This is a genomic window from Micromonospora sp. NPDC049049 (assembly GCF_040649115.1).
Lineage (GTDB): Bacteria > Actinomycetota > Actinomycetes > Mycobacteriales > Micromonosporaceae > Micromonospora.
The window spans coordinates 112,853-166,690 of record NZ_JBEZEX010000017.1 but is presented as its reverse complement, the minus strand read 5'-3'; the positions used below and the strand labels follow the sequence as shown (position 1 = coordinate 166,690).

50 protein-coding genes and 2 pseudogenes (1 of these 52 running past the window's edge) are annotated in these 53,838 nt (G+C 72.1%); 15 read left to right on the top strand and 37 right to left on the bottom strand.

Translation table 11 applies throughout. The features are described from left to right. The 5 genes and pseudogenes from AB0B68_RS19255 to proS all read right to left on the bottom strand — a co-directional run. Positions 1–175, bottom strand: a pseudogene (locus AB0B68_RS19255) (hypothetical protein); the annotation flags it as partial. Next, the gene (locus tag AB0B68_RS19250; protein ID WP_186718042.1) at positions 175–435 is read right to left on the bottom strand and encodes an RNA-binding protein; all 261 of its coding nucleotides are present in this window, start codon (positions 433–435) and stop codon (positions 175–177) included. The pseudogene AB0B68_RS19255 and the gene AB0B68_RS19250, both read right to left, overlap by 1 nt. Next, positions 410–910: a 30S ribosomal protein S16 gene (gene rpsP, locus AB0B68_RS19245; RefSeq protein WP_112736214.1), complete on the bottom strand. Its 501-nt coding sequence runs from the start codon at positions 908–910 to the stop codon at positions 410–412. The genes AB0B68_RS19250 and rpsP overlap by 26 nt, the downstream gene beginning before the upstream one ends. A gap of 228 nt (positions 911–1,138) precedes the next feature. Continuing rightward, a complete protein-coding gene (locus tag AB0B68_RS19240; protein ID WP_357261459.1) occupies positions 1,139–1,759 on the bottom strand; it encodes a DUF402 domain-containing protein in 621 nt (206 codons plus the stop codon). Positions 1,760–1,808: 49 nt separating this feature from the next. Beyond that, on the bottom strand, positions 1,809–3,215 hold the full coding sequence (gene proS, locus AB0B68_RS19235; RefSeq protein WP_357201588.1) for a proline--tRNA ligase: 1,407 nt from the start codon (positions 3,213–3,215) through the stop codon (positions 1,809–1,811). 241 nt (positions 3,216–3,456) lie between these two features. On the opposite strand from proS, the gene AB0B68_RS19230 reads away from it, so the two are divergent. Beyond that, positions 3,457–4,053: a TetR family transcriptional regulator gene (locus AB0B68_RS19230; protein ID WP_357201585.1), complete on the top strand. Its 597-nt coding sequence runs from the start codon at positions 3,457–3,459 to the stop codon at positions 4,051–4,053. Between the two features lie 204 nt (positions 4,054–4,257). Here AB0B68_RS19230 and AB0B68_RS19225 read toward each other — a convergent pair whose 3' ends face one another. The 9 genes from AB0B68_RS19225 to ftsY form a co-directional block, all read right to left on the bottom strand. Beyond that, positions 4,258–5,337 (bottom strand): amidohydrolase family protein, encoded by a 1,080-nt coding sequence (locus AB0B68_RS19225; RefSeq protein WP_357261456.1) that lies wholly within the window; start codon positions 5,335–5,337, stop codon positions 4,258–4,260. 162 nt (positions 5,338–5,499) lie between these two features. After that, the gene (ffh, locus tag AB0B68_RS19220) at positions 5,500–7,059 is read right to left on the bottom strand and encodes a signal recognition particle protein (RefSeq protein ID WP_112581984.1); all 1,560 of its coding nucleotides are present in this window, start codon (positions 7,057–7,059) and stop codon (positions 5,500–5,502) included. A 114-nt stretch (positions 7,060–7,173) separates the two neighbouring features. Then, positions 7,174–7,830 (bottom strand): response regulator transcription factor, encoded by a 657-nt coding sequence (locus AB0B68_RS19215; protein WP_357201579.1) that lies wholly within the window; start codon positions 7,828–7,830, stop codon positions 7,174–7,176. Then, positions 7,827–8,990, bottom strand: a complete 1,164-nt coding sequence (locus AB0B68_RS19210) for a sensor histidine kinase (RefSeq protein ID WP_357261453.1) — start codon at positions 8,988–8,990, stop codon at positions 7,827–7,829. Before AB0B68_RS19210 ends, AB0B68_RS19215 begins: the two co-directional genes overlap by 4 nt. A gap of 264 nt (positions 8,991–9,254) precedes the next feature. Further along, entirely contained in the window at positions 9,255–11,585 is a 2,331-nt protein-coding gene (locus tag AB0B68_RS19205) for a [protein-PII] uridylyltransferase (protein ID WP_357261450.1), read from the bottom strand. Positions 11,586–11,601: 16 nt separating this feature from the next. Beyond that, complete coding sequence (locus tag AB0B68_RS19200; RefSeq protein WP_172862163.1) at positions 11,602–11,940, bottom strand: P-II family nitrogen regulator; 339 nt, start codon at positions 11,938–11,940, stop codon at positions 11,602–11,604. A gap of 25 nt (positions 11,941–11,965) precedes the next feature. Next, positions 11,966–13,378 (bottom strand): ammonium transporter, encoded by a 1,413-nt coding sequence (locus AB0B68_RS19195; RefSeq protein ID WP_355005252.1) that lies wholly within the window; start codon positions 13,376–13,378, stop codon positions 11,966–11,968. Positions 13,379–13,653: 275 nt separating this feature from the next. Further along, the gene (locus AB0B68_RS19190; RefSeq protein ID WP_355005253.1) at positions 13,654–14,517 is read right to left on the bottom strand and encodes an aminoglycoside phosphotransferase family protein; all 864 of its coding nucleotides are present in this window, start codon (positions 14,515–14,517) and stop codon (positions 13,654–13,656) included. Positions 14,518–14,523: 6 nt separating this feature from the next. Continuing rightward, positions 14,524–15,705, bottom strand: coding sequence for a signal recognition particle-docking protein FtsY (ftsY, locus tag AB0B68_RS19185; protein ID WP_355005254.1), 1,182 nt, complete (start codon positions 15,703–15,705; stop codon positions 14,524–14,526). Between the two features lie 211 nt (positions 15,706–15,916). Here ftsY and AB0B68_RS19180 point away from each other — a divergent pair, with 211 nt between their 5' ends. From AB0B68_RS19180 to AB0B68_RS19160, 5 genes are all read left to right on the top strand, one after another. Further along, positions 15,917–17,644 (top strand): alkaline phosphatase D family protein, encoded by a 1,728-nt coding sequence (locus AB0B68_RS19180; RefSeq protein ID WP_357201568.1) that lies wholly within the window; start codon positions 15,917–15,919, stop codon positions 17,642–17,644. Positions 17,645–17,654: 10 nt separating this feature from the next. Then, entirely contained in the window at positions 17,655–18,095 is a 441-nt protein-coding gene (locus AB0B68_RS19175) for a MarR family transcriptional regulator (RefSeq protein ID WP_357201565.1), read from the top strand. A 146-nt stretch (positions 18,096–18,241) separates the two neighbouring features. Then, a complete protein-coding gene (locus tag AB0B68_RS19170; protein WP_357201562.1) occupies positions 18,242–19,861 on the top strand; it encodes an MDR family MFS transporter in 1,620 nt (539 codons plus the stop codon). Positions 19,862–19,870: 9 nt separating this feature from the next. Continuing rightward, positions 19,871–20,365 carry a universal stress protein gene (locus AB0B68_RS19165; protein WP_357201559.1) on the top strand — a complete coding sequence of 165 codons (495 nt, stop codon included), beginning with the start codon at positions 19,871–19,873 and terminating at the stop codon, positions 20,363–20,365. A 42-nt stretch (positions 20,366–20,407) separates the two neighbouring features. Further along, positions 20,408–20,938 carry a DinB family protein gene (locus tag AB0B68_RS19160; protein ID WP_357261447.1) on the top strand — a complete coding sequence of 177 codons (531 nt, stop codon included), beginning with the start codon at positions 20,408–20,410 and terminating at the stop codon, positions 20,936–20,938. A gap of 7 nt (positions 20,939–20,945) precedes the next feature. On the opposite strand, the gene AB0B68_RS19155 is transcribed toward AB0B68_RS19160, so the two are convergent. The 3 genes from AB0B68_RS19155 to AB0B68_RS19145 all read right to left on the bottom strand — a co-directional run bounded on the left by AB0B68_RS19155 (position 20,946) and on the right by AB0B68_RS19145 (position 25,724). Continuing rightward, positions 20,946–21,566: an HAD-IA family hydrolase gene (locus tag AB0B68_RS19155; protein ID WP_357261444.1), complete on the bottom strand. Its 621-nt coding sequence runs from the start codon at positions 21,564–21,566 to the stop codon at positions 20,946–20,948. Further along, a complete protein-coding gene (gene smc / locus AB0B68_RS19150) occupies positions 21,566–25,180 on the bottom strand; it encodes a chromosome segregation protein SMC (RefSeq protein ID WP_357261441.1) in 3,615 nt (1,204 codons plus the stop codon). The genes AB0B68_RS19155 and smc overlap by 1 nt, the downstream gene beginning before the upstream one ends. A 349-nt stretch (positions 25,181–25,529) precedes the next feature. Next, positions 25,530–25,724 (bottom strand): hypothetical protein, encoded by a 195-nt coding sequence (locus tag AB0B68_RS19145; protein ID WP_030487463.1) that lies wholly within the window; start codon positions 25,722–25,724, stop codon positions 25,530–25,532. A 372-nt stretch (positions 25,725–26,096) separates the two neighbouring features. On the opposite strand from AB0B68_RS19145, the gene AB0B68_RS19140 reads away from it, so the two are divergent. Beyond that, positions 26,097–27,260, top strand: coding sequence for a CAP domain-containing protein (locus AB0B68_RS19140; RefSeq protein WP_357201547.1), 1,164 nt, complete (start codon positions 26,097–26,099; stop codon positions 27,258–27,260). 188 nt (positions 27,261–27,448) lie between these two features. Then, complete coding sequence (locus AB0B68_RS19135) at positions 27,449–28,219, top strand: endo alpha-1,4 polygalactosaminidase (RefSeq protein WP_357201544.1); 771 nt, start codon at positions 27,449–27,451, stop codon at positions 28,217–28,219. A gap of 210 nt (positions 28,220–28,429) precedes the next feature. Here the strand turns inward: AB0B68_RS19135 and AB0B68_RS19130 are convergent, their stop codons facing one another. The 9 genes and pseudogenes from AB0B68_RS19130 to rsmD all read right to left on the bottom strand — a co-directional run bounded on the left by AB0B68_RS19130 (position 28,430) and on the right by rsmD (position 36,435). Next, entirely contained in the window at positions 28,430–30,649 is a 2,220-nt protein-coding gene (locus tag AB0B68_RS19130) for an MMPL family transporter (RefSeq protein WP_357198954.1), read from the bottom strand. A gap of 220 nt (positions 30,650–30,869) precedes the next feature. Next, positions 30,870–31,727 carry a bifunctional DNA-formamidopyrimidine glycosylase/DNA-(apurinic or apyrimidinic site) lyase gene (mutM, locus tag AB0B68_RS19125; RefSeq protein WP_357198951.1) on the bottom strand — a complete coding sequence of 286 codons (858 nt, stop codon included), beginning with the start codon at positions 31,725–31,727 and terminating at the stop codon, positions 30,870–30,872. 262 nt (positions 31,728–31,989) lie between these two features. Further along, positions 31,990–32,697, bottom strand: a pseudogene (gene rnc / locus AB0B68_RS19120) (ribonuclease III); the annotation flags it as partial. Then, positions 32,694–33,677, bottom strand: coding sequence for a phosphate acyltransferase PlsX (locus tag AB0B68_RS19115; RefSeq protein ID WP_357261438.1), 984 nt, complete (start codon positions 33,675–33,677; stop codon positions 32,694–32,696). The pseudogene rnc and the gene AB0B68_RS19115, both read right to left, overlap by 4 nt. Before the next feature lie 114 nt (positions 33,678–33,791). Then, entirely contained in the window at positions 33,792–33,965 is a 174-nt protein-coding gene (gene rpmF, locus AB0B68_RS19110) for a 50S ribosomal protein L32 (protein WP_030335284.1), read from the bottom strand. Positions 33,966–33,970: 5 nt separating this feature from the next. Further along, entirely contained in the window at positions 33,971–34,534 is a 564-nt protein-coding gene (locus AB0B68_RS19105; RefSeq protein WP_357261435.1) for a YceD family protein, read from the bottom strand. Between the two features lie 109 nt (positions 34,535–34,643). After that, positions 34,644–35,141, bottom strand: a complete 498-nt coding sequence (locus AB0B68_RS19100) for a hypothetical protein (protein WP_355005267.1) — start codon at positions 35,139–35,141, stop codon at positions 34,644–34,646. Between the two features lie 251 nt (positions 35,142–35,392). After that, positions 35,393–35,875: a pantetheine-phosphate adenylyltransferase gene (gene coaD, locus AB0B68_RS19095; protein WP_357261432.1), complete on the bottom strand. Its 483-nt coding sequence runs from the start codon at positions 35,873–35,875 to the stop codon at positions 35,393–35,395. Then, positions 35,872–36,435 carry a 16S rRNA (guanine(966)-N(2))-methyltransferase RsmD gene (gene rsmD, locus AB0B68_RS19090; RefSeq protein ID WP_357226031.1) on the bottom strand — a complete coding sequence of 188 codons (564 nt, stop codon included), beginning with the start codon at positions 36,433–36,435 and terminating at the stop codon, positions 35,872–35,874. Before rsmD ends, coaD begins: the two co-directional genes overlap by 4 nt. 397 nt (positions 36,436–36,832) lie before the next feature. On the opposite strand from rsmD, the gene AB0B68_RS19085 reads away from it, so the two are divergent. Beyond that, positions 36,833–38,020 carry an LPXTG cell wall anchor domain-containing protein gene (locus AB0B68_RS19085; RefSeq protein WP_357198943.1) on the top strand — a complete coding sequence of 396 codons (1,188 nt, stop codon included), beginning with the start codon at positions 36,833–36,835 and terminating at the stop codon, positions 38,018–38,020. A gap of 175 nt (positions 38,021–38,195) precedes the next feature. On the opposite strand, the gene recG is transcribed toward AB0B68_RS19085, so the two are convergent. After that, on the bottom strand, positions 38,196–40,394 hold the full coding sequence (gene recG, locus AB0B68_RS19080; RefSeq protein WP_357261428.1) for an ATP-dependent DNA helicase RecG: 2,199 nt from the start codon (positions 40,392–40,394) through the stop codon (positions 38,196–38,198). Next, positions 40,391–42,004 carry a DAK2 domain-containing protein gene (locus tag AB0B68_RS19075; RefSeq protein WP_357261425.1) on the bottom strand — a complete coding sequence of 538 codons (1,614 nt, stop codon included), beginning with the start codon at positions 42,002–42,004 and terminating at the stop codon, positions 40,391–40,393. The genes recG and AB0B68_RS19075 overlap by 4 nt, the downstream gene beginning before the upstream one ends. Positions 42,005–42,390: 386 nt before the next feature. Between AB0B68_RS19075 and rpmB the strand changes: the two genes are divergently transcribed. After that, positions 42,391–42,582, top strand: a complete 192-nt coding sequence (gene rpmB / locus AB0B68_RS19070) for a 50S ribosomal protein L28 (protein ID WP_011905179.1) — start codon at positions 42,391–42,393, stop codon at positions 42,580–42,582. A 135-nt stretch (positions 42,583–42,717) separates the two neighbouring features. Here the strand turns inward: rpmB and AB0B68_RS19065 are convergent, their stop codons facing one another. Further along, on the bottom strand, positions 42,718–43,179 hold the full coding sequence (locus AB0B68_RS19065) for a GNAT family N-acetyltransferase (protein ID WP_357198933.1): 462 nt from the start codon (positions 43,177–43,179) through the stop codon (positions 42,718–42,720). Positions 43,180–43,208: 29 nt separating this feature from the next. Next, entirely contained in the window at positions 43,209–44,198 is a 990-nt protein-coding gene (locus AB0B68_RS19060) for a thiamine-phosphate kinase (RefSeq protein ID WP_357198930.1), read from the bottom strand. Between the two features lie 96 nt (positions 44,199–44,294). On the opposite strand from AB0B68_RS19060, the gene AB0B68_RS19055 reads away from it, so the two are divergent. Both AB0B68_RS19055 and AB0B68_RS19050 read left to right on the top strand, forming a co-directional pair. After that, on the top strand, positions 44,295–44,528 hold the full coding sequence (locus AB0B68_RS19055) for an Lrp/AsnC ligand binding domain-containing protein (protein ID WP_030487446.1): 234 nt from the start codon (positions 44,295–44,297) through the stop codon (positions 44,526–44,528). A gap of 9 nt (positions 44,529–44,537) precedes the next feature. Next, on the top strand, positions 44,538–45,221 hold the full coding sequence (locus AB0B68_RS19050) for a DUF3515 family protein (protein WP_357198927.1): 684 nt from the start codon (positions 44,538–44,540) through the stop codon (positions 45,219–45,221). Between the two features lie 55 nt (positions 45,222–45,276). On the opposite strand, the gene AB0B68_RS19045 is transcribed toward AB0B68_RS19050, so the two are convergent. Together AB0B68_RS19045 and AB0B68_RS19040 are read right to left on the bottom strand one after the other, a co-directional pair. Then, positions 45,277–46,377 (bottom strand): D-alanine--D-alanine ligase family protein, encoded by a 1,101-nt coding sequence (locus tag AB0B68_RS19045; protein WP_357198924.1) that lies wholly within the window; start codon positions 46,375–46,377, stop codon positions 45,277–45,279. A 196-nt stretch (positions 46,378–46,573) separates the two neighbouring features. After that, complete coding sequence (locus AB0B68_RS19040) at positions 46,574–46,792, bottom strand: hypothetical protein (protein WP_030335309.1); 219 nt, start codon at positions 46,790–46,792, stop codon at positions 46,574–46,576. Between the two features lie 279 nt (positions 46,793–47,071). Here AB0B68_RS19040 and AB0B68_RS19035 point away from each other — a divergent pair, with 279 nt between their 5' ends. Both AB0B68_RS19035 and AB0B68_RS19030 read left to right on the top strand, forming a co-directional pair. After that, complete coding sequence (locus tag AB0B68_RS19035; protein WP_091393087.1) at positions 47,072–47,917, top strand: helix-turn-helix transcriptional regulator; 846 nt, start codon at positions 47,072–47,074, stop codon at positions 47,915–47,917. Positions 47,918–47,922: 5 nt separating this feature from the next. Continuing rightward, a complete protein-coding gene (locus AB0B68_RS19030) occupies positions 47,923–48,123 on the top strand; it encodes a DUF397 domain-containing protein (RefSeq protein WP_355005274.1) in 201 nt (66 codons plus the stop codon). A gap of 92 nt (positions 48,124–48,215) precedes the next feature. On the opposite strand, the gene AB0B68_RS19025 is transcribed toward AB0B68_RS19030, so the two are convergent. The 5 genes from AB0B68_RS19025 to AB0B68_RS19005 all read right to left on the bottom strand — a co-directional run bounded on the left by AB0B68_RS19025 (position 48,216) and on the right by AB0B68_RS19005 (position 53,176). Then, positions 48,216–49,265 (bottom strand): ROK family protein, encoded by a 1,050-nt coding sequence (locus tag AB0B68_RS19025; protein WP_357198920.1) that lies wholly within the window; start codon positions 49,263–49,265, stop codon positions 48,216–48,218. A gap of 257 nt (positions 49,266–49,522) precedes the next feature. Then, on the bottom strand, positions 49,523–50,275 hold the full coding sequence (locus tag AB0B68_RS19020) for a putative protein N(5)-glutamine methyltransferase (protein ID WP_357261422.1): 753 nt from the start codon (positions 50,273–50,275) through the stop codon (positions 49,523–49,525). Between the two features lie 32 nt (positions 50,276–50,307). After that, positions 50,308–51,426, bottom strand: coding sequence for a cystathionine gamma-lyase (locus AB0B68_RS19015; RefSeq protein ID WP_357261419.1), 1,119 nt, complete (start codon positions 51,424–51,426; stop codon positions 50,308–50,310). A gap of 8 nt (positions 51,427–51,434) precedes the next feature. Beyond that, positions 51,435–52,442: an NAD(P)H-dependent glycerol-3-phosphate dehydrogenase gene (locus AB0B68_RS19010; protein WP_357198913.1), complete on the bottom strand. Its 1,008-nt coding sequence runs from the start codon at positions 52,440–52,442 to the stop codon at positions 51,435–51,437. After that, positions 52,439–53,176 (bottom strand): lysophospholipid acyltransferase family protein, encoded by a 738-nt coding sequence (locus AB0B68_RS19005; protein WP_357261416.1) that lies wholly within the window; start codon positions 53,174–53,176, stop codon positions 52,439–52,441. The genes AB0B68_RS19010 and AB0B68_RS19005 overlap by 4 nt, the downstream gene beginning before the upstream one ends. 126 nt (positions 53,177–53,302) lie before the next feature. Here AB0B68_RS19005 and cofC point away from each other — a divergent pair, with 126 nt between their 5' ends. Then, positions 53,303–53,838, top strand: the 5' portion of a protein-coding gene (cofC, locus tag AB0B68_RS19000) for a 2-phospho-L-lactate guanylyltransferase (protein WP_355005280.1). It continues 112 nt past the right edge of the window; 536 of the gene's 648 nt are visible here — the first part of the coding sequence; the start codon lies at positions 53,303–53,305; its stop codon lies beyond the right edge, outside the window.

Here is a 53,838-nt window from a genome sequence, read left to right as displayed (position 1 = left end):
CGTCCTCGGCGAGCATCGCGGCGGCGTGCACCAGGTTGCCCATCGTCGCCCCCGGCTCAGTGCGCAGCACTGTGCCGGGGGCGAACCGTGCCTCGGGCTCGTCGGTCCGCACCTCCACGGTGACCTCACCGCGGACACCGTGCGGCTTGCCGATCCTGCCGACGACGAGCTGCATCAGTACGAGTCGACGATGTCGACGCGAACCCCGCGCCCGCCGATGGAGCCGATCACCTGGCGCAGCGCCTTGGCGGTCCGGCCGGACCGCCCGATCACAGTGCCGAGGTCCTCGGGGTGCACGCGGACTTCGAGCCGCTTACCCCGACGGGAATCGACCAACCGCACCCGGACGTCGTCCGGGTGGTCGACGATGCCCTTGACCAGGTGCTCCAACGCCGGACGCAGTGGCATGTCAGGCCTGCTCACCGGCGTCGGCAGCGGCCGGCGCCTCGGCCGGAGCCTCGGTCTTCGGCGCCTCGGCGGCCGGAGCCTCAGCCGGAGCCTCGGTCTTCGGAGCCTCGGCAGCCTTGGCGGCCTTCTTGGCCGGCTTGGCCGGGGTCTCCGGGGCGAGCCCGGCAGCGGCCTTCGCCTCAGCCTCGTACGCCGCCTTGCGGTCGGCCCGCTCGGGGGCGACCAGGAGCGGCGGCGGGGCCGGCAGGCCCTTGTACTTCTGCCAGTCACCGGTCAGCTCCAGCAGACGCTGCACCGCCTCGCTCGGCTGAGCGCCGACGGACAGCCAGTACTGGACCCGCTCCGACTTGACCTCGATGATCGAGGGGTCTTCCTTGGGCTGGTAAACCCCGACGAACTCGATCGCCCGACCGTCACGCTTGGTGCGCGAGTCGGCGATGACGATGCGGTACTGCGGGTTGCGGATCTTGCCCATCCGCAGGAGCCGGATCTTTACGGCCACAGTTGTTTCGCTCCTGTTGCGATCTCACCGGCCCAGGCGGGCGGTGTGCATGGGTGAGCGCCGACCGGACCCGTGGGGTTGGGCCGGAGACTACTCGGTGGACTGGCGACGTGCCCGGGTTAGAGGGCGCCGGACGCGCGCCGGATACCAGCGACCTATTCTGCCAGATCCGATGCCGATCTTCCGCATCGGACCCGTACACCGCGTTGCCGGCGCCCTCGACACCGCTCAACGCACCGGCGGACGATCCCATCCCGGTGGCAGTTTGTCCGGTATGCCCCAATCTGGCGGGGGTGCGAAATCACACCAGGTGCCGTCGAACGGGAACTCGCCAACCTCGGCGAGCGCGATCACCCGCTCCCCCTCGGCGCGGACCGCCTTCTCGTCGGTCACCCAGTAGTCGGCGCCGAAGGCGAGCCGCTCGACGAACTCACCCTCGTCCTTCCACTCCCAGCTGTGGTCCGGCCACACCACCACGTCCAGGTCCTGGTCCACCACGTCGACGCCGGCCACCGGGCCGTCGTCCCAGCGGACACCGGGCTCCTCCAGGTTGACGTACCAGTGGGCGAACCGGCCCTGGGCGTCGGAGAACCACCAGACGGAGTGCGCCGCCCCCGTGGGCAGGAACTTCAACAGCGGCGGGCCGTTCCAACGCCCGTGCGCCAACCGGTAGGTCGACGAGATCCACTGGGCGAAAGGCATGGCCCGCATGTTGAGCCCGGCCTCGGTCACCTCGTGGGCCACCGGCGAGTCCCGGGCGATCCAGACCAGCAACCCTCGATCATCGTCGCTGACCACGCGGGCCGGCCGGACCCACCCGATCCGGCCGTGCCGCACGTTCCGATGCATGATCAGCCGACCCGGCTCGAACCGGTCGACGGGGTCGCCCGGCCGCACCTCAGTAGGCGCGGGCGAGGATGGCGACCAGATCCGGCTCGTCCTCCGAGTCCGGTACCGAACCGTCGGCGCGCAGCAGGCAGCGCACAGTGACGCCCTGACCGTTCGCCTCGGCCTCACCGGCCACGCCGACCGCCGACCACGGCACCTTGGCCCAGCCGGTGGCCGCCGCCTCGATCGCCTCGGCCAGCGTCGACACCTCGACGGTGCGCGACTCGCGGTGCGCGAGGGCCTGGTCGTGCAGCACCTGCTGGTCGGTCTCCAGGGCGGCCAGCACTGCGGTGACCACGTCCGCCACCGGCGTCGGGGTCTTCGAACCGTCGGTCCGACGTACCACCGTCGCGTTGCCCACGGCCAGGTCACGGGGGCCCACTTCGACGCGTACCGGATAGCCACGCAGCTCGGCGTCGACGGCCCGGCGGCCGAACGGGGTGTCGGTCCGGTCGTCGAGCGCGACCCGGACACCGGCGTCGCGCAGGCCGTCGCGCAGCTTGGCCGCCGCCTCGCCGACGCCGTCGCCATCCTTGACGATCATGACGTACGCCTGGATCGGCGCGAGCCTCGGCGGCACGCGCAGGCCGTTGTCGTCGCCGTGCGCCATGATCAGGCCACCGAGCATCCGGGTGGACGTGCCCCAGGAGGTGGTCCAGGCGTGCTCCCGGCCGCCCTCCTTGGAGGAGTAGCTGATGTCGAACGCCTTGGCGAAGTTCTGGCCCAGCTCGTGGCTGGTGCCCAGCTGCAACGCCTTGCCATCGCCCATCATGCCTTCGCAGGTGTACGTGGCCGTCGCCCCGGCGAAGCGCTCACGCTTCGTCTTCAGACCGACCACCACCGGAATGCCGATCACGTTGACCATCAGGTCCTCGTACGCCTCGTGCAGGATCCGCCGCGCGTACGCCCGGGCGTCCTCACGGGTGGCGTGCGCGGTGTGCCCCTCCTGCCAGAGGAACTCGCTGGTACGCAGGAAGATCCGCGGACGGAGCTCCCACCGGACCACGTTCGCCCACTGGTTGAGCAGCAGCGGCAGGTCCCGGTACGAGTCGATCCACTTGGCCATGAACTCGCCGATGACCGTCTCGCTGGTCGGACGCACCACCACCGGCTCGGCCAGCGGCTTGCCACCACCGTGGGTGACGACCGCCAGCTCCGGCGAGAAGCCTTCGACGTGCTCCGCCTCACGCTTGAGGTAGCTCTCGGGGATGAACAACGGGAAGTACGCGTTCTCCGCACCCGCCGCCTTGATCCGAGCGTCCATCTCAGCCTGCATACGCTCCCAGATGGCGTAGCCGGCCGGTCGGATGACCATGGTGCCGCGAACCGGGCCGTTGTCGGCCAGCTTCGCCTTGGCGATCAGGTCCTGGTACCAGCGGGGAAAATCCTCCGCACGGGGAGTGAGCACGCGTGCCATGACCGCACATCCTATGCGCCGCTCGTCAGGGCGGTGCGCTCGGGCGCGGCATCGTCGGCCCCCGCCGCCATGTCCTTCCCCCATCCGCACGCCCGGGGAGCGGCGGCCACCCCCGGGCCCGAGGCCCCGAACCGGCTCACCTGGCCGCGAACCGGGTGCGCCTCGTGGCCCGACACCGGCAGCTGACCCCGCCCGATCGTCGACCGATCCGGCCGACACACCGGCCTACACTTCGACCACCATGATTGAGCAGAGGGACCCCACCCCAATACGGACCGGCATCGTCGACGCCGCCCGCACGCTGACCGTCGCGACCGGGTGGGACGGAGTCCGGATGGGTGCCGTCGCGAACACCGCAGGGGTGAGCCGACAGACCGTCTACAACGAGTTCGGCAGCAAGGCAGGGCTGGCCGAGGCGCTCGCCCGCGCCGAGGTGGACCGGTTCGTCGGCGCCGTCCGGGCCGCTCTGCTCGCCCACGACACCGACGTGCGGGCCGGCGCGTACGCGGCCATCGCAAACACCCTCACCACGGCTGCGGAAAACCCGCTGATCAAGGCGATCGTGACCAGCGCCCGGGGCGGCTCGGACGAACTGCTGCCCTACCTCACCACCCGGGCCGAAGTGGTGCTCACCGAGGCGTCCGGCGCCCTGATCGACTGGGCCGGCGACCACCTGCCCGGAGCGGACCAGGCCGCGCTGACCTTCGCCGCCGACAGCATCGTCCGCCTGGTGGTCAGCCACATCGTGCTCCCCCGCGAACCGATCGAGCAGACCGCCACGGCCCTCGCCGACCTCGCCGTACGCCTCTTCAGCGCCGCCGCCCGCCCACTCCCCTGACCCCCGCGCCCGCGCAACTTCCCGGATGTTGCGGGATCTCTCTCTCGGGGCCCGCCTGATCTCGCTGCCAACGCCAAGATCGCGCTCGATCATGGATGTAGTGGCATCCTCCAGCGCGGAGGCCACTACATCCTGGTTCGAGCGCGATCTTGCGACACGGCCGGCTCGGCCCTGGGCCGGGCGGTGTGGCGCTCGCCGGGGGGGTCAGCGGATGACGCGGCCGCGAAGGATGGTGCGGGACGGGGCGCGGACGACGCGCAGGTCACTGCGGGGGTCTTCGGGGTAGACGGTCAGGTCGGCGAGGCCGCCTTCGACCAGGCCGGCGAAGCCGAGCCACGCGCGGGCGCCCCAGGAGGCGGCGGCGAGGACGTCGACGGGTGCCATGCCGGCCCGTTCGTGCAGCAGCAGCATCTCCTCGGCGGCGAGCCCGTGATCGATACCGCCACCGGCGTCGGTGCCCACGTAGATGGGTACGCCCGCCTCGTACGCGGCACGCACCACCTCGGGGAAGCCGTCGCGCAACGCGAGCATGTGGTCGGCGTACCCGGGAAACTTGCCCCGCGCCTGCTCGGCGATGCCCCCGAAGGTGGCAATGTTGATCATCGTGGGGACCAGGGCGGTGCCCTGGCGGGCCATCTCGTCGATCAGGTCGAGGCTGAGCCCGGTGCCGTGCTCCACCGAGTCCACCCCGGCCCGCACCATGATCTCGACGGCCGACTCGGAGAAGGTGTGCACCGCGGCGCGTACCCCGGCGTCGTGCGCCGCCCGCACGGCGGCGGTGAGGGTGTCCGCGTCCCAGGCCGGCGCCAGGTCACCGACGCCACGGTCGATCCAGTCGCCGACCAGCTTGACCCAGCCGTTGCCGGCCCGTGCCTGCGCGGCGACAGTGGCGGCCACCTCGGTCGCGTCGACCTCCACGCCGATGTCGCGCAGGTAGCGCTTCGGCGGAGCGACATGCTGGCCCGCGCGGGCCAGTCGCGGCAGGTCCGGCTCGTCGTCGAGTTCGGGGTACGGGTACGGCGAGCCGGCGTCCCGGATCGCCAGCACCCCGGCGTCCCGGTCGACGTGGGCCAACGCGCGGGCCTGGTCGAGTGAGGTGATCGGGGCGCCACCTCGGGCGATGCCGATGTGGCAGTGCGCGTCGACCAGCCCCGGCAACACGAAGCCGCCGTCGACGACGGTCTGGGCATCGGGCACGGGGGTGAAGGTCACTCGGTCGCCGACCAGCCAGAGATCCCGGACCTCGTCATCGGGGAGCAGCACGCCGCGCACATGAAGAGCCATGCGCACAGTCCTACCCGATCACTCCCCGCCGGGGGCGAGCAGGTCGTTCTTCTGAGCGGTCAGGGCGGGCAGGGAGTCCTCCACCGGGACGGGCGACCGGCCGGCGTGCCTGCGGCGGATGACCACCACCCCGGATCAGTCGCCCACCGTCACCGACACACGTCAGCGCGGGCCCTTGTCGCCGCCCTTGCCGAGCTTGTTGAAGTCGATCTTCGGAAGCTTGAAGCCGGGCGGCAGGCCCTGGCCGCCAGCGAGGTCGTTCGGGTCCATCCCCGGCGGGAGCTGCGGCATGCCGCCCGGGAAACCGGCGGGCATTCCGGCGCCGGCGCCGGTACGCGGACGACCGCCGCCCTTGGTGCCCTTGCGCTTGTTCTTCGGCGACTTGGTCGCCTTGCGGCGGCCACCGCCGGGCAGGCCCATCATGCCGCCCATCTGCTTCATCATCTTCTGCGCGTCGGCGAAGCGGTTGAGCAGCTGGTTGACGTCCATCACGGTGACGCCCGACCCGTTGGCGATGCGCGCCCGGCGGGAACCGTTGATGATCTTCGGGTTGGTCCGCTCGCCCGGGGTCATCGACCTGATGATCGCGGTTACCCGGTCGAAGTGACTGTCGTCCAGATCGGCGAGCTGGTCCTTCATCTGCCCCATGCCCGGCATCATGGCCAGCACGTTGGCGATCGGGCCCATCCGCCGCACCGCGATGAGCTGGTCGAGGAAGTCGTCAAGGGTGAACTGCTCACCGCCCATCAGCTTGGCGGTCATCTTCTCCTTCTGATCGGAGTCGAAGGCCTGCTCGGCCTGCTCGATCAGAGTGAGGACGTCGCCCATGCCGAGGATCCGGCTGGCCATCCGGTCGGGGTGGAAGACGTCGAAGTCCTCCAACTTCTCACCGGTGGAGGCGAAGAGGATCGGCTGCCCGGTGACCTCACGGACCGACAGCGCGGCACCACCACGGGCGTCGCCGTCGAGCTTGGAGAGCACCACACCGGTGATGCCGACGCCGTCGCGGAACGCCTCGGCGGTGCGGACGGCGTCCTGACCGACCATCGCGTCGATGACGAAGATGACCTCGTCCGGCGAGACGGCGTCGCGGATGTCGGCGGCCTGCTGCATCATCTCGGCGTCGATGCCGAGGCGGCCGGCGGTGTCGACGATGACGATGTCGCGGGCGGCGCGCTTCGCGTGCTCGATCGACGCGCGGGCCACCTGCACCGGGTCACCGGTGCCGTTGCCGGGCTCCGGGGCGTACACCTCGACACCGGCCCGGCCACCGAGCACCTGGAGCTGCCCGACGGCGTTGGGGCGCTGGAGGTCGGCGGCGACGAGCAGCGGCTGGTGCCCCTGCCCCTTCAGCCAGCGGGCCAGCTTGCCGGCGAGGGTCGTCTTACCGGAACCCTGGAGGCCGGCCAGCATGATCACGGTCGGCGGCTGCTTGGCGAACTGGAGCCGCCGGCCCTCGCCGCCGAGCACGGTGATCAGCTCTTCGTTAACGATCTTGATGATCTGCTGGGCTGGGTTCAGCGCCTGGGAGACCTCGGAGCTGCGGGCCCGCTCCTTGACGGCCGCGATGAAGCCCTTGACCACCGGCAGCGCGACGTCCGCCTCCAGCAGCGCGAGGCGGATCTCGCGCGCGGTGGCGTCGATGTCGGCGTCGGTGAGCCGCCCCTTGCCGCGGAGCTTGGTGAAGATCCCGGACAGGCGGTCACTCAAGGTGTCAAACACGCGAACATCCCGTTTGTCAGTGTTCCGGCGGGCACAACGCGGCCGGCACTGCGGAGTCCGGCCACCGCTAGGGTAACCGCCCGGCCGTAGGGCCGCTGTCGCCCGGCCCGGGCCTCACCCCGACACCAACCCCGACTGGTACGCGAACACGACGAGCTGGGCCCGATCCCGGGCTCCCAGCTTGCCCATCGCCCTGCTGACGTGGGTCCGTGCGGTCGCCGGGCTGACCACCAACCGTGCGGCGATCTCCTCGTTGTTCAGGCCCTCACCGACCAGGCCGACGACCTGACGCTCCCGATCGGTCAGCGCCTCCAGTCGCGGGTGCGGACGAAGCACCCGGGACGGCCGGGTGGCGAACTCCCGCACCACCCGACGGGTCACCGACGGCGACAGCAGCGCCTCCCCCTCGGCGACGAGCCGGATCGCGCGCAGCAGCTCAGTCGGTCTGGTGTCCTTGGTGAGGAACCCGCTCGCACCGTGCCGCAGCGCGTCGAAGACGTACTCGTCCAGCTCGAAGGTGGTGAGCACCACCACCCGCGTGCCGGTCAGGTCGGGGTCGGCGACGATACGGCGGGTCGCCTCGATGCCGTCGATGCCGGGCATCCGGATGTCCATCAGCACCACGTCCGGCCGTTCCCGACGAGCCAACTCGACCGCCCGCAGCCCGTCGGACGCCTCGCCGGCCAGCGCCAGGTCGTCCTCGCTCTCCACCAGCGCACGCAGCCCGAGCCGGACCAGATCCTGGTCGTCGGCGATCAGCACCCGGATCACGTGGTCGGCTCCACGGGCAGCCCGGCGTACACCCGGAACCCGCCCCCGGCGCGCGGCCCGGTGGTCAACCGCCCGCCCAGCGCCGCGACCCGCTCGCGCATCCCGGCCAGACCGTGGCCGCCCTCGCCGTCGGCCGGAGTCGTCCCGGCGCGGTCGGCACCTACCCCCCGGTCGGTGACCTCGACGGTCACCTCGTCGACCCGGTAGTCCACTGTCACCTCCGCGCTCGCCACCCCCGCGTGACGCAGCACGTTCGTCAACGCCTCCTGCACCACCCGGTACGCGGCCAGGTCGACCGCGGCCGGCACCTCCCTGGGCTCCCCGACCACGCGTACCTCGACGGCGAGCCCCGCCCCGGCCAGCCGGTCGCGCAGCGCTGGAAGCCGGGCCAGGCCGGGTACCGGCTCGCGCTCGGCGCCCCGCCGCACCGCACCCAGGGTGACCCGCAGCTCGTCCAGCGCCTCGCGGCTGGTCCGGCTGATCGCGGTCAGGGCCACCTCCGCCTGCTCCGGCCGCTTCGGCAGCAGGTGCAGGGCGATCTCCGCCTGCATGCTGATCGCGGCCAGCCCGTGCCCCACCACGTCGTGCACCTCCTGCGCGATGCGCAGCCGCTCCTCGTCGGCCTGCCGTCGCGCCTGCTCAACTCGACTGCGGGCCTCTTCGGCACGGGTACGCGCGGTCGCCTCACGGCTCACCCGCACCACCACCCCCACCGCGAACGGTACGACCACCCAGGCGGACGCGGGCAGCACTCCCGTCCAACCCGGCGCGGGCCCCCGCCCGAAGAAGACGTGCGCCAACAACAGAGCGAACGCGCCGCCGGTGGCGAGCGCCGCCGGTCGCACCGGCAGCCACACGGCCACGGTGTAGACCGCAACGAGGAACGTGACCAGGATCGGCCCGTACGGGTAGCCGATCAGCAGGTACGTCGAGGTGGCCACTGTGACCACGGCGAGGGCGGCGACCGGAGCACGCCGCCGCACCAGCAGGGCGAGCGCCGCGACGGCGATCAGCACCCGACTCACGGCGTCCACCGGCCTCGACCCCGGCTGGTTGTCCCCGGCCAGGCCGGTGGCGAGCAATCCGAACCCGAGCAGCACCAGGGCGAGCACGGCATCCGCCGCCACCTCCGGCCACCGCCACTGCCCGCCTCGCCGCATGGCCGTCATTCTGCCCGCGCAGACACCGCTCGACGTGCGTCCACGAGCGGCACCGCCCCTACGCCCCCCGACGTACCCCCACCCGCGCCCCCGCCCTCCGCCCTCCGCCCTCCGCCCTCCGCCCTCCGCCCCCGCCCCCGCCTCCGCCCTCCGCCCTCCGCCCCCGCGATCTTGCACTTTGTGTCGTCACTACGCGGCTTTTGCGTGGTATGCGAGGACACAAAGTGCAAGATCGACGCGGGAGTGCGGGGCGGGGCGGGGCGGTTAGACGGCGGCTAGGACGGCGGCTTCCAGGCGGGCCCGGGTGGCGTCGTCCGGCCAACCGCCCACCAGGTAGAAGGCGTCGACCACGTCGGCGCCGAGGGTGGAGATGCGGGCCGCGCGTACCAGGGCGCCGGCCTCGTCGAGAGCGCAGGTGACTCGGTAGAGCAGCCCGGCGGCGTCGGCCGCGCGCAGTTCCAGCAGTACGGCGTCAGTGGCCGCCTCGCGGTGCCAGACCACTCGTGGAGCCGCGCCGCCGCCACGGCTGGCGAGCGCACGACCCCGCAGCCGTTGGGTGACCGACACGTCGCCGGCTACCGCACGGCGCAGGTCGGCGCGGAGCGGGACCGGGTCCGGCGGAAGGCCGTAGCGGGGCTGCACCCGGCACTCGACCAGGGCCCGGCCGTCGACGGCGGAGGCGTCCGCGGAGATCACCTCCAGCCGGTGCAGGGCCAGGCAGCCGGCCACAGTGGCGAGCAGACCCCGTCGGTCGGCCGCCGCGACCGACACCCGGTCGCCGGTCAGGTGGACGACCGGCAGGGGCCCGGCCAGCAACTCCGGGTCCGGGGCGGGTGGCTCGGGGAGTACGCCGGTGTCCAGCGCGGTGCGGACCCGGGTGACCAACTCGGCGACGAGTCGGCCCTTCCAGTCGGACCAGGCCGCCGGCCCGGTCGCCGCCGCGTCGGCGCGGACCAACGCGTGCAGCACGTCGAGGGTGCCGGTGTCGCCGACCGCCTCGGCCACCGAGGCGATGGTGACCGGGTCGCTCAGGTCCCGGCGGGTGGCCACGTCGGGCAGCAGCAGGTGCAGCCGGACCAGCTTGCCGATCAGCTCGACCTCGGCGGTGGGCAGACCGACCCTGGTGGCAACCGCCTGGGCAACCGGCACGCCGACGGTGCTGTGGTCACCGGGGAGTCCCTTGCCGATGTCGTGCAGGAGAGCGCCGAGGAGCAGCAGGTCCGGGCGCTCCACCTCGCGGGCGTGCCGGCTGGCCTCGTGCGCGGTCTGCACGAGGTGCCGGTCGAGGGTGAAGCGGTGCACCGGGTTGTGCTGGGGCAGGCTGCGCAGCCGGGTCCACTCGGGCAGCCAGCCGTCGACCAGCCCGTACCGGTCGCAGGTCTCCCAGGCCGGCACCAGGCCGGGACCGGCGCCCAGCAGGGTGATCAGCGCGGCCCGGGCCTCGGCCGGCCAGGGGGCCGGCAGGGGCGGACAGTACGCCGCCAGCCACTCGCACGTGGCCCGCGCGATGGGGATCCGGGTCGTGGCCGACGCGGCGGCCACCCGCAGCGAGAGGCTCGGGTCGGGGCGTGCCCCGATCGCCGTGCGGGCGAGCACCAGCTCGCCGTCGTGTTCGACAACGTCGCGGGCGACCGGGCGGCGGGCCGGGCGGCCGTTGCCGCCGCGGGAACGGCCGGAGCGCAGCCGGTCAGCGGCCCGGAAGGCGTCGTCCAGGGCGTGGCTGACCGTGCGGGCGTCACCGGCGACCCGACGCAGCAGCACATCACCGTCGTGCACCACGGCTCCCGGCCGCCCCTCGGCGTCGGACGCGCCGGGCTGGAGTTGTCGCAGGCCGAGCAGGTTGGCCACTCCGTCGCGCTCCTGGGCGACCAGCCGGTCGACCCGTCGGCCGACCTGCTGGTGCAGCGCGTCGCGGGTGTCCAACAGGTGCAGGTGAGCGGCGCGTACGGCAGGACGCAGCGCGTCGGTGATGCCGGCGGCGGAGATCGCCCGCAGCAGCCCCACGTCGCGCAGACCACCGGCGGCCTCCTTGAGGTCGCCCTCCAGCAGGAACGCCAGCTCACCGTGGGCCTGCCAACGGGCCTCGGTGACCTCGCGCAGGCCGGCAAGGTGCCGGACGGCGGTACGCCGCCAGTGATCGGCGGCGGTGCGGATCAGCGCGTCGGCCAGCGCCTGGTCCCCCACGATCAACCGGGCGTCGAGCAGCCCGAGGGCTACCTTGACGTCGTCCTGGGCCACCGAGAGCGCCTCGGCGACGGTGCGTACGGAATGGTCGAGCCGCAGGCCCGCGTCCCAGATCGGGTACCAGACCGAGGCGGCCAACTCGTCCGTGCCGGGCACCCCGGCGTGCACCAGCACCAGGTCGAGGTCGCTGTACGGAGCACACTGCCGCCGACCCAGGCCCCCGACGGCCAGCAGTGCCACCCCGTCCCGCGGCGGCAGCAACCCCCGCAGGAACGAGTCGTAGGCCGCGGCCCGCCCCCGCCGGGCCGCTTCCCCGATCCCCCCGGGAACGCCGACGACCTCGTTGATCAAGAGCTTCGCGTCGCCGTCATCGGCGGGTCCTGACGCGTTCTTCTTGATCAACGAGGTCATGTCAGTCGTGGCCGCGTCAGAGTGCGTCGAGGCCGCGTTCGCCGGTACGTACCCGGACGACCTCTTCGACACCGGTGACCCAGACCTTGCCGTCACCGATCTTGCCCGTGCGGGCCGCTCCGACGATGGCGTCCACCACCTTGTCGACGTCGATCTCGTCGGTGAGCACCTCGACCCGGATCTTGGGCAGGAACTCGACCGTGTACTCGGCACCCCGGTAGACCTCGGTGTGCCCCTTCTGCCGTCCGTACCCCTGAACCTCGCTGACGGTCAACCCGGCCACCCCGAGGGCGTGCAGGGCCTCCTTCACCGCGTCCAGTTGGTACGGCTTGATGACTGCGGTCACCAGCTTCATGTCCAACCCCTCCATCCCAGGAACGTTAACCGGCGACCTTTTCGCTGACCGGCTCGGCGGGCTCCGCCTCCGGCTTGGCACCACTCGTCGTGCCGCCACCGGGGGTGCCGATGCCGGCCATCGCGAATGCGCCACCCGTGCCGCCACCGGCTGGGGACAGGTCGTAGCTGCTCTCGGCGTGCTCGGCGATGTCGATGCCCTCGACCTCGTCCTCACCCTTGACCCGGAAGCCGATCGTCTTCTCGATGACGAAGGCCAGCACCCAGGCGATGCCGAACGACCAGACGGTGACGATCAGGCCGGCGAGGGCCTGCCGCCCGAGTTGGGTCGCGCCGCCGCCGTAGAAGAGGCCGTCGGAGGCACCCACCACGTCGCTGATCGCCGCGTTCACCGAGTTGGTGGCGAAGAGACCGAGCCAGAGCGAACCGATCCAACCACCGACGAAGTGCACGCCGACCACGTCGAGCGAGTCGTCGTAGCCGAGCTTGTACTTGAGGCTGATGGCGAGCGCGCACACCGCGCCGGCGACGACGCCGAGCAGGACGGCCGCCCAGGGGGCGATGAACCCGCAGGCCGGGGTGATGGCGACCAGGCCGGCGACGGCGCCGGACGAGGCACCGACCATGGTCGGCTTCCGGTCCTTGATCCACTCGACAGCGATCCAGCCGAGCACCGCAGCCGCCGTGGCGAGCTGGGTGTTGATGAAGGCGAGGCCGGCGACCGAGTCGACGGTCAGCTCGGAGCCGGCGTTGAACCCGAACCAGCCGAACCACAGCAGACCCGCACCGAGCGCGACCAGCGGGATGTTGTGCGGCTTCATGCCCTCCCGCGGCCAACCGAGCCGCTTGCCGAGGACCAGGGCAACGGCCAGGGCCGCCGCACCGGCGTTGATGTGCACCGCGGTGCCACCGGCGAAGTCCAACGCGTGGATGTCAGCGCCGATGATGCCGCCGCCCCACACCCAGTGGGCGACCGGGAAGTAGACCAGGGTGGCCCAGCCGAAGGCGAACAGCAGCCAGCCGGCGAACTTGGCCCGGTCGGCGATGGCACCACTGATCAGCGCGACGGTGATCACCGCGAAGACCATCTGGAAGGCCATGAACACGTAGAGCGGAACCCCGATGCCGCTGGGGTTCTCCGCCGTGGCGCCCCACAGGTCGGTTTCGGCGAGGAAGGTCTTGGTGCCGAGGTACGCGCCCGGGTCGCCCCAGAAGCCGTTCACGTCGGTCCCGAAGGCGACGCTGAATCCGTAGAACCACCACAGAATAGAGATGAGCCCGATAGCCGAGAAGCTCATCATCATCATGTTGAGTACGCCCTTGGCCCGGTTGAGGCCGCCGTAGAACAGCGCCAGTCCGGGGGTCATGAGCAGCACGAGCGCGGTCGAAACCAGCAGCCACGTGGTATTGGCGCCGTCGATCGTCGGTGCTTCAGGCACGCTGGCCTCCTAAAGGTGAAGTCCTCCTTCGCGGCTTTCCGGGGCAGCGTCGCCCGTAGGCCGGTTGCGCGGAAGCTTCGCGGCCGCCTGTTTCACTTTGGGTCCCGTGCGGGTTTCCGTTTCGTGACGGGTTGTTTCGGACGTGTCACGAACTCCGCACAGTCGTCAGCATGGACGATTGTGGATCGACCGGACGGCGATCGTCGATGGCTGACCGGTCAACGGCATCGACCGGTGCGCGTGACGCGCCCGGCCGAGCATCGCCGGACCGGCGCTCAGCGGAGGGCGTTCTCCAGGGTGTGCCGCTCGTAGTCGAGCAGTCGCAGATCACGCATCGGTCGACGCAGGTGGCCCTTGTGCACGATCCGGACGAACGCCGGCTCACCGGCGGCGGCCATCCGGCGGATCCCCTCGACGTGGTCCACGATCCGTTTACGGATGGTCCGGATCAGCCGGTGCCGATCCCGGGGGATCAGCCCGTACGCGTCGGCGAAGAGCCGGAGGCGGCGAGGGCGGTCCGGGTTCTTCCAGCCCAGCGTGATCGAGTCGCGGTCCGCGAAGATCGGCACCCAGGTCCAGGCCGCGTACGCCACGTCGTAGATCCGCGCTCCGGGCGAGGCGAGGTCGAAGTCGATCAGCCCGAGGGTGCCGTCCGGACGCCAGATCACGTTGTGCGGCGCGGCGTCGTGGTGGCAGATCACCTCGGTGTCCGGCGGTGGGGGCCCGAACGAGCGCCAGACCGCCGCCTGCGGAGGAGTGAAGCCGTACTGCGCGTCGTGGAACATGCGCAGCATGGTGGCGACGGTGACCAGGGCCTCGTCGGTCACCCAGTGCGGGGCGAGCGGATATTCTCCGCACTCCCCCTCCAGGTACGACAGCACCTCACGGTTGCGCTCGTCCATCCCGAGGGCCCGGGGGGCTCCGGTGAACCCCACGTACTCCAGGTGGCGCAGCAGCGCGTGCACGGACGGGGTCCACGGCCCGGCGTTGCGCCGGACCGTGTCACCCACACGGACAACGGTGCTCACGTTGCCGCCGTGCAGCGGGATCTCCTGCGAAGTCACGTACGGTCTCCCGAGGCGCTGCGAAGGATGGCCGGGGTCACGCCAGCCCGCGTACGCGCGATCGTCAGTGGTCACCCGAGACTACGCGTCCCGGCCGGTGGCCTCGGTCCCCAGCAACGCGTCGACGAACTGCGCCGGGTCGAACGGGGCCAGGTCGTCCTTGCCTTCGCCGAGGCCGACCAGCTTCACGGGGATGCCGAGCTTGCGTTGCACGGCGATCACGATGCCGCCCTTGGCGGTGCCGTCGAGCTTGGTCAGCACCACGCCGGTCACGTTGACCACCTCGGTGAAGACCCGGGCCTGCTCCAGGCCGTTCTGCCCGGTGGTGGCGTCCAGGATGAGCAGTGTCTCGTCGATCGGGCCCTGCTTCTCCACCACGCGCTTGACCTTGCCCAGCTCGTCCATCAGGCCGATCTTGTTTTGCAGACGGCCGGCGGTGTCGATGAGCACGGTGTCCACGCCGGTGTCGATGCCGCGCTTGACGGCGTCGAACGCGACGCTGGCCGGGTCGGCTGCCTCGGGCCCCCGCACGGTCTCCGCTCCGACGCGCGAGCCCCAGGTCTCCAGTTGGTCGGCCGCGGCGGCCCGGAAGGTGTCCGCAGCGCCGAGCAGCACGCTGCGACCGTCGGCCACCAGCACCCGGGCGATCTTGCCGCAGGTTGTGGTCTTGCCGGCGCCGTTGACGCCGACAACGAGGACCACCGCCGGCACGCCGTCCTTAGGGGCGGTCCGCAGCGAGCGGTCCAGGCTCGGATCGAGCGCGTTGACCAGCTCGGCGGCGAGCAGTGCCCGCAGCTCGGAGGCCGAGCGGGTGCCGAGCACCCGGGTGCGCTCGCGAAGCCGGTCGACGATGTCGCGGGTGGCGTCGACGCCGACGTCGGCGGTGATCAGGCTGTCCTCGATCTCCTCCCAGACGTCCTCGTCGAGGTGGTCACGGGCGAGCAGGCCGAGCAGGCTCTTGCCGAACACGTTCTGTGAGCGGGACAGCCGCGAGCGGAGACGGACCAGCCGCCCGGCGGTCGGCTCGGGCACCTCGACCTGCGGTTCGAGCACCGGCGGCGGCTCGACCAGGACGCCGGTGGACAGATCGGACTCCGGTGCCTCGACCGGCGGGCCGGCGAGATCCTCCTCAGCCCTGGTGTCGACCTCCGTGCGTGGCAGCGGGGGCTCGGGTCGTCGCCGCAGGCGCGGCACGACCAGCCCGACTGTGCCGGCGATCAGCACACCGAGCAGGACCAGAGCGAGGACGAGATATTCGGCCATGCCGGAATCCTGTCAGATGCCGGCGGCGGCGTCCCAGCCACCGCACCCCGAGCCGTGCACGGAGTCTCAGCCACACCGCCCCCTGGGCGGTGCCAGCACCTCAGCCACCCCCCTGGGCGGTGCCAGCATCTCAGCCACCCCCCTGGGCGGTGCTAAGCATCTCAGCCACGGCCCGCAGCCGGTGTCCGGAATCCGGCGGTAGGCTCGCGCCATGTCCGCCGCACACCTCCTCATCGGCCCACTCCTGCGGCGAGTCGTGGACACCCGGGCCACCATCTGGGTAGAGACCGCCGGGCCCGCCGTGGTCACCGTCCGTACCGCCGACGGCGCCACCGGCACCGCGCCCACCTTCTCGGCGTACGACCACCACTACGCCCTCGTGGTCGTGGAGGGGCTCACCGCGGACAGCGAGACCACCTACGAGGTGCTCGTCGACGACGAGCTCGTCTGGCCGGTGCCGAGCAGCGGGTTCCCGCCGAGCGTGATCCGCACCCGGGCTGCCGACGACCGGGACCAGCCGGTCAATTTGATCTTCGGCTCGTGCCGGGAGACCACCCAGCACGCCACCACCCGCAAGCTGCCACCTGACGCGCTGGACGCGTACGCCCGGCGGTTGATGGCGGACCCGGAGTCGAACCCGCTGCCCGACCTGCTGGTGCTGCTCGGTGACCAGGTCTACGCCGACGTCACCTCGCCCACTGTGCGCCGGCTGCTGCGTCGACGGCGGCGGCGGCCGAAGGGCGCGCCGGCCGACCAGGTGGTGAGCTTCGACGAGTACACCAAGCTCTATCTGGAGTCCTGGCGTGATCCGGAGATCCGCTGGCTGCTCTCCACGGTGCCCAGCGTGATGATCTTCGACGATCACGAGATCATCGACGACTGGAACACCTCGGCGGCGTGGCGGGCCGACGTACGCGAGCAGCCGTGGTGGGCGGAGCGGATCGGCAGTGGGCTCGCCTCGTACTGGGTCTACCAGCATCTGGGCAATCTCTCCCCAGACGAGATCGTCGCCGATCCGGTCTTCGCGAAGGTCGCCGCCGCCGAGGACGCCACCAGCGTGCTGCGTGAGTTCGGCCACCGGGTCGACCAGGAGTCCGACCTGGCGCACGACACCGAGCGCTGGCGCGCGGTGCAGTATCAGTGGAGCTACGCGCTGGATCTGGGCCGGACCCGGCTGGTCATGCTGGACAACAGGTGCAGCCGGGTGCTCGAGCCCAACAGCCGGGCGATGCTGCCGCCCGGCGAGTGGGCCTGGTTCCTCGACCAGGCGCACGGGGTCTACGACCACCTTGTGGTGGGCGCCTCGCTGCCCTGGCTGCTGCCGCAGGGCATCCACCACATCGAGGCGTGGAACGAGAAACTGGCGGACTCACGCCGACCGTGGGTGGCGCGCGGGGCGGAGAAGCTGCGGCGTGCGCTGGACCTGGAGCACTGGGCGGCGTTCCGGCGGTCCTTCGAGGCGCTCGCGGAGACGTTCGCAAGGATCGGCACCGGCACGCCGCGGCAGTCCGGCGCGCGGATCGGGGCCGGCCCGGCGTACGCCCCACCGGCGTCGATCAGCGTGCTCTCCGGTGACGTGCACCACTCGTACGTGGCGCGGGCCCGGTTCGCGGACCCGGCGGTGGTCACTCCGGTGCACCAGCTCACCTGTTCGCCGATCCACAACCAGGTGCCGGCGGGCATTCGCCCGCTGATGAAACTGGGCTGGTCGCCGGGTCCGGCCGGGGCCACCCGGGCGCTGGCCCGTTCGGCGGGCGTACGCCGGCCGGGGGTGCGCTGGCGCAAGCTGGCCGGCCCGTACTTCGGTAACGCGGTCGCCACTCTGACCCATCAGGGGCGCGGGGCGGACGTGGTCATCGAGGGCACCACGAAGGACGGGCACCTACGCCCGGTGATGCGGCGTCGACTCTCCGGCGACGGCGAGCCGGCCGCGCCGTAGTCTCTACGCCGTGGACGAGCACCTGCCGGAGCCGATCCGGGCGGTCGAGCACGAGTTGACCGCTCTGTTGCGCCGTGGGCGGGCGGTCTCCTGGGAGATTGCCCGGGAGGTGCACCCGAATCTGGAGCCGAACACCTACGGGTTGTTGCTGTGGTTGCGGCGTAGCGGGTCGATCCGGTTGACCGAGTTGGCGGCGCGGCTGGGCGTGGGCAAGGGCACGCTGAGCCGGCAGATCAACGCGTTGGAGGTCCTCGGCCTGATCCACCGCGACCCCGATCCGAGTGATCGGCGGGCCGCGCAGATCAGCATGACCGAGGAGGGGCAGCGCCGGTTCGACGTTGCCCGTTCGGCGCGACTGGGCGAGTTTCTGCGCGCCCTGGACGGTTGGCCGGAGCGGGACGTCGAGGAGTTCGCCCGGCTGCTCGGCCGGTTCAACGACTCCTGGCAGTAGGCATCGCGACGGGGAATAGCGCGCCGGTCCGACAAGTTGTTGCTTCAGGCAACCAAGGCATACGGTTGCCTCAGGCAATTCTCAGGCGGCCCACGCGTACCAGTCCGTCGCCGTTCCACCTCGACTCCGCTCGGAGGCAACACACGATGAGCCAGGCCACAGTCCCCACGCGGGCGGCCGCCGTCGACATGACCCACCGGCAGATCCTGGAAGCACTCTCCGGCCTGCTGCTGGGTCTGTTCGTCGCGATCCTCTCCTCCACGGTCATCTCGAACGCGCTGCCGCGGATCATCACCGAACTGCACGGCGGCCAGTCCGCGTACACCTGGGTGGTGACCTCGGCCCTGCTCGCGACCACCGCGACCACCCCGATCTGGGGCAAAATGGCCGACCTGACCAACAAGAAGACACTCGTCCAGCTCGCGCTGGGGATCTACGTGCTGGGCTCGGTGCTGGCCGGCCTCGCCCAGGGCACCGGTGAGCTGATCGCCTGCCGCGTGCTCCAGGGCGTCGGCGCCGGCGGTCTCACCGCACTGGCTCAGGTGATCATGGCCACGATGATCGCGCCCCGCGAGCGGGGCCGCTACAGCGGCTACCTCGGCGCGGTGATGGCCGTCGGCACCATCGGCGGCCCGCTGATCGGCGGCGTGATCGTGGACACCTCCTGGCTCGGCTGGCGCTGGTGCTTCTACGTCGGCGTGCCGTTCGCCATCATCGCGCTGATCGTGCTCCAGAAGACCCTGCACCTGCCCGTGGTCAAGCGGAAGGCGCAGATCGACTGGTGGGGCGCCACCCTGATCACCGCCGCCGTCTCGCTGCTGCTGATCTGGGTCTCGCTCGCCGGCGACCAGTTCGCCTGGGCGTCCTGGCAGACCGCCGCGATGGTCGTCGGTGCCCTGATCCTCGGCGCGCTGGCGATCCGGGTCGAGACCCGGGCCGCCGAGCCGATGATCCCACCGCGGCTGTTCCGCAACCGCACCATCACCCTCGCCGTGATCGCCAGCATCGCGGTCGGTGTGGGCATGTTCGGCGCGTCCATCTTCCTGGGCCAGTACTTCCAGATCAGCCGTGGGCAGAGCCCGACCATGTCCGGCCTGATGACCCTGCCGATGATCCTCGGCCTGCTGGTCGCCTCCACGGTCATCGGGCGGGTCATCAGCAAGACCGGCCGCTGGAAGCGGTACCTCGTGATCGGGTCGGCGCTGCTCACCATCGGCTTCGCGCTGATGGGCACCCTGCGCGCCGACACCAGCTTCACCCTGCTCAGCGTCTACATGCTGCTGATCGGTGTCGGCCTGGGAATGACCATGCAGAACCTGGTCCTCGCCGTGCAGAACACCGTCGGCCCGCACGAGCTCGGCGCGGCCAGCTCGGTGGTGGCGTTCTTCCGCAGCCTGGGTGGCGCGATCGGCGTCTCCGCCCTCGGCGCGGTGCTCGCCCACAAGGTCAAGGACTACACCGCCGACGGGCTGGCGCAGCTCGGCATCCCCGCCTCCAGCTCGGGCAGCGGCGGCGCCCTGCCCGACGTGCACACCCTGCCCGGCCCGCTGCGGGCTGTCGTCGAGAGCGCGTACGGCCACGGTGCCGGTGACATCTTCCTCGCCGCCGCCCCGTTCGCGTTGATCGCGCTGATCGCTGTGGTCTTCATCAAGGAGGTGCCGCTGCGCCAGCACAACGGCAACCCGGTTTCCGAGCAGGTCGAGCGGGAATCGACAGTCACCGCCGGCGCTGGCGCACCCGTGATCCGTACTGGCGAGCAGAGGTGAGGTAGAGCCATGGGCGTGGGAGCACCGGACCGCGAGGAGTACGGCCCCCGGACCCGACCGCTGCCCTTCGAGCGCGGCACGGACGGCCCTCGGGTGATCATGGCGGGTGTCGACGGCACCCGCACCTCCGAGCGGGCCGGTGCCTACGCCGCCGGCCTGGCCCGTCGGCAGAGCGCCGCGCTGGTGGTGGTCTTCGTCAGCTCACCGAGCGGGCTGACCGCCCTGGTTCCCGGCATGGACGCCGGCGCGGTCCAACGCACGCACGACGAGCTGGCCGACGAGCTGCGCCGGGAGTGCCGGCGTGGGGCCGAGCAGTGGGGCATTCCGGTGACCTTCCTGTGCCGGCGCGGCGACGCGTACGCCGAGCTGCGCGCGGCGGCGGACGAGTTCCAGGCCGACATGGTGGTGGTGGGTGCCTCCGAGCAGGCCGGGCACCGCCTGGTCGGCTCGGTCGCCACCCGCCTGGTCCGCGCCGGCCGCTGGCCGGTCGTCGTGGTGCCCTGAAAACCGCTCGCGACTGTCTTACCCGAGCCGCAGGATGACCCGATGACGACTTGGAGAGCACCGCAGATCGACCGCAGCCACGAGCCGTTGGTCGCTGATGAGCGCACCATGCTGGAAGGCTGGCTCGATTACCACCGCGACACCTTGCTGCACAAGTGTGCCGGCCTGACCGCCGAGCAGTTGCGCACGGCAAGCGTCGAGCCGTCCAGCCTGAGCCTTCTCGGGTTGGTCCTGCACATGACCGATGTGGAGCGCTCATGGTTCCGCCAACGCTTCGCCGGCCAGGACCTGCCCGACCTCTTTGACTACACCACCGACAACGACGCCGACTTCCATGCTGCGGCCAACGCCGACGCGGAGGCCGCCTTCGCCGCCTTCCGGGCCGAGGTCGAAGCGGCCCGCGCGGCGACCGAGGGGCGGTCCCTGGACGACACGTTCAGGCTGACCCGCAGCGACGGGAACCGCACCTTCAGCCTGCGCTGGGTGTACGTGCACATGATCGAGGAGTATGCGCGGCACAACGGCCACGCCGACCTGATCCGGGAACGCATCGACGGCGTCACCGGCGACTGACAGGCACTCAGTAGTCCAGGGCCGCCCGCAGGTAGCGCAGGTCCGCGTGGCCGCCCCAGCGGTGCGCCGACAACCCGGCGGACCGGGCACCCCGCACGGCCCAGTCCTCGTCGTCGACGCAGAGAACCCGGGCCGGCGGGGTGGCCAGGGCCACGCAGGCGGCCTTGAAGTATTCCGGGGCGGGCTTGTGTACGCCGATCACCGAGGAGTTGACCACCACGTCCAGCTCGCCGACCATGCCGAGCGCGGCCAGGTCGGAGTCGAGCAGGTCGGTGGCGTTGGTGCCCAGCCCGACCCGGATGCCCGCCGCACGGACCTCCCGAACGAACGCCAGCACCTCCTGGTCGACCTCTCCGCGGTAGCTCTGCCACTGCTCCACAGCGGCGCGGGCGCGTTCCGGGCTGCCCACCGATTCGGCCAGGGCGTCCGCCACGCTGTCCATCCATTCAGCGTGGTTGACCTGGCCGGTGAGCACCGGCTGGAGCCGCCCCCACTGCATGGCGATCTCACCGAGCACCCCCTCGGAGAGGCCGTACTCCCGCTCGACAACGGCGGCCACCGCCGGGTCCCACCGGCGCAGTACGCCGTCGAAGTCCAGCAGGAGCGCCGTCGCGCGTTCCCGAGCCACTACCCGTTCTCCTCGCCGCGGCCGTGCCGCTGGTCGTCCTCGTCGGCCCGATTGAGCCGTTGGCTGATCACGTGGGTGACCCCACTGCGCATGGTCACGCCGTAGAGCGCGTCGGCGATCTCCATCGTCCGCTTCTGGTGCGTGATGACGATCAGCTGACTCTTCTCGCGCAACTGTGCCATCAACGTGATCAACCGGCCCAGGTTGACGTCGTCCAGGGCCGCCTCCACCTCGTCCATGATGTAGAACGGGCTGGGCCGGGCGCGGAAGATCGCCACCAACATGGCCACCGCGGTCAGCGACCGCTCGCCACCGGAGAGCAGCGACAGGCGCTTGATCTTCTTGCCCGGCGGGCGGGCCTCCACCTCGACGCCGGTGGTGAGCAGATCGTCGGGTTCAGTGAGGATCAGCCGTCCCTCGCCACCGGGGAAGAGCACTGTGAACACCTGCTCGAACTCCCGGGCGGTGTCCTCGAAGGCGCTGGCGAAGACCTCCAGGATCCGCTCGTCCACGTCCTTCACCACGGTGAGCAGGTCCCGACGGGTGGCCTTGAGGTCCTCCAACTGCTCGGAGAGGAACTTGAAGCGCTCCTCCAGCGCGGCGAACTCCTCCAGCGCGAGTGGGTTGACCTTGCCGAGCAGGGCGAGTTCCCGTTCCGCCTTCGCGGCCCGCTTCTCCTGCACCGGCCGCTCGTAGCGCACCGGCTCGGGCACCGGCAGACCGTCACGTTCGGCCGTCGCGACGTCCACCGCGGTCGGCGGAACGGGCTGAGTCGGACCGTACTCGGCGACCAGCGTCTCCACGTCCAGCCCGAAATCCTCGGCGGCCTTCGCCTCCAACTGCTCGATACGCAGCCGCTGCTCCGCCCGGGCCACCTCGTCGCGGTGCACCTGGCTGGTCAGTCGCTCCAACTCCGCGCCGAGCCGCTTGGCGGCACCGCGTACCTCCTGAAGCTCTGCCTCCCGCGCGGCGCGCTCCAGGGCGACCGCGTCGCGGTGCTCCTCCGCCGTCGCGATGGAGGTGGTCAGTCGGGTCAGCGCCTCCCGGGCGCCACCGGCGACGGACCGGGCGATGCCCGCACCCCGGGCGCGGGCGGCCCGCCGGGCCGCCGCGCGTTCCCGGGCAGCCCGTTCCGCGGTGGCCTGCCGCGCGAGCGAGTCGGCCCGGCCGGCGATCGAGGAGACCCGCTCCTCGGCGGTACGCACGGCGAGCCGGACCTCCATCTCGTTCTGCCGGGCCTGCGGCACCATGGCCGCCAGTTGATCCCGTTCCTCGGTGGAGGGCTCGGCGTCGACCGGGGTCTCCTCGGCCAGCCGTAGCCGCTCCTCCAGCTCGGCGAGCGCGGTGAGGTCCCGTTGCCGGGCGGCCTCGGCGCGGGAGCGGGAGTCGCCGAGCCGGTCCGTCTCGGCCTTCGCGGAGCGGGCCGCCGCGCCCAGCTCGGCCAGCCGACGAGCGGCGGCGTTGCGGTGGCTCTCCGCCTCGCGCTTTTCGGCGGCGGCGTGCTGCACAGCCTCCTTGGCGGTCGCCACCTCGGCGCGCGCCTCGACCAACTGATCACGCAGCTCCAGACCGGCGCGTTCGGCGGTGACCCGGTTGGCGCGGGCCTCCTCGACTGCGGCCTGCACCTCGATGTAGCTGGGAGCCTTGGCCGACCCGCCCGCCGCCGCGTACGCCCCGACCACGTCACCGTCCGGGGTGACCGCCCGCAGCTCGGGGTTGCTGGCGACCAGCTCGGCGGCGGCGGCGAGATCGTCGACGAGCGCCACGTCCCGCAGGGCCCGGTGCACCGCCGGACGCAGCTCGGCGCTGCACTCCACCAGGTCGGGCGCCCACCGGGCGTCGTCCGGCAACTTCGGGCGTAGCGCGTCGGCGGAGCCGGTCATGCCGGGCCCCGCCGGGCTGCCGACCAGCAGTCCGGCCCGGCCGGCGTCGGAGATCTTCAACAGCCGCATCGCCTCGACGGCCTCGTCCACCCCACTGACGGCGACGGCGTCGGCGAGGCCGCCGAGCGCGGCGGCCAGCGCGGCCTCGTGACCGGGTGCGACGGTGAGCAACCCGGCGAGGCTGCCGAGCAGGCCGGGCACGTCTCCGGCGCGGGCGAGCAGCGCCCCGGCGCCGTCCTTGCGCCGCAGCCCCAGGGCGAGCGCCTCCTCGCGGGCCTTCCAGGAGGCGGCGTCCTTCTCCGCGGCCCGCTCGGCGTCGGACAGCGATCGGACGGTGGCCTGGGCGCGTTCCTGCACGGCGACCGCCTCGGCGTGCCGGGCGTCCAGGTCCGCGTTGTCCCGGTCGGCCTCGGTGGACTGGGCGGCGACCGCGTCCAGGTCGGCCTGTGCCTGCTCGGCGCGGCCCAGCGCGTCGGCGTGCGCGATCGCGAGGCGTTCGATCTCCTCGCCGGCGCTGGTGGTCCGGGCCCGGGCGGAGTTGACCTGGCCGGTGAGCCGGGCCATCCCCTCGCGCCGGTCGGCGATGGCCTTGGCCGCGGCGACCAGCTCGCGCTCGGCGGCGGCCAGCTGCCGCTCCAACTCCTGGCGGTGCTCGACCGCCTCGGCCAGTCGGATCTGGTCGTCAGTGAGCGCGCCGCGCAGCTCCTCCTCCTGCTCGCGGACGCGTTCCGCCTCGGCTTCCAGCTGGTCCGGGTCGCGGCCGGGCCGCTCGTCGTCGCCGGTGGCGCTGAGGTGCCGCAGTCGCTCCCGGGCCAACTGCTCGATCGAGCGGAAGCGTTCCTGGAGGGCGGAGAGCTTGTACCAGGTGTCCTGGGCGGCGGCGAGCAGCGGCGCGTCCTCCGCGAGGGCGGCCTCCAACTCGCCGAGCCGACCCTGCACCTCGGTGTGCTCACCCTCGATCTGCTCGCGCCGCTCGCGCAGCGCGGTCTCGTCGGCGATCTCCCGGTCCAGGGTGGTCCGCAGGGTGGCCAGGTCGTCGGCGAGCAGCCGCAACCGGGCGTCGCGCAGGTTGGCCTGGATGGCGGCGGCGCGCCGGGCCACCTCGGCCTGCCGGCCCAGTGGCTTGAGCTGACGACGAAGCTCCGCCGTGAGGTCGGTCAGGCGATTGAGATTCACCTGCATCGCGTCGAGCTTGCGAAGCGCCTTTTCCTTGCGCTTGCGGTGCTTGAGGACGCCGGCCGCCTCCTCGATGAACGCGCGGCGGTCCTCCGGCTTGGCGTGCAGCATGCCGTCGAGGCGGCCCTGCCCGACGATGATGTGCATCTCCCGGCCGATGCCGGAGTCGGACAGCAGCTCCTGGATGTCGAGCAACCGGCAGGAGTTGCCGTTGATCTCGTACTCGCTCTCGCCGGAACGGAACATCCGGCGGGTGATGGAGACCTCGGTGTACTCGATCGGCAGCGCGCCGTCGGTGTTGTCGATGGTGAGGGTGACCTCGGCGCGACCCAGCGGAGCCCGGCCGGAGGTGCCGGCGAAGATGACGTCCTCCATCTTGCCGCCACGGAGGGCCTTGGCGCCCTGCTCGCCGAGGACCCAGGCGATGGCGTCGACGACGTTGGACTTGCCCGAGCCGTTCGGGCCCACCACACAGGTGATCCCGGGCTCCAGCTTCAACGTCGTGGCGGAGGCGAAGGACTTGAACCCCTTCACCGTCAGGCTCTTGAGATACACCTACTCGATCCTCGTCCGGTGGCCGCCGTACCGTCGCCGGCTGTGGGGACCTGGGTGAACCCGCAGACTAACCCGGCGGTGGGAGCGCGCCGGCACGCGACCCGCCCCGCGTCGCGTCGGCAGTGGGCGCGCTGTTGTTCGGTCGACAGCGAGAAAGACAAGCGCCTTTCATGATCGGCTTATCCGCCGACTTGCTTTTCGGTAACTGTGCGGCGCGCTTCCCGCACGATCGGCTGCAAGATCATGAATCGTCGGCGCCGAAAAGGTGCCGGACAGTGTTGCGCGCCGGCACTGAGGTGTCGGCGCGCATTTTTGCGGTGGTGCGATTCAGTTTTGTGCGACGTGAAGATCAGGTCAACGCCGGCTCGGCCAGACGGAGAAGATCGTCCGCCTCCGCCGCAGCCGCCGCGAGCCGATCATTGTCGGCACGCAGACGCGTGATCTCGAACTCCAGCGCCTGAACCCTGGAACGCAGTCGGGTGACCTCGTCGAGCAGACGCCGGTCGGGCGCTGCACCTACGTGGCCGTAGAGGGCCTTCGCCATGCTGACTCCTTGATATGCGCTGCCGGAAAGGCCGGCCAAACGCGCGCCCATTTGTACGCGGCTGTCATTCCAGGCTGTATCTGGGCATGACCGGGCGCGACTGGCGACACCTATATATTGAGCCGCAAACCCCTCCTTCGTCAAGTTCTCGCAGGCCGTAGATCATCTCCACGTCGACCTGTCCACTTGCCGGGGGGCTGCCGCAAGGCACGGACACTCTCTGTCCGGACACCTTTACTGTACGCCCGGATCCGCGGAAGTCAGCACCCTCGTGTCCCACTTCCCCTTAACTCTTTCTTAGCCACGTTGCCGCAGCTCGTAGGCGCGCCGTAGCGTCAGCCCGGCCCGCAACCGACCCGTGGAGGCATAGGCGTGTACGGCTGGACCGATCCGATGGACCCCAACGGCGCCCCCCGGCGCGCCGGAGGGCCGACCGACGAGCCGGCCTGGCTGCACGACCGCCCGGAGCCCCGCTCGGCCTATCTCTTTGGCGACGAACCCGGCCAGCCGGGCGACGAGTGGCACCGGGAGCAGCCCACCGACGGCCGGCTACCGGACCCGGCGATCCCCGCCGAGGAGGCCGACGCCCACACCGCCGCCTGGGGGGCCTACCAGCCGGACGGCGAGACCCACGGTTGGGGCGACAGCCGCCCGGCCCAGGACACCACCGGCGGACGACGCGCCGAGGTGCCCGGCGGCTGGCACACCGACACCGACCCGGAGACCACCGACGGCTGGCACGGCACCGCCGAGACCAGCCGGCCCGGCGAGGGACGGCACCGCTCCCCACGCCGCTGGCGCCGGCCACTGATGATCGGGGGGGCCGCCGCGGCCGCCACCCTCGTGGTGAGCTTCGGCGTCGGCGCGCTCACCCTGCCCGGCGGTGACGACGGGGCCGCTCAGCAGACGGCCGTCGACGACTCCTTCGCGACGTCGGCCGCGCCCACCGAAGAGCCGGCGCTGGACACCCTCGCCGCACCCTCTCCGTCGACCATCCCCAGCCCGGCTTCTCCGAGCCCGTCGCCGACCAAGGTCGTCAAGCCCACACCAGCGTCGTCGCGGAGCACCGCCGCTTCGCGCCGGAGCGTCCAGCGCAGCACCGCGCCGAGCAACACCGGCAGCTCCACCGGCACCAGCGGCTCCAGCGGCACCGTCAGCGCCCAGGCCCGCGAGGTGGTGGACCTGGTCAACGCCGAGCGGGCCAAGGCCGGCTGCAAGGCGCTGAGCATCAACACCAAGCTGATGACGGCCGCCCAGCGGCACAGCCAGGACCAGGCCGACAACAAGAACATGTCGCACACCGGCAGCGACGGCAGCAACGCCGGCACCCGGCTGGACCGGGTCGGCTACACCTGGCGCACGTACGGCGAGAACGTGGCCTGGAACCAGCAGACCCCGGCCGCGGTGATGGACGCGTGGATGAACAGCTCTGGTCACAAGGCCAACATCCTGAACTGCGCGTTCACCGAGATCGGCGTCGGCATCGCCAACAGCAACGGACCGTACTGGACGCAGGTCTTCGCGGCGCCGCGCTGACCGCGCGTCGTTCCCGCCCCCGCGCTCGTTGACCCGGTGAGGTACGTCGGGCCGGAGCGTGGGGGCCGCGTACCGGTGCGGGCGGCGACCGGCCGCCCGGGACCCGGGAGCTGCCGATGCGGATCCGGCCGCGGCGACGCGTCGCCGTACGCCCAGTGCGCCGTGTCCTGTCCGCCAGCGTCGCGCTGATGCTGGTCTTGCCGGCGTACGGGTGCCGGCCCGCGCTGACCCCGCCCGGGGCGCCCACCGCGTGGCCGGCGGCGCAGGCCCGGCACTGGCAGTGGCAGTGGCAGCTCAGTGGCCCGCTCGACCCGGCGGTGGACGCCCACGTCTTCCTCCTCGACCCGGTGGCCACCACCGCCGCACAGACCGCCGACCTGCGCTCCCGGGACCGCCGGCTGATCTGCCAGGTGAACGTGGGATCGGTCCGCTCCGACGACCCGGACGCCAGCCGGTTTCCCGAGGTCGTCCGGGGCGCGGCCGGGCGTCGACCCGACAGCCGGTGGCTGGACGTCCGGAGTTGGGACGCACTCCGGCCGGTGCTGACCGACCGGTTCCGGCTCTGCCGGGGCAAGGGCTTCGGCGCGGTGGCGCTCTTCGACGCCGATGGGTACGCGGCGCGCTCCGGCTTTGCGCTCGACTTCGACGACCAACTGCTGTTCAACCGCCGGCTGGCCGAGCTGGCCCGCTCGCTGAGTCTCTCCCCGGGGCTGGTCAACGACGTGCCCCAGCTCGCCGCGCTGGCCCCGGACTTCGACTTCGCCGTCAACGAGGAGTGTGTCCGGCTGGCCCAGTGCGCCAAACTGCTGCCGTTCAGCGACGCCGGCAAGCCGGTCTTCCACGTCGAGTACACCGGCTCGACCGACGACTTCTGTGTCACCACCGTCGGCTACGGCTTCGCGTCCATCCGAAAGGACCGCGCCCTCGACGCATCCCGCGAACCCTGCCCCCTCCCCTAACCCCCCGGCCCACCCGCGCCCCGCCCCGCCCAGCCCCAGCCCCAGCCCCAGCCCCAGCCCCAGCCCCGCGATCTTGCACTTTCGGTTGCCGGTTTGCCGGGATGGCCCCGCTTCGCCGCGACAGAAACTGCAAGATCGACGGGCTGGAGGGCGGCGAGGGCAGGGCCGCGGGGCGCGGGGCGCGGGCGCGGGGCGGGGCGGGGCGGGTGGTTAGGGCACTGGGACCAGCTCTGGGGCGGAGGACGGCGGGTCGGTGGGGGCGGGGGCCGGGCGGGGGCGCAGGAATTGCGGGGCCCACCAGTTGGCGTCGCCGAGCATGGTCATCAACGCCGGCAGCACCACGCCCCGGATGATGGTGGCGTCCAGCAGGATGGCCGCCGCCAGACCGATGCCGAGCTGCTTCATGTCGATCGTGCTCAGCGTCGCGAAGATCGAGAAGACCCCGACCATCACGATCGCCGCGCTGGTCACCACCCCGGCCGACGACGTGATCCCGTACGACACGGCGTCGCGGTTGGGCAGGCCGGACCGGACGCCCTCGCGGATCCGACTGACCACGAAGACGTGGTAGTCCATCGAGAGGCCGAAGAGCACCACGAACAGGAACAGCGGCAGCCAGGACACGATCGCGCCCATCGAGGTGAAGCCGAGCAGTCCCTGCGCCCACTCGCCCTGGAAGATCAGCACCAGCAGGCCGTACGCGGCACCGGCGGACAGCAGGTTCAGCACGATCGAGCTTGCCGCGATCACCACCGACCGGAAGGTGAACGTCATGACCAGGAAGGTCAGCACCAGCACGAAGCCCATGACCAGCGGCAACTTGTCCCGGACGTGCTGGGCGTAGTCCTCGCTGTCGGCGACGCTCCCGCCCACCGCGTACTCGATGCCGGGGATGCCCCGCAGTTCGGCCGGGACCAGGTCCCCGCGCAGCTTCTCCAACGACTGCACCGAACGGTCGTCCCGACTGGCGTACGGGGTGGGGACGTCCAGCACCGAGACCCGCCGGTCGGCCGACACCTCGATCTTCGGGCCGTCCGCCTCGGCCGGGGCGAACAGCGGATCGGCAGCCGCCCGGGTGGACAGGCCGGTGAGGGCGGTGCGTACCCGATCGGCCTGGTCGGCGGGCGCCCGGACGGCCACCACGTGATTGGTGCCGGCGCTCGGGAAGGCGGTGGTGAGCCGGTCGTACGCCTGCATTGCCGGAGTCGTGCGGGGCAGGTCCTCCATGCCGGGGAACTTCAGCTTCATGCCGAGCGCCGGCGCGGCCAGCGCGAGGAGCAGCCCGACCGAGATGATGAGCGTCGCCACCGGCGCGCGCAGCGCGGGCCTGAGCACCGCCGGCCACAGCCGGGGCGCGCGGGGCTCGCCGTGCCGGCCGGTACGCGGCGCGGTCAGTCGCCAGAGCAGCGGCACCCGGGGCCGGTCCACCCAACGGCCGAGCCGGGCCAGCAGGGCGGGCAGGACCGTCAGTGAACCGGTCACCGCGACGGCCACCACGAGGATCGAGCCGATGGCGAGGGACGAGAAGACCACGTCGCCGGCAAGCAGCAGCCCGGCCATCGAGATGATCACCGCGAAGCCGGAGACCACGACGGCGTGCCCGGAGGTCTCCGCGGCGATCTCCACCGCGTCCAGACCGGACCGACCCTTGGCGCGTTCCTCCCGCTCTCGACGGATGTAGAACAGCGAGTAGTCGACGCCGACCGCCATGCCGATCAGCAGGATCACCGGTGCCGTGGTGTCGGTGGCCGGCACCAGGTGCGAGGCGAGAGTGGACAGACCCATCGCGGCGGCGACCGAGGAGAGGGCCAGCAGCACCGGCACGCTCGCCGCGATCAGCGCGCCGAAGGCGATGATCAGGATCGCCAGGGTCACCGGCAGGCTGAGCAGCTCGGCGCGCTTGAAGTCCTTGCCCAGGGTGTCGTCGAGGGCCTGACCGATCGACGGTCCGCCGACCTGCTCGACGCGAAGCCCGGGGTGCGCGGCCTGCACGGAGGCGGTGGCGTCCCGCAACGGCTGCACCCGCTCCGAGGCCGTCTCCGGGTCACCCGACATGGTGATCGGCAGCAGCAGCGCCGAGCCGTCCCGCGCGGTGACCGGCTGGCCCACCCCGGCAACCCCGGTGACCGTACGCAGCCGGGCCGCCGCGTCGTCGGCCGCCGACTTCGCCGCCGCCGGGTCCAACGCGCCACCCCGGGAGGTGATGAGGACGTTGTCCACGGCCGGGTCGTCGAAGTTAGCGGCGTCGACGATCAGGCCGGCCCGCCCTGCCTCGCCGATCGCCTGGTCACCGCTGGTGGCCTCGTTGAGTCCGGCGGCGTTGCCGCCGACGAAGCACACCGCCACGAACACGGCCCACAGTGCGATCGCCCGCCACGGGTGCTCGGCGCTCCACCGCGCCAGCCGCACCGTCACCGGTCTTCTGCCCATCTCGGGTCCCCCTGTCACGTCAACCCCCTGTCAACGGTGCTGACGCTAGGTGCGTGACGAGGCGGTCACATCGGGGATCGACCTGGGCTCACCCTGGAACCAGCGGACCGGGCGCGGGGGTGCGTTCGCGGGACATCGGCCCGCGATTCGGACGTACACCGGGGGCCTGCCCCGAGCGACGGGCCGCGACCCGCCGGCATCGCCCCGAGCCGGCTCCGGGTCATCCCCGAAGGGCACCCCGGGGCCGTGGCTGACAGTGCGGGCAACTGTACGAGGACCGGTTCATGAACGCCTCGCGGCGGATCGGCGCGCCACACCGGCGGCACGGCTCGCCCTCGCGGCCGTAGGCGTTGAGCGCCCGGTCGAAGTAGCCACTCTCGCCGTTGACGTTCACGTAGAGGGCGTCGAAGCTGGTGCCGCCCTCGCTGATCGCCTCGGCCAGCACGTCGCGGACGTGGCCGAGCAGACGCTGCGCGGCCGGGCCGGTCAACGCGTCGGTCGGTCGGCCGCCGTGCAGCTTGGCGCGCCAGAGCGCCTCGTCGGCGTAGATGTTGCCCACCCCGGAGATCAGGGTCTGGTCGAGCAGCGCGCGCTTCACCTCGGTGTGCCGGCGGCGCAGCGCCGCGACGAACGCCTCGTCGGAGAACTCCGGGTCCATCGGGTCGCGGGCGATGTGCGCGATCTCGTCGGGCAACTCGGCGCCGCCCTCGCTCACCGAGAGCCCGCCGAACGTGCGCTGGTCGACGAAGCGCAGCTCCGGGCCGTCGTCGCTGAAGCGGAACCGGACCCGAAGGTGGGTCTCGTCCGTCGTGCCGGGTGGCTGGAGCAGCAGCTGACCCGACATGCCGAGGTGCCCGACGATCGCGTCACCGCTGTCCAGTGGCAGCCACAGGTACTTGCCGCGACGGCGGGCGTCGAGCACCGTCCGGCCGGCGAGCACGTCGGCGAAGTGCACGTCGCCGGGAGCGTGCCGGCGGACCGCACGCGGATGACGAACCTCGACCGAGGCGATCCGGCGGCCGACGACCCACTGGGCCACCCCCTGCCGGACGGTCTCCACCTCGGGCAGCTCAGGCACGCGGGCGGCCCGTCTCGTGGCCGTCGGCGCCCCCGGCCGGCAGCGCCTGCGCCAGGTGGTCGGCCTGCTCGGCCTCCGCCGCCCGCTCGGCGCTCTCCAGCGGCCCGAACGGCTCGCCGCGGTCGGCCGAGTCGTCCCGGTCGGCCGAGTCGTCCCGGTCGGCCGGCTGGTCCTGACGATCGTCGGCGACCGGACCACGCTGGCCGCCGTCGGCGTTCTGACCACCCTGGCTGCCGTCGCCGTTCTGGCCGTTCTGGCCGTTCTGCTCGGCGAGCGTCCGCCAGGCGGCCTCGGCGGCCCGCTGCTCGGCCTCCTTCTTGCTGCGCCCCTCCGCGCCGCCGTACCGGTTGCCGGCAACCACCACCCAGGCGGTGAACGTCTTGAGGTGGTCCGGGCCGGTGCCCTCGATCCGGTACTCCGGTACGCCGAGACCGAGCGCGGCCGTCAACTCCTGGAGACTGGTCTTCCAGTCCAGTGCGGCCCCACGACCGGCCGACTCGGCCATCAGCGGGTCGAAGAGCCGGTGGATGACGATCCCCGTGGTGTCCAGGCCGTACTGGAGGTAGATCGCGCCGAGCAGCGCCTCCAGCGTGTCGGCGAGGATGCTCGCCTTGTCCCGGCCACCGGTCGTCTCCTCACCCTTGCCGAGCAGCAGGTACGCGCCGAGGCCGTCCGGGCCCAGACCGCGGGCCACGTCGGCGAGCGCCCGCATGTTGACCACGCTGGCCCGCAGCTTGGCCAGCTGTCCCTCGGGCAGGTCCGGGTGGTTGTGGAACAGCGCCGTGGTGATCACCACGCCGAGCACCGAGTCGCCCAGGAACTCCAGCCGCTCGTTGGTCGGCAGCCCGCCGTTCTCGTACGCGTACGACCGGTGGGTCAACGCGCGCTGGAGCAGCTCGGGTTCCAGGCTCACTCCGAAGGCGGCTTCCAGGTGACCGACGGACGCCCGCCGCCGCTTGTCGTTGCTCATGTGCGTACCTCGGTGTCGGTGGAGCGGTCGGTGCGACCGGTCGCGGCGTCGCGGTCGAGCAACGCGGTGACCAGATCGGTGGCGCGCCGCCGCCACAGGTGGGCGGCGAGAGCTATGCCGGAGGCGACGTCGTCGGCGCGGGCGGACCCGTGACAGACGACCACCGTCCCCGCGACGCCCAGCAGGGCCGCCGCGCGGGGCGCGCCGCCCTGGGCAGGTGGGCCGCCGGCCATCGCGTACGCGCCCTCAATGGCCTTGAGCAGCACGTTACCGGTGAAGCCGTCGGTGACGACCACATCGGCGCGCGCGCCGAGGGCCACGTCGTACCCCTCGACCAGGCCGACGTAGCGCGCCCCGCCGGGCAGCGGTTCGACGGCGAGCAGGGGGTCGGTGGCGCGGCGGACCCGGTCGCCCTTGCCGGCCTCGGTGCCGACCGAGAGCAGTCCGACCCGGGGCGCGGCGATCGAGTGGGCCACCGCCGCGTAGGCGGCGCCGAGCACGGCGTGGCGGGCGAGGGTGGCCGGGCGGGGTTCCAGGGAGCCGCCGACGTCGAGCAACACGACCGGCCCCGCCACGGCGGGTAGGGTGGCGGCCAGCGCGGGTTGGCGGATCTCCGGCGAACGGCCGAGGCCGAGTACGGCCGCGGTGACGGTGGCGCCGGTGGCGCCGGCGGAGACCAGGGCGTCGGCGGTCCCGTCCCGGACGGCGGTGACCGCGGCCCGGACGGTGCTCTCGGAGCGGGCGGCGCTGGGATGGTCGGCCATGCCGACGACATCGCGGACGGGCCGCACCGTGATCCGGGCGCGTTGCACGGGATCGAGGGCAGCAATCAGCTCGTCGGCGACCTCGGTCGGACCGACGAGAAGCAGATGCAGGTCGGGGTCGGCGCGCATGGCCCGCAGAGCGCCGTCAACCACGACGGCGGGAGCGTCGTCCCCGCCGAGGAGGTCAACGGCGATCCGCGCGGCGCCCGGCTCCACCGGAACGCCGGCCGGACTGGGCCGGCCGGCGTCGGAGGGAGCCGGGGCACCGGGCGAATGCCAGGATGCGCGCGCCGCCCGACCTGGGGTCGGGGGCGTCACTCGGCGTCCAGGTCAGACCTCGAGAACCTGGCGGCCGTTGTAGGTGCCGCAGACGGAGCAGGCGGCGTGCGGCAGCTTCGGGGACTTGCACTGCGGGCACGCGACGGTCGCAACCACTGTCGCCTTCCAGTTCGCCCGGCGGGACCGGGTGTTGCTGCGCGACATCTTGCGCTTCGGGACGGCCACGGTTCTTACTCCTCTGTAACGGTCAGTTGCGACAGGCCCGCCCAACGCGGGTCGATCTGCTGGTGACTGTGGTCGGCCGGCAGATCGTCCCAGTGCGCCCCGCATTCAGGGCACAGTCCTGGGCAGTCCTCCCGGCAGAGCGGGTTGGTCGGCAGCGTGAGCACCAACGCGTCCCGCAGCGCCGGCTCCAGGTCGATCAGATCGCCCTGCATCCGGCCCACCTCGTCCTCGTCGGTCGTGGCGTCCGTGGTGCTGTCCTCGTACGCGTACAGCTCCTGGATCGTCACGCCCATCGAGTCGTTGATCTCGCGCAGGCAACGGCCGCACTCGCCCCGGATGGGACCGGTGATGGTCCCGGAGACGAGCACGCCCTCGGACACCGACTGCAACCTCAGATCGAGGTCGAGGTCCGCGCCCTCCGGCACGCCGATCAACTCCACACCGAGGTCCGCCGGTGCCGGCACGACCCGCTGGACCTCACGCAACGCGCCAGGGCGACGCGGCAGGTCCCTCGTGTCGAGGACCAGCGGCGCCTTGGGGTTGAGTGTCGATGGCGAGCGCTTGGGCATAGTTAGACTCCGGCCGGTGAGAGGCCGACAAAAAAGGTTACCTGGACGACCGCCCGACCGTCGAACCGGGGGCGACGCCCGCCTGAGAAGTCGGCTGGTGAGGTGCCGCTCAGAAGGGTAGCGGGCGTTCCGCCTCATCCCCAGCGAAGGTGCCGATCTCCCGCAGCGCGTGCATCTTGTCCCGGCCGCGCTCTATCGAGGCCAGCGCCCGGGTGAGGAACTGCTCGAAGTTGGCCAGCGCGGTGTCGACGTAGTCGTCGACCTCCTCACGCAGGCGTTGCGCCTCGGCGCGGGCCTCACCGATGATCCGGGCGCCCTCGTGCTCGGCCGACACGGTGATCTCGTTCACCGAGACCAGGCGGGCGTGTTCTGCCTCACCCTCGCTGATGATCCGGTCCGCCTCGCGCTTGCCGGCGTCCATGATCTTGTCCCGCTCCTCCAGGAGCGCGGCGGCGCGACGCAGGTCGGCGGGGAGATCGGCACGCATCTCATCGAGGGCAGCGATCATCTCACCCCGGTCGACCATGCAGTTGTTGCGCGACATCGGGACGGAGCGGGCCTGCTCCAGGATGGCGATCAGTTCTTCGATGCGATCGAGCGGGTCCACCGGCTACCTCACTCCTGTCGTTCGTCGGCCGACCTCCATGATGCGGGCTACGGCCGTTCCCCGCGCCACCAATCATGTCGTGCCGGCCCCACCGCCGCCCCACTCACCCCAACCCGGCGAGTCGCGACATAGTCACCCGCAGCTCCCACCGCGCCGATCTTGCACTTTCGGTCACGTCAAACCATGCCGAAACAGGCGATGCGGGCACCGCAAGTGCAAGATCGCGAAGGTGGAGGGGAGTCAGGGTCCGTTCAGTGGCGGGGGCCCAGGCGGGCCTGGAGGGCTTCGCGGACCGGGTCGGGGACGTGGGCGGAGATGTCGCCACCCCACTTGGCCACGTCCTTCACCAGGCTCGACGAGAGGAACGAGTAGAGCGGGTTGGTCGGCATGAAAAGCGTCTCGACGCCGGCCAGACCGATGTTCATCTGGGCCATCTGCAACTCGTAGTCGAAGTCGCTGACCGCCCGCAGGCCCTTGATCAGCACACTGGCCTGCTGCGCCCGGCAGAAGTCCACCAGCAGCCCTCGGAACGACTCGACCCGCACGTTGCCGTACGACGAGGTCACCTCGCGGAGCATCTCGATGCGCTCCTCGACGGTGAACAGGCCACTCTTCGACTGATTCACCAGCACACCGACGATCACCTCGTCGAAGAGCCGACTGGCCCGCCCGATGATGTCGAGGTGTCCGTTGGTGACCGGATCGAACGAACCGGGGCACACCGCACGTCTCATGATCGGCGACCGTACCAAAGGGTGGTCTCGCCGTAACGGCGACTGCGCTCGGCGGTGATCCCTTCCACCCAGTCGAACTCCCTGGTGCGGCGGGACCGCTCCACCACCACCAACGCGTCGGGCGCCAGCCAACCGCCGTCGACCAGCGCGGCCAACAGCGCGGTGATCTCCTCGTCCGGCACTGCGTACGGCGGATCGGCGAAGACCACGTCGTACGGCCCGTCGTCCGGTCCGGCGGCCAGCACCGTCGCCACCTTGCCGGTGACCAGACGGGCCGCCGGACCCGCACGGAGGGCCGTCACGTTCTCCCGGATCACCCGGGCCGCCCGCGGGTCGGACTCGACCAGCAACACGTGCCGGGCACCTCGGGAGAGCGCCTCCAGCCCGACCGCGCCGGAGCCGGCGTACAGATCCGCGAAGCGGGCACCGTCGAGATCGACAGCGGCCTGGACGGCACTGAACAGCGCCTCCCGAACCCGGTCCGAGGTGGGTCGGGTGCCGGCGCCGGGTGGCGCGGCGATCCGCCGGCCACCGAGCGTCCCGGCCACGATCCGGGTCACCGTTTCCTCCTGCTCATGCCCGCGACGCTACGCGATGCGGCGCGGACCCGGTCAGCACGGCGCGGATCCGAGGAGCGGGCCGGCCAGCGACGACAGGGGGCACCTGAGCAGCCCCAACGGCACGGCGTCCATCGTGGAGCCCGGGCGGCGCGGGCCGTCCCCAGTGACCGGATCGACACCTTCGGTATATCAAAGATCACGAATCAACTACATTGCCGGATGGCAATGATCTGAACTCCCCTCATTAACCACCCATCAGTACAGTCTCCCCCTGTCCCCGCTTTCGCCGCGGGAACACCACCGCGTCGCGCGACGCCCCGGTGAGCAGTGACTGCCCGGTCACGATGCCTCCCGGCCTTCCGCCACGCGATCCGTACCCCCCTCACCAGGAGCAGGCGTGAACCCTCCCAAGTCTCCGTTCCGGCGCGTCGCGGCCATCGCCGCGGGCGCGTTGATCGGCATCGCCGGCGTCGGCGTCATCGCGAGCCCCGCGAGCGCCCACTACACCGAGCCGAGCGGCCAGGCGGTCTGTGACACCACCACCGGCGAGTGGGTGGTGAACTGGACCGTCAAGAGCGTCTACCACTACTCCTCGAAGAGCTTCCAGCTGGCGAGCGTCGAGCTCACCCCCGCCAACACCACCGTGACCAACATCGTGGCGGCATCGGACAAGTCCTCCTACCCGTACGACGTCAACACGCCGATCACCGGCGTGCAGCGGGTGCCCGGCTCGGCCACCGAGGCCACCCTCGCCGTGAAGGCCCGCTGGGACGACGGCTACCCCGAGAAGAACGCGCGCACGGCGAAGGTGACGTTCGAGGGCACCTGCGAGACGGATGAGCCGCCGGCCAGCCCGTCGCCGGAGCCGACGCCGAGCGCCACCCCGAGCACCCCGCCGAGCACCCCGCCGACGACCCCGCCGGCGGTGTCCATCCCCACCGCCAGCTTCGCCTCCGACTGTGAGGGCGCCGTCACGGTGACGCTCGCCAACGGCGCGGACGCCACGACCGAGGCCAAGCTCACCGTCAAGGCCAAGGGCTTCTCGGAGACGTACACCGTCAAGCCGGGCGAGAGCAAGAAGGACATCGTGGTTCCGGCCAAGGCCGGCGAGATCACCGTCAGCGAGGGTGACAAGCCGGTCGGCGAGCCCTACACCTGGGCGACCCCCGAGGACTGCGTCAAGCCGGGCGAGCCCCAGGCCGGCTACGAGTCCACCTGCGACAAGCTGATCTTCGGCTTCGCCAACCCGGAGGACGGCAAGGCCTTCGAGGTGACCCTGACCCCGAACAAGGGTGAGGCGCAGAAGCGGACCGTCGAGCCGGGCAAGACCGTGGTCGTCGAGTTCGAGGCGTTCGAGGGTCTGACCGTGACGCCGGCGGCCGAGGGCCTCGACGACACCAGCCCGATCGCCTGGGAGAAGCCGGCCGACTGCACCCCGGGTCAGGGTGGCGGTAAGGACGAGCCGGCTCTGCCGCTGACCGGTGCCGCCACTGGCGGAATCATCGCCGGCGCCGTGGTGCTGCTGGCCGCCGGTGCCGCCCTGTTCGTGGTGGCCCGTCGTCGTCGGGTTCGCTTCACCGCCTGAGACAACCCGCTCTGACAGTTGAGGGCGCGTCGACCACCCGGTCGGCGCGCCCTCAACCATGTAGTGGCCTGCGTGATCGACTCGACATCACTGAACCCGGGGTATCCCCGTCGGCGGGATACCCCGGTTTCATGAAAGCCGAGTCGATCATCAGCCGGCGCAGCCCGGCGCCTGATCAGCCCTTCTCCAGGTACTCCGCGCGGTCCTCGTCCACCAGTGCGGCCACCGACGCGGCCAGTGCCGGGCTGCGGGCCAGCTCCGGGTCGTCCTCGATCAGGGTGATCGCCTCGGCGCGGGCGTCGCGGATCAGGTCGGCGTCGCGCCGCAGGGACAGCAACCGCAGGTGCGAGCGGCGCCCGGACTGGGTGGCACCCAGCACGTCGCCCTCGCGGCGTTGCTCCAGGTCCAGTTCGGCGAGCTTGAAACCGTCGCTCGTGGACGCCACAGCGTCCAACCGTTCCCGCGCCGACGAACCCTCGGCTGCCTCGCTGACCAGCAGGCACAGCCCGGCGGCGGCACCCCGGCCGACCCGGCCCCGCAACTGGTGCAGTTGGGACACACCGAACCGGTCGGCGTCCAGCACGATCATCACTGTTGCGTTCGGCACGTCCACGCCGACCTCGATCACTGTCGTCGCCACCAGCACGTCCAGGTCACCGGCCGCGAAGGAACGCATCACCGCGTCCTTCTCGTCGGCCGGCAGGCGACCGTGCAGCACCCCGATCCGCAGGCCGAGCAACGGACCCTCGGCCAGCAGCGGGGCAACCTCGGTCACCGCCAGCGGCGGCCGACGGCCGTTGTCGTCCTCGGCTGGCGGCTCCTCGTCGCTGGTCGGCCCGTCCCCGATCCGCGGGCACACCACGTACGCCTGGTGGCCGGCGGCCACCTCCTCGCGCAGCCGACGCCAGGCCCGATCCAGGTAGGCGGGCTTCTCGGCGGCCGGCACCACGTGCGAGGCGATCGGCGACCGCCCCCGGGGCAGCTGGGAGAGCGTGGAGACCTCAAGGTCGCCGTAGACGGTCATCGCCACAGTGCGCGGGATCGGGGTGGCCGTCATCACCAGCACGTGCGGCGGCTGGTCGGCCTTGGCACGCAGGGCATCGCGTTGCTCCACGCCGAAGCGGTGCTGCTCGTCAACCACCACCAGGCCGAGGTCGGCGAAGTCGACCCCCTCGTAGAGCAGGGCGTGGGTGCCGAGCACGATGCCGGCGGCACCGCTGGCCACCTCGCCGAGCGCCCGGCGGCGGGCCGCCGCGCCGAGCGAGCCGGTGACCAGCTCGACCCGGGTGGCATGCTCGGCGGAGCCCAGCTCACCGGCCCGCCCGAGCGGCCCGAGCAGGTCGAGCATGCCGCGGTGGTGCTGGGCGGCCAGCACCTCGGTGGGCGCCAGCAGCGCGGCCTGCCCACCCGCGTCGACAACCTGGAGCATCGCCCGTAGCGCCACCACCGTCTTGCCCGAGCCCACCTCGCCCTGCAACAGGCGGTGCATGGGGTGCGGAGTGGCCAGGTCAGCAGCGATCTCCACACCGACCTCCCGCTGACCGGCCGTCAGCTCGTACGGGAGTCGGGCGTCGAAGGCCTCCAACAGCCCGTCCGGGCGCGCCGGGCGGGGCCGGGCCGGCCAGTCGGCAGCCCGGTGCTTGCGCTGCACCAGGGTCACCTGGACGGCGAAAGCCTCGTCCCACTTGAGGCGCCGCCGCGCCTGGTGCAGCGCCTCCTTGCTGGACGGCCGGTGGATCTCGGTCAGCGCGACGCCCAGCCCGACCAGCTTGCGGCTGGCCCGCACGGCGCTCGGCAGTGGATCGTCCGGCGGGGTGAACGTGTCCAGTACGACGCGCACGCAGCGCGCGATCACCCAGGTCGGTACGGCCGCGGCGGCCGGGTAGACCGGGATCAGCGCCCCGGCGAACTCCTCGATGTCGTCGCTGAGCGCCGCCTCGCCGTCGCCACCCTCACCGAGCAGGACGTACTCCGGGCCGTTGAGCTGCCGTTTGCTGCGGAACTCGGTGACCTTGCCGGCGAACAGACCCCACCGGCCCGGGCGCAGCTCGCGCTCCCGCCACGCCTGGTTGCCGAAGAAGGTCAAGGTCAGCACCCCGCCGGAGCCGTCGCCGACGGTCACCTCCAGCAGGTTGCCCCGTCGCTGACGCATCGGGCGCACAGTGGTGCGCTGCACCTGGGCCATGACGGTGACCTGCTCACCGACGTCCAGTGAGCGGATGTCGGTGTGTTCACCGCGCTCGTCGTAGCGACGGGGGAAGTGGTAGACCAGGTCACCCGCGGTGTGCAGGTCGAGGTGCGAGGCCAGCGCCTTTGCTGTCTTGTCCCCGACCAGCTTCTTCAGCGGAGTGTCCACGGTGGCTGGTTCGCTCATTCGATCCCTACCAGGAGCGGATAAAACGGCTGGCCGCCCGGGTACGCGTGCACCTCGACGAACGGCCAGCGTCGCGCGACGTGCGCGCGGACGGCGTCGGTGAGCCCGGCCGGAGCGTCCACCCCGGCCAGTAGGGTGACCATCTCGCCGCCACCACCGAGCATCCGGTCGACCACCGCCGCGCAGGTGTCGGTGAGGTCGGTGCCGATCAGGTGCACCTCCCCCTCCACCAGCGCCAGCACGTCACCGGGACGGCACGGGCCGGCGACGGTCAGCGCCTCCCGGCTGGCATGGCAGACCTCGGCGTACCGGCAGGCCCCAGCCGCCTCGGCCATCGCGATCACGTCGTCCTCGAAACGGCGGTCACCGTCGCGGACCGCGAGCGCCGCCAGTGCCTGCACCGGCGAGCGGGTCGGCACCACGCTCACCTTGATGCCGTGTCGATGGGCCTCACGGGCGGCGGCGCTCGCCACCGCCTCGGTGTTGGCGTCGTTGGGCAGCACCACCACGCGGGCCGCGCCGGTGCTGCGGACGGCGTCCAGCAACTCACCGGTGGACGGGTTGCCCGGCACGACGGTCGCGCCCTCCGCGGCGAACAGGTCGGCGATGCCGCCACCGGTGGCCACCACCACCGCGGCCCGGCCGGCCACCACCGGGCCCGAGGGCGACTCCGGCTGGTCGGCGAAACGGGTGACCGAGATGCGGTACGGGCGGCCGGCGGCGACACCCGCCTCCACCGCCGCGCCCACGTCGTTGACGTGCACGTGCACGTTCCAGGTGCCTTCCGGCTCACGCCCGTCGCCGACGACGACCAGCGAGTCTCCCAGGGCGTCGAGGGCCCGCCGCAACCCGTCGACCGCCTCGGCGCTGGCGTCGAGCAGGAACTGCACCTCGTACGCGTACTCGTCCGAACCGGTCTCGCGGGCGACGGTGGCCGCCGGGCGGGCGGAGCGCGGTGCCGGTGCGGGCCGGGCGGCGCTCTCCCCGGTCAGCACCTCGACCAGGGCGTCGAGCAGCACGCAGAGCCCCCGGCCACCGGCGTCGACCACACCAGCGCGGGCCAACGCCGGCAACTGCTCCGGGGTGCGGGCGAGCGCCTCGGCCGCCGCCCGGGCCGCGACGCCGGCCACCGCCGGCAGGTCGTCGCTGTCCGCGCCTTCGGCCGCGACGGCGGCGGCCGAGATCACGGTGAGCAGGGTGCCCTCGACCGGCCGGGAGACCGCCGTGTACGCGGCGGTGGTGCCGGAGCGCAGCGCGGCGGCGAACTCCCGGCCACGCACCGCCGGCACCCCGGCGACGTGGTCGGCGAGACCACGCAGGATCTGCGAGAGGATCACCCCGGAGTTTCCCCGCGCGCCGAGCAGCGCGCCCTGGGCCATCAGCCGCAGCGCGTGCCCGTGCGCTGTCGGCCCGCTGTGCGGGAGAGTGTCCAGATCCATGGCGAGGGCCTGCTGCGCCGAGGTGAGGGTGAGCACCAGGTTGGTGCCGGTGTCGCCGTCGGGCACCGGATAGACGTTGAGCTGGTCGATCTCGCCCTGGTGGCGCTTCAGTGCGGCCAGCCCGCTCGCGCACCAGCGGCGGACCGCGGCGGCGTCGAGGGTGTCCAGCACGGGCAGAAGCCTACTGGCGCGCACCGACACCCGTCGGACTCGTCCGGCGTGTCCTCCCGGGGCCCGGGCGGCGCGGGCCGCAGTCTCTCGCGGGCCCCGGGCGGCGCGGGCCGCAGTCTCTCGCGGGCCCCGGGCGGCGTAGGCCGCAGGCTCTCGCGGGGCCCGGGCGGCGCTGGCCGCAGCGGGGACGAGCGCCTCCGGTACCCTTGCCGCCGGGCCGGCCCACCGCAGGGCGGACGGGCCCACGACCAGGCGTGAGCCGGGGCACGGGCGAGCGCCGGACCGGGCCGGTTGGCCGGGTCGGCGAGTCATCGGGTAACCTGACCAGGTTGCCCGGGCAGCACCTGCCGGCGACCTCATGAACGTATCAATCCCAGGAGTATCCCGTGGCTAGCGTGTGCGACGTCTGTGGCAAGGGACCGGGCTTCGGCCACAACGTGTCCCACTCGCACCGGCGGACCAACCGCCGCTGGAACCCGAACATCCAGTCGGTGCGTACCCCGGCCGGTGGCGGCAACACCAAGAAGTTGAAGGTCTGCACCTCGTGCATCAAGGCCGGCAAGGTCACCCGCGCCTGACGCGGTAGCACCCACCTTTCGTTCGGCTCAGCCGGCGGACCCCGAGGGTCCGCCGGCTCTGTCGTGTTCCCGGGCTGACGACGCCGCACACCGGCCGGGCCCGGCACACCAGCCAGTCCGGGCCCGGCGAGCAGGTCAGAGGGTACGGCCGAAGGAGACGCAGCCCTCCGCGTCCTTGTAGAAGCCGAAGTTCGGGATCCGTTCGTATCCGGCGGAGCCGTACATGGCGATCGCCTCGGGCTGCTTGTCGCCGCACTCCAGGACCACCCGCTTGCGACCCTGCTCGCGGGCGGAGCGCTCGACGGCCGCCAGCACCGCGCGGGCCACCCCCTGCCCCCGTGCCGCCGGAGCCGTGTACATCCGCTTCAGCTCCGCACTGTCCGCGCCGTGGCTGCGCCAGCCACCGCAGCCGACCGGCTCACCGGCCAGGTAGGCCACCAGGAACGCGCCGTCGGGCGGCTCGAACTCGGCCGCGTCCACCGGGGTGTCGTCGCCGGTGCCGCCGTAACGGGCACCGAGGTCGGCCAGTGCGGCATGGATCAGGTGCTGCGCCACCGGTGCGTCGAACCGCACCGCCCGGATCTCGATCTCACTCACGGTATCCAGGGTACGGCCGCGCGCGGGCCTCACCGGAAGTGGTCCCAGCCAGCCGGGCCGTCGTAGGCGACACCGTCGACCGTCACGCCGGCACCGTCGGTGACCAGACCGATCGGCCGCCAGCCCGGCGGCAACGCCACCGCCGGGGGGAAGGTCGCGGCCAGCGCGTGATCGTCGCCACCGGCGAGGATCCAGGTGTACGGGTCGACGCCGAGCGCCTGCGCCGCGTCGGCCATCTGCCGGGGCACCTCGAACCCGTCGCGGCGCACGTCGATCGCCACCCCGCTGGCCGCCGAGACGTGCCCGAGGTCGGCGAGGAGCCCGTCCGACACGTCGATCATGGAGGTGGCGCCGAGCTGGGCGGCTTGCGGGCCGGCCTGGTAGGGCACCTGCGGCCGCCGGTACGCCTCCACCAACAGCCGGGGCGTACGGAAGCCCCGGGTCAGCACTGTCAGCCCGGCTGCCGCATACCCGGTGCGCCCGGCCAGAGCGAGCACGTCCCCCGGTCGGGCGCCCGAGCGCAGCACGGGCGGACGGCCCGCCAGGTCGCCCAGCGCGGTGACCGCGACGGTCAGGGTGGGACTGGCCGACATGTCCCCGCCGACGACGCTCGCGCCGACCGTCGCGGCCTCCGCGGAGAGCCCGTCGGCCAACTCCTCCGCCCAGGCGGTGTCCAGGTCCGCCGGCATGCAGAGAGCGACCAGCAGGGCGGTCGGCGTGGCACCCATCGCCGCGATGTCCGCCAGGTTGGCGGCTGCCGCCCGGTGCCCGACGTCGCGGGCCGAGGACCAGTCCCGTCGGAAGTGCCGCCCGTCGACCAGCACGTCGGTGGAGGCCGCCACCCGGCCGTCCGGCGCGGCCACCACCGCCGCGTCGTCGCCCGGGCCGAGCAGGGTCGTCGGCCCGTACGACAGCCGGGCGGTGATTCGCCCGATCAACCCGAACTCCCCGATCCCGGACACCCCGACGCCACCGCGGGTGTTCCGCCCGTGCTGCCCGGCCCCGCCGTGCTCGCTCACCGCTGCTCCTTGACCACCGATAGGGATCAGACCTGGTCCGTAAGGTAGTTTCACCCTTCGGGCCGCTCCCGGGCGGCGACGGACGGAGGTCGAGTCGTGGTACAGGCGTACATCCTCATCCAGACCGAGGTCGGCCGCGCACGTGACGTGGCGGGTCTCATCGCGGACATCCCCGGCGTGGTACGCGTCGACGCCGTCACCGGGCCGTACGACGTGGTCGTCCTCACCGAGGCGAACACGGTCGACGAGCTCGGCAAACTCATCGTCAGCAAGGTGCAGATGGTGCCCGGCATCACCCGCACCCTCACGTGTTCGGTGGTGCGGCTGTAAGTGGACGAGATGACGACCTCCTCCTCGGCTCTGGACGACGGCGGGGCACGCGACGCGGCCGACGGGACGTCCGAGCCGGCTGACGGTAACCGCGAGTCGACCGATCCCGCCGCCGCCGCGCCGGCCGGCCGTGATCGGACCATGCGTGGCGCGGCCCTGCTGGCCACGGTGATCGCGCTGCCGATCACGCTGCTGGTGGCCGTGCTGGCCTTCAGCAAGCTCAGCCCGGACGCGCCGGCCGCAGCGCCGACGCCCTCCGCGACCACCGCCCGGGTGCAGTCCACCACCCCGGTGGAGATGGCCGCCCCGGCGCTGGCCGCCCGCCCGGCCACTGTCTGCCGGGCCCTGCTCTCGCAGCTTCCGGCGAGCATCCGCGACCTGGCCCAGCGGCCGGTCACCGCCGGCCCGGAGCAGAACGCCGCCTACGGCGACCCCGCGCTCACCGTGGCCTGCGGCGGCACCGAGCCGACCTTTCCCAGCACCGACGAGGTCTGGACGGTAAACGGGGTCTGTTGGCACCTGGCCGATCAGGCCGACGCGGCGGTCCTCTCCACCGTCGACCGGGAGACGCTGATCACGGTGCGCGTCCCGCGCTCGTACGAGCAGCCGTTGCAGTGGTTGCCGACGATTTCCAGCACGATCGTGGCGAGCGTGCCCTCCGGCGGCGCGATCCCGTCCGGCTGCCAGCGCTGAACCCGAACCGACTACGCCCGCGCCGGTCAGCCGGCGCGGGCGGGGTTCGGACGGCTCAGTGCAGGCCGACGCCGCGCCGCTGGGCGGTACGGATCAGCCTGTTGACCAGCTTCGGGTACTCCAGGCCGGAGGCCGCCCACATCCGCGGGAACATCGACGTCGGGGTGAAGCCGGGCATCGTGTTGATCTCGTTGAGGTAGACGTCCAGCTCGGGAGTGACGAAGAAGTCGGCCCGGGCGAGACCGGCGCAGTCCAGCGCGGTGAACGCGCGGACCGCGTACTCCTGCACCTGGCGGGTCACCTTCTCCGGCAGGTCGGCCGGGATGTCGTACTCGCAGGAGTCGTCGAGGTACTTCGCCTCGAAGTCGTAGAAGTCGTGGTCGGCGACGACCCGCACCTCGGCCAGCACGGACGCCTCGGGCGTGCCACCGGCCTCGCCCTCCAGCACACCGCACTCGATCTCGCGGCCGACGATCGCCGCCTCGATGATGACCTTCGGGTCGAACTGCCGGGCGGCGGCGACCGCCGCATCAAGCTCGGCCCAGTCGGTGACCTTGCTGACGCCGAACGACGAACCGGCCCGGGACGGCTTGACGAAGACCGGCAGGCCGAGCCGCTCCTTGTCCTGCTCGCTGAGCGTCATGCCGTTGCGCAGCACGGCGTACGTGCCGACCGGGATGCCCTCGACGGCACAGAGCTTCTTGGTGAACTCCTTGTCCATGGCGGCCGCGGAGGCGAACACGTTCGCCCCGACGTAGGGGATGCCGGCCATCTCCAGCATGCCCTGGATCGTGCCGTCCTCGCCGTAGGTGCCGTGCAGGACCGGGAAGACCACGTCCACGTCGGCCAGCGCCCGGGGGCCCTCGGTCGGGTCGAGCACCATCAGTCCGTTACCGGTGGGGTCGGCGCGCAGCACGATGTCGTCGCCCGAGTCGGCGGTGATCTCCGGCAGCTGACGGGCGTTGATCGCGAGCTGGGCGGGGTCTCCGTTGGTCAGCACCCACTGGCCGGCCCGGGTGATGCCCACCGGCACCACCTCGAACTCGTCCGGGTCGAGTGCGCCGAACACGCTGCCGGCGCTGACGCAGGAGATGCCGTGCTCCGGGCTGCGTCCGCCGAAGACGATCGCCACGCGGGTCTTGCCTGGGGTGGTCACTCCGGTCACCTCTTCGTACGCGACTGCGGCTGGTCGTGCTCGCCGGTGGCGCTCACCCGGTTGACCTTACTGTGCGTGGCCGCGAGGCGAGGCGATACCCGGCGAGCCACGGGACGACACGGCAAACAGTCAGGAGAGGATATACGGTGCGTAATCGGACGGTGGCAGTGTCACGGACCGCCGACCCGGGGCTTGTTCAGTCCCGGGAGTGCCGACGGCCGACCGCGATCACCTTCACCCGCTGCCGGCCGGCCCGCACCATGCCCAGCGCCATGAACGCTCCGGCGATGCGGTCGGCGGCCTCCCGGCTGCTGGCCCCGACGACCTGCCGGCGCCGTTCCGGCGCGACCCGCTCGTTGCGGTTGACGCCCTCGACGGGGCGCACGTCGGTGAGCACCACGAGGAAGCGGGTCATCGCACTCCGCCCGAGGGTACGGCGGGGGGCTCCGGGCGGGTTCGCACGTCGTCTCCTTCCGGCGGGCCGGGGGTGGAGGGGCGGCACGCGACGATCGGGTACGGGGGAGAAACCCGATCGCCGCGCGCCCCATCCCCTCCGGTCGCTCACCACCACCGTCGCCACGACAACCGGCGGTGAGGACGCCATAACAGATTGACACGTGTATAGGCGTGAATGCAACTCCCATAGACGTTCTCTCATGCAGACGTTCCCGCAAATGTATGCGACCATCGATGTATGGCCCCCAAGACCGCCCGCGCCCGCCGGCTCGGCATCGCCCTGCGCCACCACCGGGAAGCCGCCGGGCTGACGCTGGAGACCGCGGCGGACGAGATCAACAGCACCCGCAGCACCCTCTCCCGCTACGAGAACGCCCAGACCCTGATCAGCCCCGCCACCGTGCGCGCCCTGCTCACGTCGTACGGGGTCAGTGCCGAGGAGGTGGCCGCGGCGGTGCAGCTCGCCAAGGACGCCCGCAAGCCCGGCTGGTGGGTGTCGTACTCCTACCTGCTGGATCCGCGCACCATCGACTTCATCGCATTGGAGGCCGAGGCGACCGCCATCGCCAACTTCGAACCCTCGGTGGTGCCCGGCCTGTTGCAGACCGCTGACTACATCCGTGGCGTCATGCGCGGCGGGCCGCACACCCTCGGCGACGACCTGGTGGAGCAGCGGGTCAAGATCCGGCTCGACCGACAACAGCGGCTCACCGCCGACCAGCCGCCCATCCTCGACGCGATCATCGACGAGGGCGCGCTGCTACGGCCGGTCGGTGACCAGTCGGTGATGAACGGGCAATTACGGCACCTGGTCAAGATGGCCGAGTTGCCGAACATCAGCGTCCAGGTGATCCCGCTCTCCGCCGGCTACCACCGGGGCACCCGGGGTTCCCTGCACATCCTCGAGTTCGCCGACCCGGAGGACCCGATCATCGCGTCGGTGGAGACCGTCGCGGGTCAGATGATCCTCGACCGCGCCGGCGAGACGCGTACCTGCACCAAGATCATGGAGCATCTCCGAAGCGTGGCGCTCAGCCCGGCGGACAGCCGCGAGATGCTCCTGTCAGTCCTGAAGGGACGGTAGGACCGATGACCCCGATGATCACAGCGGCCTTGGCCGCGGCGCGCTGGCGCAAGAGCAGCCGCAGCGGCGACGAAGGTGCCTGCGTGGAGGTGGCCGCGATCCCGCGGCTCATTGCCGTACGCGACTCCAAGGACCCGGCCGGCCCGGCCCTGCTGTTCCCAACGGCCGCCTGGGCCGCCTTCGCCCAGGCACCACCGCAGCGTTGACCAGAGGTGCCGCCTGGGCCGCCTTCGCCCAGGCACCACCGCAGCGCTGACCAGCGGTGCCTGAGCCGGTGCGGGCCTCGGCCCGCGCCGGCTCAGGCAACCAGCGGGCGGGGCTCCGGAGTGGCGCGTAGCGCCTCCAGCGCGGCGATCGCGACGCCCCGGGCACCGGCCATGTCCCGATCCGGCACCAGGGCGAAGGTGGCCACCGCCGCCTGCTCCTCGCGGAGCACCGTATGCTCGCGGACCGTCGCCAGGAACCAGTCGCGGAACTCCGGCGCCGCCTCCACCACTCCGCCGCCGACGAAGTACGCGTGCGGGTCACTGAAGTTCGCGGCGACGGTGAACAGCCGCCCCAGCGCCATCGCCTGCTGGGTGAAGAGGTCCCGTGCGAGGGCGTCCTCGCGCTCGCCGTACCCCCGGACCAGCTTTGCCGCCCGGGCCACCGGCTCGGCGGCGAGCGGGTGGTCGGGGTACCTGGTCAGCCAGTACGGCAGCAGGTTGCGTTCGATGCCGGTCAGCGAGGCGATGCTCTCGACATCACCGGTGAAACCGCAGGCGCAGGTGGGCTCCGGCTGACCCGGGCCGAGCAACCCGCTCAGCGGGATGTGCACGTGCCCCAGCTCCCCCGCCATGCCGGCCGCACCGGCGATCACCCGACCGCTCTCGACCACACCGCCACCCAGGCCGGTGCCGACGATCGCGGACACTGACGAGCGGCTCATCGCGTCGGCGCCGAAGTAGACGTGGTGGGCGTAGAGCGCTGCCGCGTTGCCGTCGTTGTGATAGATCACCGGCAGCCCGAGCCGTCGCTCCAGCGCCCCTCGCACGTCGAAGCCTCGCCAGGCCGGCTGCGAGAAGTTGGTGGAGCCCCGCGACGAGATGACGCCGTCGGCGCTGGCCGGGCCGGGAGTGTCCAGCCCGACCGCCTGGACCAGGTCACGCGGCACGCCGGTCTGCGCCAGGGCGCCGTCCAACGCCTGGGCCAACGCCTCGATCGCCGCCTCCGGCCCGGCCCGCACCTCGCTGGGGATCTCCAACAGCCCGTCCACCAGGAAACGGCCGTCCACCGTCAGCACTGTGGCGTTGTTGCTGGTGCCGCCGTTGTCCAGCCCGACGACCACCGGCACCCCTGTGCTGCCCACCGAAACCGCCTCCCGCCGTCATGAGTGTGAGCCGAGGCTAGTGCCAACCCCTCTCCCCCGCCATGCCCGGGCGGCCCCGCCAGCCCCACCCCGACCGGAAACCGGACAGCCCGCCCGGGTCGATCAAGGAGTTATGGTGGGGGACAAATAACGCATAGCTAAATCAACCAGGCACCACAACTCCATGATCGACGCGGGCCAGGGGTCGGGGTCAGGGGTTCCGGGGGTTCGGGGGGGGCGGGGGTACGGGGTGCGGGTCAGGCGGGGCGTTGGGCGGTCAGGGCGGTGGCGTCCAGGTCCTCGTCGTGGTGGACGGTGGGGACCAGGCCCGCTTCGCCGAACGCGTCGCAGAGGGCTTCGATCTGGGTGGTGCCGGCTTCCACCACCAGGTGGCCGCCGGGGGCGAGCCAACCGGCCGCGTCGACACCTACCCGGCGCAACACGGAGAGCCCGTCCGGGCCGCCGTCGAGCGCCACCGGGGCCTCGTGCAGCCGCGCCTCCGGCGGCATCAGCGCGACCGCGTCGGTCGGCACGTACGGGGCGTTGGCGACCACCAGGTCCAGCCGACCCCGCCACCGCTCGGGCAGCGGCGCGAAGAGGTCACCCTCGTACACCTCGACGTCCAACCCGGCGACGTTGCGACGCGCACACGCCACGGCCGCCGGGTCGATGTCGGCGGCGGCCAGCCAGCGCGGCGCGAGCCGGTGCGCCAGCGCGACGGTGGTGGCCCCGGAGCCGCAGCACAGGTCGACCACGGCCGGCGCCGCGCCGGTCAACTCGGCAGCCATCTCGACCAGCAGCGCGGTCCGGGCCCGGGGCACGAAGACGCCCTCGTCGACAGCTATCCGCAGGCCACAGAACTCCGCCCAGCCGAGCAGGTACTCCAACGGTTCGCCCGCCACCCGACGGTCGGTCAGGTCGGCCAACGCCGCCGGACTGCGCGCGGCGGCCAGCAGCAACTCGGCCTCGTCCTCGGCGTAGACGCAACCGGCGGCCCGCAACCGACTCACGAGAGCGGCCCGCTCGGCGGGGGAAGGAGACGTCAAACCGGTCCGGCCACATCGAGCGCGGCGGCGATGTCCGCCACCAGGTCCGCGGTGTCCTCCGCGCCACAGGAGAGCCGGACGAAGCCGGGAGCGGTGTCGTCGCCCCACTGGGCCCGCCGGTCCGCCGTGGTGTGCAGGCCACCGAAGGAGGTCGCCGCCGCCACCAGCCGGGCGGCCTCGACGAATCGACCCACCCGGTCGGCGTCGCCCAGGTCGAACGAGAGGACCCCCGGTATCCGGCGCATCTGCGCCGAGGCCACCGGGTACGCCCTGTCGTCCGGCCGCCCCGGCCACCGCAGGCCGGTCACGTCCGACCGGTTGGCGAGCAGGTCGACGACCGCGGCGGCGTTCGCGCTCTGCCGCGCCAACCGCAGGTCGAGAGTGGCCAGTGACCGGTGGGCCAGCCAGGCGTCGAACGCGCCCGGAACCGCCCCCGTGGTGGTACGCCAGGTCGTCACCGCGTCGATCAGCTCGGTGGACCGGCTGGCCAGATAGCCCAGCAGCAGGTCGGAGTGGCCGGTGAGCGCCTTCGTCCCGGAGGCGACCACCAGGTCGGCACCGAGATCCAGCGGGCGCTGTCCGAGCGGGGTGGCGGTGGTGTTGTCCACAGCGAGCAGCGCGCCGGCGGCGTGCGCCCGCTCGGCCAGGGCCGCCACGTCGACCACGTCGAGGCCCGGGTTGGCGGGCGTCTCCACCAGCACCAGCCGGACACCCTCGAACGACGGGTACGGCCCGACGGTCGGCGCGAACAGCACCCGGACGCCGATCGCCTCCAGCACGCCGGTGGCGAACGCCCGGACCGGGAAGTATCCGTCGGTGGGAAGCACCACCGTGTCCCCCGGTCGAAGCAGGGTGAGCAGCAGGCCGGTGATGGCCGCCTGACCGGTCGCGAAGACCCGGCAGTCACCGCCCTCCAGCTCGCCCACCGCCACCTCCAACAGCCGGCGGGTCGGGTTGTCGGGGCGGCCGTAGCCGTTCGGTGACGTGCCCTGACCCTCGAACGGGTCGAGGTGGTACGGCGCGGCGAAGACCGGCCCGGGGAGGAACGGGTCCCCCGGCGCCGGCTCGGGCAGGCCAGCGCGTACGCAGCGGGTGCCGTCCCCCCACTCGCTCATCGGGTTCCTCACTCGTACGACTCGGGTTTCGCGGTGCGGCTCATCAGGGTCTCCACGGCGAGCCGCGGGTCCATCCCCTCGTGGCAGATCCGCTCGACCTGCTCGGTGATCGGCATCTCCACGCCGTGCGCCCGGGCCAGGTCGCGGATCGCCAGGCAGCTCTTCACGCCCTCGGCGGTCTGCCGGGTGGCGGTCTGGGCCTGCTCCAGCGTCTCACCCCGACCCAGATGCTCGCCGAAGGTGCGGTTGCGGGCCAGCGGGGACGAGCAGGACGCGACCAGGTCGCCCATGCCGGCGAGGCCGGCGAAGGTGATCGGGTCCGCGCCGAGCGCCACGCCCAGTCGGGCCGTCTCGGCCAGCCCACGGGTCATCAGCATGGCCCGGGTGTTGTCGCCGAAGCCCATCGCGGTGGCGATGCCGTACGACAGGGCGATCACGTTCTTGACCGCCCCGCCCAGCTCACAGCCGATCACGTCGTCGTTCGTGTAGGGGCGCAGGTACGGCGTCCGGATCGACGACTGGACGAGCGTGGCGCGGGCGCTGTTCGTCCCGGCGACCACTGTCGCGGCGGGCTGCTCGGCGGCGATCTCCGGGGCCAGGTTCGGGCCGGACACGACGACCACCCGGTCCGCGGCGACCCCGGCGGTCTCCACGATGACCTCGCTCATCCGCTTGGTGGTGCCCAGCTCGATGCCCTTCATCAGCGACACCAGGGTGGAATCCGGGTGCAGGTGCCCGGCCCATTCGGCGAGGTTGCCGCGCAGAGTCTGCGACGGCACTGCCAACACCACCACCTCGGCCCCGGTGATCGCCTCGGCGGCGTCGGCGGTGGCCGCGACACGGGCCGGGAGCAGCAGGTCGGGCAGGTACTCCGGATTACGGCGCTCGGTCCGGATGCTCTCGGCGACGGGCGCCCGGCGGGCCCACACCGTCACGTCCCGCCCCGCGTCCGCAAGAATCTTGGCGAATGCGGTGCCCCAGGAACCGGCACCGAGCACCGCAACGTGACCGCTCATGCCGCGTCGTCCCGCTGCTCGCGGCCGACGGACGGTCGGGCCGGTCGCTCCCACAGTGGCGGCGGGGTACCGCCACGGATCTCGGCGAGCATGTCCCGCAGCCGCAACATGATGGTGTCCGTCATCTCTTCGAGGGTGTCCCGGGTCGGCGGGGCGTCCGCCCACCGGCTCAGGTCGATCGGCTCCCCGGCGGCAACGGTCACCGGGATCCGGGGGCGCAGGCTGACACGGGTCGTCCGCGGGTCGAAGATCCGTTCCGGCCCCCACATCACCACCGGTACGACCGGGGCGCCGGTGGCCAGGGCCAGGCGGGCCGCACCGGTCTTGGCCTTCATCGGCCAGAGCTCCGGCTGTCGCGTGGTGGTGCCCTCAGGGTAGATCACGACCGCGCCGCCCTCGTCGAGCGCGGCGACCAGTGCGTCCAGCGAGCGGACGGCGTCCACGCTGCCCCGCTCGACCGGGATCTGCCGGCACCGGTGCAGGATCCAGCCGACCACCGGCACCCGGAACACGCTGGCCTTGCCCAGGTACTGCGGCCAGCGCCCGGAGTCGTAGATGAAGTGCGCGGACACCAACGGGTCGGCGTGGGAGATGTGGTTCGCCACGATGATCACGCCGCCGTCGCCGTGGAGATGTTCCTGACCACGCCAGGTACGCCGGGTCCAGACGGTCATCACCGGCTTCACCAGCCACACGGCGAACCGTTGCCAGAACCCCAGGCTCCGCCGTGCCACTGTGCCTCCTCGTCGCGCCCCAACCGCCGCGAAATCCCGCCCGCGACGCCCGCAGCGGAAATCATGCCTGCTCGCCCCCGGTACGGCCAGCGAGGGGCCCGCCGTACGGCTGGCAGGATTGCGGACGTGACTCAGCCGAGGTGGGCCGTGGTGGTGCCGGTGAAGCGGCTGGCCGTGGCCAAGAGCCGGCTGCGGGGCGCGCTGCCCGGCGTACCGCATGAGGAGTTGGCGCTGGCCCTGGCGGCCGACACGCTCCGCGCGGTGCTGGCCTGCCCGGCGGTCGCCGAGGCTCTGGTGGTGACCGACGACGCCCGGGTGGCGGCGGCGGCGCGGGCCGCCGGCGCGGGGGTGCTGCCGGACGAACCGGACGCCGGCCTGAACGCCGCGTTCCGGCACGGGGCGGCCACTGCCGCCGCCGGGTGGGTGGCCGGGATCACCGCGGATGTGCCGGCGCTGCGCCCGGCCGAGTTGGCCGGCGCGCTGCTCGCGGCGCAGAACGGTCGACCCGGGGTACGCCGGTTCCTGCCGGACGCGCCCGGCGGTGGCACGGTGCTGCTCACCGCGGGGCCGGGTGTGCCGCTGGATCCGCGTTTCGGGGTGGGCTCGGCGGTAGCGCACGCGGCGAGCGGGGCGCTGCCGCTCGACGGCGACTGGCCCAGCCT

What these genes read in the sequence shown, in the direction of transcription:
- AB0B68_RS19240 (WP_357261459.1), bottom strand. Translation starts at nt 1,759, where the DNA reads ATGCATCGGAACGTGCGGCACGGCCGGATCGGGTGGGTCCGGCCGGCC.
- proS (WP_357201588.1), bottom strand. Translation starts at nt 3,215, where the DNA reads ATGGCACGCGTGCTCACTCCCCGTGCGGAGGATTTTCCCCGCTGGTAC.
- AB0B68_RS19230 (WP_357201585.1), top strand. Translation starts at nt 3,457, where the DNA reads ATGATTGAGCAGAGGGACCCCACCCCAATACGGACCGGCATCGTCGAC.
- AB0B68_RS19225 (WP_357261456.1), bottom strand. Translation starts at nt 5,337, where the DNA reads ATGGCTCTTCATGTGCGCGGCGTGCTGCTCCCCGATGACGAGGTCCGG.
- AB0B68_RS19210 (WP_357261453.1), bottom strand. Translation starts at nt 8,990, where the DNA reads ATGCGGCGAGGCGGGCAGTGGCGGTGGCCGGAGGTGGCGGCGGATGCC.
- AB0B68_RS19205 (WP_357261450.1), bottom strand. Translation starts at nt 11,585, where the DNA reads ATGACCTCGTTGATCAAGAAGAACGCGTCAGGACCCGCCGATGACGGC.
- AB0B68_RS19200 (WP_172862163.1), bottom strand. Translation starts at nt 11,940, where the DNA reads ATGAAGCTGGTGACCGCAGTCATCAAGCCGTACCAACTGGACGCGGTG.
- ftsY (WP_355005254.1), bottom strand. Translation starts at nt 15,705, where the DNA reads ATGGCCGAATATCTCGTCCTCGCTCTGGTCCTGCTCGGTGTGCTGATC.
- AB0B68_RS19180 (WP_357201568.1), top strand. Translation starts at nt 15,917, where the DNA reads ATGTCCGCCGCACACCTCCTCATCGGCCCACTCCTGCGGCGAGTCGTG.
- AB0B68_RS19170 (WP_357201562.1), top strand. Translation starts at nt 18,242, where the DNA reads ATGAGCCAGGCCACAGTCCCCACGCGGGCGGCCGCCGTCGACATGACC.
- AB0B68_RS19165 (WP_357201559.1), top strand. Translation starts at nt 19,871, where the DNA reads ATGGGCGTGGGAGCACCGGACCGCGAGGAGTACGGCCCCCGGACCCGA.
- AB0B68_RS19160 (WP_357261447.1), top strand. Translation starts at nt 20,408, where the DNA reads ATGACGACTTGGAGAGCACCGCAGATCGACCGCAGCCACGAGCCGTTG.
- AB0B68_RS19145 (WP_030487463.1), bottom strand. Translation starts at nt 25,724, where the DNA reads ATGGCGAAGGCCCTCTACGGCCACGTAGGTGCAGCGCCCGACCGGCGT.
- AB0B68_RS19135 (WP_357201544.1), top strand. Translation starts at nt 27,449, where the DNA reads ATGCTGGTCTTGCCGGCGTACGGGTGCCGGCCCGCGCTGACCCCGCCC.
- AB0B68_RS19130 (WP_357198954.1), bottom strand. Translation starts at nt 30,649, where the DNA reads ATGGGCAGAAGACCGGTGACGGTGCGGCTGGCGCGGTGGAGCGCCGAG.
- AB0B68_RS19105 (WP_357261435.1), bottom strand. Translation starts at nt 34,534, where the DNA reads ATGCCCAAGCGCTCGCCATCGACACTCAACCCCAAGGCGCCGCTGGTC.
- coaD (WP_357261432.1), bottom strand. Translation starts at nt 35,875, where the DNA reads ATGAGACGTGCGGTGTGCCCCGGTTCGTTCGATCCGGTCACCAACGGA.
- recG (WP_357261428.1), bottom strand. Translation starts at nt 40,394, where the DNA reads ATGAGCGAACCAGCCACCGTGGACACTCCGCTGAAGAAGCTGGTCGGG.
- AB0B68_RS19050 (WP_357198927.1), top strand. Translation starts at nt 44,538, where the DNA reads ATGACGACCTCCTCCTCGGCTCTGGACGACGGCGGGGCACGCGACGCG.
- AB0B68_RS19040 (WP_030335309.1), bottom strand. Translation starts at nt 46,792, where the DNA reads ATGACCCGCTTCCTCGTGGTGCTCACCGACGTGCGCCCCGTCGAGGGC.
- AB0B68_RS19035 (WP_091393087.1), top strand. Translation starts at nt 47,072, where the DNA reads ATGGCCCCCAAGACCGCCCGCGCCCGCCGGCTCGGCATCGCCCTGCGC.
- AB0B68_RS19030 (WP_355005274.1), top strand. Translation starts at nt 47,923, where the DNA reads ATGACCCCGATGATCACAGCGGCCTTGGCCGCGGCGCGCTGGCGCAAG.
- AB0B68_RS19015 (WP_357261419.1), bottom strand. Translation starts at nt 51,426, where the DNA reads ATGAGCGAGTGGGGGGACGGCACCCGCTGCGTACGCGCTGGCCTGCCC.
- AB0B68_RS19010 (WP_357198913.1), bottom strand. Translation starts at nt 52,442, where the DNA reads ATGAGCGGTCACGTTGCGGTGCTCGGTGCCGGTTCCTGGGGCACCGCA.